Raw genomic sequence first — 55,715 nt, forward strand, 5'->3', positions numbered from 1 at the left:
TCCGGGCAGAGGAAGCGTGAATACCGTGGACGGGCATCAACGACGGGCCTCAGACCGAGGACGCTGTAGAAGCTCCAGCCCAGATCGAGGTCAGGCATCGTAACGGTCACCTGATTCAGGCGCATGATCTATCCTTCTCGGCTGAGTTCTCCCAAAACTGCGCGGCGGTGCCATGGCCGCGACGTCCATAAAAACAAGAACCTGAAACCATCGCCTGAATCAAATTCTAAACGACACGCTTTTTGTGTCCTTGCCACAAAACTCGTGTCAGACTGCGTAAGCTGCGCATCGCCTGCGCGCCGATCGAAAGGCTGACCATGCATAAATTCACCGTTGCCCTCACTCGGGAGATCGAGGCCGATACCGCCGAAGAGGCCGCCCTGCTCCTGTATCAGGAACTTTCAAAAGGACCGCTCCCTGACTGCTACGCCGTCACCGACGAGACGAGCCTGACTATGGAGGTGAAGCTGGATCGAGAAAAGGCGGATGAATTCGCCAGCATCGATCACACCGCCGACCCCGGCAACTGGTAAGGACCCGCCGTTCACGGGGACGGCCGGAGGAGATCCCCACTTTGCGCCGGGAGCGGAAGTGCGGTAGGTGCAAATCCCCTTCTCCGGCGCGAACGCCGGATGACGACAGCCCTCCATCGGAATACCGCAGCAAGGAAAAACTGTGACCTCACCAATTAAAATAGCGGTCGCCGGCGCGAACGGTCGAATGGGTCGCGCCGTCCTGCCGCTGCTGGCGGCCGATCCGGCTTTTGCAGTCATTGGCGGCATCGGTCGCCCCGGCTCGATCGGGGAAGGGCTGATCGACCGTTCGGACGCGATCGCGACCGCCGACGTGATCCTGGATTTTACCACGGGACGTGCCGCTGCCGAACTTGCCGGCTTGTGCGCCTCGGCCGGCGGACCGGCCCTGGTGATCGGGGCGACGGGTTTCGAACCGGACGAACTCGAGCGGATCATGGAGGCCGCCCGGACGATTCCCATTCTGCGCTCCGGCAATTTCTCCATCGGCCTGAACATGCTGCTCGGCCTCGTTGCCCAGGCCGCCCGCGCCCTTCCCGCGCAGGGCTGGGATATCGAAATCCTTGAAGCCCACCATAACAGGAAGATCGACGCGCCGTCCGGCACGGCGCTGATGCTCGGTGAAGCCGCCGCCGAGGGCCGCGGCGTCTCCCTCGCCTCCGTCGAGCGGCGCGGCCGCGACGGCATCACCGGCGAACGGCCGCCCGGCGAAATCGGCTTCGCCGTCCTGCGCGCCGGCGGGCTTGTCGGAGAACACAGCGTTCTGTTTGCCGCCGCCGAGGAAGTCGTGACACTTTCGCATTCGGCGCTCGACCGCGGCATGTTTGCCCGCGGCGCACTTGCCGCCGCCCGCTGGGTCGCGGGACGCGCGCCCGGCGAATACAGCATGCAGGATGTCCTCAATCCGGCCTGAGAAAGGGCGAAGAGACAGGGTTGACCAGAGGCTTGAAGCGCGTCGTTGAATCAAATTCTAAGCGCGTCCCTGGTTGTGCCCGGCCTCCAAGAGAGCCTCATCCTGAAGTGCCCCGTAGGGGCCTCGACGGACAAGGCGGGCGCTCCGGCAGCTGATGGACCTCAACGGAAATATGCATGAAAACAAAGACTTGAAGACATCCCCTGAATCAAACCCTACGCCGATGCCACTAGCCTATCGAGGATTGCCGAAGCGACGACGACTTCAGTTCCCGCAAGGCCGACCGAGCAAAACAGCGTCGTCTCCCCGGACGATCCCCGCCCGGCAGCTGTCCCGGCAATGATGTTGGCAAGGTCGGCCATGCGATCTTCGTTGCCGGAGCCGGCGAGGAAAAAGGGCGAAGCGTAAGCCCGGCTTTGTTCGGGGGAATCCGTCGCGATCACGGCAGCGGCATCCGCGATATCAAGACCGAGTTCGTATCCATGAAGCGTTTTCGGACCGACAGTGTTGACGTGCACGCCGGGCTTCAGATCACGCGCATGGATGACAGGCTTTTGGCTCGTCGTCGCGCAGATGACAATATCGGCGTCCTCAACGGCCTCAGTGACGCTTTCGACAGGCTCCACCTCCAGCCCGAGGGCGTGCTGCATCTCGCTTGCGAAGGCGGTGCGATTTTTCTCGTCGCGGCTATAGACGCGGGCGCGATCCAGTTTTCGAACGGCGGCGGCTGCGGCAAGCTGGGTTCGCGCTTGCGCTCCGCTGCCGATGATCCCGACGATCCTGGCGCCGGGCGCGCTGAGGTGGCGGACGGCGAGACCTCCAATGGCACCGGTCCTGAGGTTGCCGAGGCGCTCACCGAGAACAATGCCCTTGAGCCTGGCATCGTCGGCCGACCATACCGCGACGATCTGCGAATGCTCTGCCCCGTCGAATGTTTCGTACACGCGAAAACCCGCAAGTGGTTTGTCGCCAAGCATGCCGCCGACGGTGAAGACGAGATCGCCTCGATCGGGAAAGGACACATGATGTCGGGGCGGAGAGACCAGCCGATTGTCGGCTCTCGCAAGAAAAGCGGTCTCGAGCGCATCGATGGCAACACGCATCAACGTATTGCCGGCCAGATCCTCGTCTTTCAGAATTTTCGTCACGGCAAACCCCCAGCCTCTGCCGGCATCCTGCGACCCCAACCGTGCTTGAGGTCAATAGATCCGGTAAGGCAAATGCGCTGAAATTTCGCGTGAGGCCTAATCGACCAGACGGCGAGCCATGATGACGTCGTCGATCTCCCTGCCCTCTTCCAGAACCCCGGCAGGGATCCTGCCGACCTCGGAGAAGCCCTGTCGATGATAGAACCGGATCGCCGCCGCGTTCTCGGCGCTGACGAAGAGTTCCAGCTGCCGGATGCCGATTTGGCGCGCATGATCGACAACGACATCGAGAAGCCTCTCGGCAAGACCGGTGCCGCGCAGGCTCCTTCCGATGTAGACCATGATGATCGTCGCACGATGGGCCATCTTGCTCGACCGCTGGCGGATCAGGCCCATTATGCCGACGGGCTCACCATCCTGAAACGCGATGAAGACCGGCTCGCTCAGGCGGTTGCGCCACTCATCGAGGGAAAGAGCCGCCCAGTCTTCATAGCGGCTGGCAAAGGAGGCGGGTTCGGTGCGAAGCGCTTCCAGACGAATGCGTCGGAAGGCCTCCACTTCGCCTGCCTGGATATGCCTGATCGTTACGCCGCTTGCATCCATTCTGAGACCTCCGGAGATATCTCGGCTGTCGTCATGACAGTGTGCTCCAGCCGACGCAAGCGGAGACGATGACTCAAATCCGGCCCCCATTGCACCCGCCTAGCGCCAAAGCCTGGAAAAGCCTCAGCCCGAGAAGGCCCGCAAGGGGCCTCGAAGACAAGGCGGGTGCGCGGGCGGCGGAAGAATGCAGGGGTAAATGCTGGAGCCTGTCCTTCGAGGCTCCGAGGGCGTCGGAAGAACCGCGCCCCAGACAGCCTTATTCTGAGAGGCCTCGAAGGACGAGGCAGGGCTCCGGCTGCAATTACTGCGCCGGGGTTCCCACCCGGCCGCCCTTCCGGACGCCCGACGGATCGCCGTCCGTCGGCTGGTTCGTTGGCCGGAGGTCCCATTGATTGGACGGCCGGATGGCCGGTCGCTCGGTCGCCGGTTCGCGCGTCGACCGCACAACCAGATTATCCGGCTGATCGGTGGACCCCGCCGCCGATCCATCAGCTGACCACTCGGTCCTTTGATCGCTCGGCTTGTCCAGCTTGAAGGGTGCAGTCTGACGGACAATGACGAGAAGAACCATCCCGAACACCATGCAAATCAGCGTATAGAGAACGAAATACTTCAGTGCATATCCCTCGCTGATTGGCAGAGCGACCTTGACAGCGGCGCGAATGATATTTCCGCATCATTGAATGATACTTGAAAAAAGGCAATAGATTTTAGATGAAACCAGTAAAATTCAGAAATGGACCACGCAGAATAAGATAGTTATTGGCGATTCCCAGACAACATCTCCCGCACTGCTCGATTTATCTTGGCCATCCCGGTAAAGGCGAGACGCGCATGTCAACGTCGGCTGCCGCTCAATCCTCCCATCTCGCTTTCGGAATTCGCGGGGTGCAGTTCGTCAAAGATGCGTGTCGGTTGGCATCACAATGCCTCAGCGCGCGCCAAAACACCTGCCTGTTCCAGACTGATACCCTTGGCGAGGGGATCGGCATGGCGGTGCGCCAACCGCCATTCTTCGTCCTCGCGGCGATAAACCAGGGTGACGCGCAACGGCCAGTCCTGCATCGGCAGACCGCCGACCTCCACCCGGCATCGTTCGATAATGGCGAGGACAATCATGTCGGCTGATGCATAGGCCTGCACGACCTCCTGTTCGAAGGTGCCGTTCGCGAAGAAACGGCCGATCGCCTGCCAGCGCTCCTGCGTCAACTCTGCCTCATGCGTCGGCCGCCCGCCGAATGGCGACATCAGCGTGTAATCGGCCGCGTGCGGATTCAAGGCGCGGTATGCATCGATATCGCCGCGCATCAGCGCCGCATTCGCCTCTGCCGTGCGGCAGATGAGCTCCGCACAGGCCCCTTCGGCGATGGAACTCTCGGCCGGCATCGAACTGGATGGGAATGACATGACCTTGCTCCTTCGGCTATGCGGATGCCGTTTGCGCCCGCTACAGTGCAAATCCCACTTCAGCGGCACTGAATCCAATGATATGATTTCAGCGATATGCTGAATCCAGTTGATCTCTCCCGCAGCGATCTCAATCTGCTCGTGCTCTTCGAGGCCGTGCTGGAGGAGCGTCATGTCGGCCGCGCCGCCGAGCGGCTGAACCTAACCTCTTCTGCCGTCAGCCACGGGCTGGGCCGGCTGCGGCGACTGCTGAACGATCCACTGTTCCTGCGAACGCCCAAGGGCGTCGTGCCGACGGCGCGCGCCACGGAACTGGCGGCACCGATCGCCGATGTTCTCGCCCACGTGCGAAAGATGCTTTCAGCCGCCGAACCCTTCGATCCCGCAAACTCCACCCGCCGCTTCACGATCGCCGCACCGGACGGTGTTTCGGCCGTGCTGCTGGCGCCGCTCCTCGACAAGCTTCACCGCACCGCACCCGGCATCGATATCGGCATCCGCCAACTGCTGCCGGCGCCCAACGAAACCTCGCCGGAGCGTGCGTGGCGCGACGCATTCGCCGATCTCGACGACCGGCTGACCGACATCGCGGTCATTCCCACCGAGCACATTCCGCAGCGCTTCCACGTCAGCCGGCTTTATGAAGAGGATTTCGTCGTGGCAATGCGGACCGGCCATACCTTCGCCGGCCAACCGACCCTGGTCAGATACTGCGAGATGCAGCATCTGGTCGTCTCGCTCAGCGGCGATCCCCATGGTTTCGTCGACGAGGCCCTGGCCAAGCACGGCTGCGCGCGGCGCGTCGCGCTGACCGTGCCGAACTTCACATTCGCCCTTGCCATCCTCGCCGAGACCGATTTTCTCTGCGCGTTGCCGAGACGGTTTGCCGCCATGCATGCGGCGCGCTTCGACCTGGAAAGCGTTAACGCGCCGCTGGAACTCACGCGATTTCACATCAATGCCGTTCTCCCCAAGGTCGCCTTGATGGATGCCGGCGTCGCCTGGCTGCTGGGCGTTATCGAGCAAACGCTGCCGGCGGCGCCGTAAGGCTGCAAAATTCCGCGACGCCCAAGATCGATCTTATATTTCGCTGCCAAGACAGCGTCGGCAAGATCGGCTAGACTGCATGCGCCGACAGCTTGCGTCGAGGGCATCCAGGGGACGTCGGCGGCAGGGGGATCTGCATGTCGGCAATTGCATCTCTGTTTCAGGAAGCTGCCCGGCTTGCGGCCGGGTTTCGGCAGGCGATACCCGCCCGCCATATGCCCGCTCATGACTATGCCACCTCGCTTGCCGCCTTCAGTGAGCCGCTGCCGACGGTCGGTTCGCAAATGCTTGATGTCATCACGCAGCTCGCAGATGGCGCCGAACCCGGGCTGCATGCAACCACCGGACCACGCTTCTTCGGCTGGGTCATCGGCGGTTCCCATCCCGTCGGCGTCGCAGCCGATTTCCTCACCAGCGCCTGGGGCCAGAATGCCGGAAACCATACCGCCGCCCCGGCCGCTGCCGCCATCGAGACCGTTGCTGCCAGATGGCTTCTCGATCTTCTGAAGCTGCCGGCTGAAAGCTCGGTCGGTTTCGTTACGGGCGCGACGGTGGCGAACTTCACCTGCCTTGCCGCGGCGCGGGGCGAGGTGCTGCGCCAAGTCGGCTGGGATGGCGATGCCCGCGGCCTGTTCGGCGCGCCCGAAATCACCGTACTGATCGGCGACGACGCTCACACGACGGTGTTCTCTGCGCTGCAATTCCTGGGCCTCGGCCATGATCGCGTGCTGCGCGTGCGCACCGATCCGGTGGGACGGATAGACCCGGCCGCGCTGGCGCGCTCGCTCGAGAGGGTCTCCGGTCCCGTCATCGCCATTCTCCAGGCGGGACAGATCAATACCGGCGCTTTCGACGACTTCGCCGCGATCATCCCGCCGCTGAAAGCGAAAGGCGCCTGGGTGCACATCGACGGCGCCTTCGGCCTCTGGGCGCAAGCGTCGGAGAAGACCAGCCATCTCAGCCGCGGCATCGAATCCGCCGATAGCTGGGCGACCGACGGTCACAAATGGCTGCAGACACCCTATGATTGCGGCTATGCGATCATCCGCAATGAAATTGCTCATCGCCGCGCCATGACGATTGCCGCAAGCTATCTGCCGCTCGCCGGCGAAGGTGAACGCGATCCTTCCCATTACGTGCCCGAGCTATCAAGGAGGGCGCGCGGCTTTGCCACCTGGGCGATGCTGAAACATCTCGGGCGCGACGGTGTGGCCGCCCTCATCGACCAGTGCTGCGCCTCGGCGCGGCTGGCCGCCGAATTGCTTGGGCGCGAGCCCGGCATCGCCATTCTGAACGAGGTCACGCTGAACCAGCTCATCATCCGCTTCGCGGCCGACAGTCCGGACGAAGAAGGTGACACCATGACCCGAAAGACGATCGAAAAGATCCAGGCGGATGGCCTGATCTTTGCCGGCGGCGCCAAATGGCACGGCCGCGACGTGTTGCGCCTCTCCGTCACCAATTTCCAGACGACATCGGATCAGGCGGAACTGGCGGCGGAGAGCATCATTGCCGCGTTCAGGAGCGTCGGTCGGGGGTGATACTTCCGTTGCGGCACATATGCGTTCTACGAGGGCGCGGACGCCCACCCCGCATTCCCTCATTCCTGTGCCCGTTACAGGAATCCAGTGCGCCCAAGTCCTTGGCCGCGAAGACTCTTTTCCGTTGCAGTATCGATTCAATCACGGCGGGGACGCGCCGTGGCTGGAGGCAATATCCGCAACGAGGCCGGCGAGCGGGTCGCGGTAGAGATCGCCGACTATTTCGACGAGAGCGACAGCCGGATCGAGCGCTGGATCTTTTCCTCCATACCCCAAACGGAGCGGGCGATGCTAACGCCCTTTGCCATCCCGCGCTTTTACCGGACGCTGTCGACCTGGGTTTCGATGATCGTCGGCGCGGGACTGACTATAGAGGCCTTCGGCGAGCCGACAGCGTCTCCGGAGCTGGCAAGGGCCGAGCCTGTCGTCGCCGACACCCGCATCGCGCCGATCTTCCTGCATATAAGGGCGCGCAAACTTTAAACGCGCCGCGATCGAAGGAAGGCACTCTCAAGGGATGGCGGCGAAATCAGCTTCGCAGCAGAGGCCAAGCCGGCATCATCGTCGCACCGCCACGACCGAGCTGGCGCGATACCTGGACAATTGCACCCGGTTGGATTGATTGCCGCCGAACAGGTAGACGTACTGCCGGCGCTGGTCGATGTGATCGAAAAGGCTCACATGAAAGCGCCTGCCCGTGCGGATCACGACGACATCCCCTCGCCTGGCGGCGCGGAAGAACACCGGCTTGCCGAACTTCCTCCAGGACACCGCCATATTGGGGTTGGGCGGCGGTTGTCGCGAAGACCGCTTGGCGACAAAGGCCAGGAACGCCCCGCACCACGATACCCTGCGGGGATTGATGCTGAGGAAGGAGATGGAGCGTTCGTGCATGCTCTTGTACTTGACTGCCGTGCCCAGCATGTCCGCCTCACAGGGCACGGCAAGCACCGTGAGGACGATGACGAGAATAACCTTCATAGTTACCCACCATTGTTTGTATAACGCTGAAATTCAGAAATGTGGCGAAGAATAAAACAGGCGCGGCAACGTAGAAGCCAATTATGGCGTGATTTAGAAACAACTAATACTGGCATTTTGGCGGCGGAAATTAACCCGGAGAAAGGCACGAAACCGCTGCAGGCAGGGGCTGACCCCGACCAACAAACTCCGCAAACCGCATGTTTGTCGGGCCGAAAGAGGAGAGTTTCACCATCCGAACCCAGCTCCTTCCGGGTTGGATGAACTTCACGCGCAAGTGATTGAGCAACAAGTTGATTCACCAAAAAGTTGACAGCAGTGAGCGACCGCGGCCATCACCTGTACGAGCTATATTTAAGATAGTCACAGTAATACTTAATTTCGATGGGAAATACATTGCGCCCGCGCCCATTCAGGGGCCAAAGGTGGTCGTGCACCACCCTGTCGGTTGCGGATATAGACGCTGCCGGATAGCGGATGGCCACCGCGGCGAGTCAACCGTGAGGTTGCACCGGTTCAGGCCGGTCGGTGACCGGAGCAGGATCCGCGGCAAGCGCCCTGGTGACCAGAAGTGCCGCGACGAGAACAGGGACGACTGTCCAGTACGAAAAGCGGATGCCGAGCTGTTCGGCAACGAAACCGAGCAGCGGTGGCCCCGCGAAAAACACGAGAAACGTCGTCTGCCCGAGTGCTGCAACGCTGACCAGTGCAGGTCGATCCCTGCGCCGGGCCGCAGCCGAGATGGCAAGCGGATAGACCGATGAGCAGCCGATCCCCGTCAGGCCGAAGCCCGCAAGCGCGACAACAGGATGCGTCGCCGTCGCAACCGTCACAACACCGATGACCGTGATCCCAAGGAGGGTTATGGCGACCGGGCGGGGATTGAAGCGGTCGACGACCGGGTCCATGCCGAGCCGCCCGATGGCGATCAGCAAGGAGAAGATGGTCACGCCGAGCCCGCCGACGAAGGGTTCGACGGCAAACACGTCCCGCATATAGATCGCCGACCAATCGACGCTTGCGCCTTCGGCAAGAAGCGGAGCTGCGCCGACGAGGCAGAGTGGCAGCAGTCCGACGGTGGGAAAGGCGATAAGCGGCGCATGTCCGGGGTGTGCATCGCGCCGCTTGGGCGCATTCTCGATCCCGGAGAAAACGATCGATCCAGCAATCAAGACAATGACGAGGGTGAGGAAGGTATGCAGTTCGATGGACACGGCAGCCTGCCGCATGCCGGCGGCAACAAGGGCGGTGAGGCAGAAGCCGAGGCTCCACATGCCGTGAGCCCGGTTCATGATGCGATACTCAAGCAGCGCCTCATGGCGATCGGTTTCGATATTGGCGTTGATCTCGAATGCTCCGGTGAAAATGCCGGCAATGAAGAATAAAGGCACCGCCGACGGAGCCGAAGGCATCCAGGGGATCAGCGCCAAAAACAGCGACGCGCCGAAGACGGTGACGAAGGCGGTTTTGCGTGCACCGAGCCTCTCGATGAACCTCACCGCGAACGTCAGTCCGCACAGAACCCCTGAGGACAAGACAGCGAGCAAAAGGCCGAGTTCGCCCTCGGCAAGGCCGAACTTGCGCTGAAGGTCGGGCAGCCGCGAAAGAAACGCACCGACGGAAAGGGCCACTGCAAATTGAATGAAGAAAATGCGATGATGCGGCTTCATCTCGGGGACTTGCTCCGATTGGGGCGGGGTTGAAGCCCAAGCATCCGCGATAGCCGGACATTCCGACGAAATGGCGACTGGCCCCAAAATCCGCGGTTTTCGCTTATCTCCCACCGTTGCTGACAGTTCCTGTCAGCATGCTGACGCCCCCGCTCGTTTCAAGAGTGGTTGGCGGCTCGCCGGAAGCAGCCGTCAAGCCACTGCTTGTGACGCCACAAGTGGATGCTGGCCTCCTCAGCCCAGCCTTCTGCCCTCACAAAAAATTCGCATCCGCATCAATTTACTTGCCGTTCTGCAATGCGGCATATGTTTGTGTGCATGGCCAAGTGGCATGAGCGGGGAACCATGACATCAACACGTGCAGACAATACGGGTGAAGGTGCCGGCCATAAGGGCTTTGTCGGATTGGTCGTCGGCGCGATCGGCGTCGTCTATGGCGATATCGGCACCAGCCCGCTCTATGCCCTTCGTGAGGCGCTGAGGCCCTTTGCCGCCGATGGCGTGCATGAGGCCGAGGTCATCGGGCTCATTTCGCTGATGGTCTGGACGCTGACGATCATTGTGACCTTCAAATATGTGCTCTTCCTTCTCAGGGCGGACAATGACGGCGAAGGGGGCACGCTTTCGCTTCTCGCCCTCCTGATGAAGAAGATGGGACGGAACGTCCCCGTGCTCTTTTTCGCCGGCCTGATCGGAGCGGCTCTCTTCATCGGCGATGCAATGATCACGCCAGCTCTGTCGGTCATGTCGGCGCTGGAAGGCCTGAAGCTGGTCACCCCGGCCTTTGCCGACTATGTCCCGCTTGCGTCGGCTGCGATCATGATCGTTCTGTTTGGCGTCCAGTCGAGGGGAACCGCTGCCGTCTCGATGTTTTTCGGGCCGATTACGGTGCTGTGGTTTCTGGCGATGGCGGCGGGCGGTCTGATCCATATCGGTGACGATTGGGCGATTCTGGAGGCGCTCAATCCGGTCAATGCATTCCTGTTCCTTACCCATGCCGGCACTGTCGGCCTCATCGTGCTCGGCGCCGTCTTTCTGACCGTCACCGGCTGCGAAGCGCTCTATGCCGATCTCGGGCATTTCGGACGCCGCCCGATCCAGACGGCATGGTTCGTGCTCGTCTTTCCGGCATTGCTCCTCAACTACCTCGGACAAGGCGCGCTCGTTCTCGCCCGTCCCGAAACGGCTGCCAATCCATTCTTTCTGATGTATCCCGATTGGGCCTTGCTGCCGGTGGTGCTGCTGGCGACGATGGCGACGATCATCGCCAGCCAGGCCGTCATCACCGGTGCGTTTTCGCTGGCCCGTTCGGCGGTTCACCTCGGCTTCCTGCCGCGGCTGCGGATCAAGTTCACGTCGGAGACCAACACCGGCCAGATCTACGTGCCGAGCGTCAATCTTCTCCTCCTGGTCGGCGTCCTGATGCTGATCTTCTCCTTCGGCGACTCCGAGTCGCTGGCGACGGCCTACGGCATCTCGGTGACCGGAACCATGGTCATTTCGACCATGCTGGTCTTCCAGTTCCTTCGCGCCGTCTGGGGCTACTCCCTCGTGCTCGCCGCTGCCCTGCTGCTGCCGCTCTTTATCATCGAAGTCCTGTTCCTAGCGGCCAACCTCCTGAAGATCTACGATGGCGGCTGGGTTCCGGTCGCCCTTGCGCTGGCGATCATGATCCTGATGTGGACATGGACCCGCGGGCAGGCCTATCTGAAGAGACTGCGCGCCAACAATGAAATCCCGCTCGACTCCTTCATCAGGTCGATCGAGCGAAAGTCGGACCATTCGCCGGTCACCGTTCCGGGAACGGCAGTCTTCCTGACCAGCGTCCCGGACCGGACGCCGAACGTTCTGCTCCACAATCTCAAGCACAACCACGTGCTCCATCAGCAGAACGTCATCCTGACCGTCTGGACCGAAGACGAACCTTATGTCCCCGACAACAGGCGCATCAAGATCAGCCAACTCTCGCCGCGCTTCGTGCGCCTTGACCTCACCTTCGGCTTCATGGACGATCCTGATGTCACCAGGGCGCTGGCGCTCTGCCGGGAGGGAGGTTTCAAGTTCGAGATCATGAAGACCTCTTTCTATCTCGGTCGCCGGAACCTTGTGAGGACGCCGAACACCGGCCTGCCCGGCTGGCAGGAGCGCATATTCATGGCATTGGAAGGTTTGGCGATCGATCCCTCCGATTACTTCAACCTGCCGTCAAACCGCGTCGTCGAGCTCGGCGAACAGATTGCGATTTAGAGCACGGCAGCGAAGAGAGTTGGGAGAGTTGTCCCGCATCGCGAACTCCGCGGCTTAGGACATTGAACGTCAGGCCTTGGCCGAGATCGCGCTCAGTTCCTCGAGATCGAGATCGCGTTCCAGCTCGTCCAACGTCTCGTCATCGATGTCGCCGGCGCGGTGGAGACGAATGAGTTCCCGGCGCCCGGTCGCGACCGCTTCGAGAACGACGTCGAAGTGAGCGTGCAGCAACGGCACGTAGTGCTCGGTTCTCTCGGCATAGTCGACGATCGCCGTTGCCCTGCGCTGGTAGCGTTCCAGCAATTGTGGGTGGATGAGCTTTCCCTCTGCGTCATAGGCCAGGTTTTGCACGATCCCGAACTGCACCTGTGCCATGGCGGCCTCAGCCTGGCTCATGGTGAGACGCGCTCTTTCCGTCTCCGGCGGTAGCCGCGCCCAGGCAATCACCCGCCCCAATGTCGTGCCCTGCACGAGCACGGTTCCGAGAATGACGGCAAAGGACGTGGCGAGGATGAAGTCGCGGCCCGGGAACCCCTCTGGCAGGCTAAGCGCCAGGGCGAGCGTGACCACGCCGCGCACGCCTGCCCAGCTCAGGACGGTCGCACCGCCGGCTCCGAGCGGCCGGGCGCGTGTGAACCCCAGAGCCGCGCAGACGCGGATGACGAGATCGGAGGCGAAGACCCAGGCAAAACGCGCGACCACGAGCGTCACGAGGATTGCCAGCATCGGCAGCCCCATGGTCGCGATTACGGTAGTCAAACCGCCGCCGCGTTCGACGACATCCCGCAGCGACAGTCCGATCAATGTGAAGACCGCCGCTTCCATCAGGAAGATCATCACCGTCCAGAACGACGTGCCGCGCATGCGCGTCGCCGCTGAAAAGACCGTGTGCTGATGCCAGGAAGCGATCAGGCCCGTGCTGACGGTGGCGATGACGCCGGAGACATGCAGCAGTTCGCCCAACAGATAGGAAATCCAGCCGAGCAGCACGGTGGCCGCGATGATGAGATAATCATCGCCGAGATGGCGGATGAGTTTGACCCAGGCCAATCCGACCGCGATGCCGACGACGGCGCCGCCCAGCGCCAGCACGAAGAAACTGCCGGCGGCCTCCCCCGCGCTGAAAGCGCCTGTTGCGGCGGCGGCAACGGCAAAACGGAAGAGCACCAGGCCGCTCGCATCGTTGAGCAGGCTCTCGCCTTCCAGCAGAATCTGAAGCCGCCGTGGCAGTCGTACGCGCTCCAGCACGGCGCGCGCCGAAACCGCATCCGGCGGCGCAACGATAGCACCCAGTGCCGCGCAGGCGCCCCAGGGAAGTGACGGAAAGATAAGGTGGGCGACAACGGCCACGACGACGCAGGTGAAGAATACCGCGCCGACGGCAAGCGAAGCGATGCCGATCATATGCCGCCGCAGCCGCGACAGCGCGATCGACCAGGCGCCGTCCATCAACAGCGGCGGCAGGAAGATGACCAGCACCAACTCGGGATCGACCGAAATCGCCGGCAGTCCCGGCACAAATGCCAGCAAGGCGCCACCGGTCAGCAGCGCGACGGACGGAGGCAGTCCGAGCCTGTGGGCGGCATAATGCAGCGCGATAATCGCGAGAAACATCGCGATAACAAGCTCGAATAAGTGGGTTGGTTCCATGCGCCCTGCCCCGGCTCGGAAACGAATGTCGAATGCCTGCTGCATAATTGAAACCAAAATCGATTCAAGAAATTTTGCAGCAATTCAACCTGCTTGGTAGCGCATTATCGTGACAAGATTTCACCTGCGATCAACGAGATGCGCACGCGAGGGTGCAGGTTCAAACCGATCGGCGAAATATTGCGTTTCGTTGGCCACCAGGCCTTCGCGGAATTCCATGATGCTCACCGCGTAAGATGGCACGTCGTCGTAGGTCAATATGAAGTCAGTGACCCAGAGGTCACCGCCGCCGATCATTCGCCGCACCGTAAAACGCTTCCTGTTCGGCTGGACGAACCGGCTCTCCTGGATATTCTGCCGGCCGCGGATCCGCTCGCCCGATTGCGGGTAGTAAAGCACGGCGTCCTCGGCGTAGATTTCATGTTCGACGTCGAAATCGCGGGCGTCCGAAGCCTCCCAATGACGCTCCAGCGCCGTCCGCACTGTTCGATCATCCATCACAGTCTCCCATCTTCGCTTTAACGATCGGGATTTCGACGGCGATTATGCCTCAATGACCCGGCCGGCGCATGTAATGATGCTGATATTGGACCGCCGCGCCTTTAGGTTACGCCGTCTAATTTCATCGCGGGAAGTTGCGCCCAGTATGGCCATGGCGACGATACATGACGCGACTTCGACTTGTCTCAGCCTCAAACCTGTTTGCGGGTTGCACGAACGAGACCTGAGAGACCTGGCCCGGGAGGGCGTCCGCAGGGATAGAGTTGGTGAGCGCATCTCTGTCCCTTACAGGGGCGAGAGCTGAGCCGCCATATGTCACCGTCGAGCCCGGCGCTCCCTGGATGCCGAAGATTTCGCTGCCGTCGATCATTGCCAAGATTTAATTGGAGTTTCCGGCCCGCTCCCTTACATGCGTCTTGAGGCAGAGGAAGACAGATGAAGAGGCGGACCCTGGTGGTTGGAGGTGCGACTACTGTCGCTTCGACCGTGGCCGCGGCGGCGATCTGGCCACGGCGGCATATCACTGTTGCCGCCAGGGCATTCGACTGGAAGGGAACAGACTTCCTGAGCGGCGGCACAAAATCGGTCGCACTGGAAAAGCTGCCTGCGCCGCTCTTCCGCAGCCGTCCGAATTGCATCGTGACATCAGCCCAGACCCTTGGCCCCTGCCATGTCAACAATATTCCGGCCCGTCAGGACGTCTCGGAAGGAAAGGCAGGACTGCCGTTGCGGCTGGCCCTTCGCATCGTCCATGCAGCCGATTGCCGGCCGATCGAAAATGCCGATATCGAAATCTGGCATACCGATCGTCGTGGCATCTATTCCGGCCGCGAGGCCGCCGACATGTGTACGCTCGGCGACGCCGAGGCAATCAGCGGCCTCGCTTTTCGCGGACGCCAGCTGACGGATGCAGAGGGGCAGGCAAGCTTCCTGACGGCCTATCCAGGATGGTACAAGGGCCGCACGCCGCATGTTCACTGCCGCATCCTCGTCGAGGGCAAGGAGCTTCTCGTCAGCCAGATCTATTTCGACGATACGCTGAGCGACATCATCTATGGCGAGCATCCGGACTATCTCGGACGCCCTGCCCGCGATACCCGCAATGAAGCTGACGGCATCATCCCGGAAGACGCCGCCGATCACATGTTCGACCTCGAGAAGCTCGACGGCGGCGTGCTTTCCGCCACCATCGCGATCGGCCTCTCTTCGTAAGCGGATAGCAGAGAAAGCCGCCGATCGCCAACGGCTGGCCTTGCCGGACTTCCTCCACCATCGGGGTTTTAAAGGACGATCTTGCATCCGGCATGAAACCAGATGCTGCATTCCCGCGTACTAACTCTCGACAGCGGAATACAGGCAGCGAGGGTTGACGGCATGGTCAGGAAAGAAGGCGTAGCGCACATCCCCCGGCAAATTGCCGAACAGGGACTGGCCAGGCTGATGATGAGGCTGCCCGCGACGCGGGCAACAATCAGGGCCGCCGCGGCGAGCCAACCGCATCTTTACGAACTCTGCGGAGCCTATGGCGAGGCCTGCGCCGTTCTTGATCGCATGCGCAAGGATATGTCGGCCGACCCGGCGATCGTCACCGAATACGAGATCATCTGCGCGGAAATCGAAATCGACGTCACCAGGATCCTGCTCGGCGGCCGATGAGTTTGCCGGCATCCCTTGTCAGGTCAGCACGCCGTCCACATCGATGGAGATGCTCAGCGTATCCGTATCGTAATGATGCGCTGCCCCATCCGAAATCTTATAATAGAACGTCTCGCTCACATCTCCGGTAAGCCCGGCAAGCTTCGCCGCGTCGAGGGTGTAGCTGTAGTCGCCATGATCGTCGACATGGATGCTGCCGTATTGGCCGGTCAGCGTCAGACCGTTCTTGCCGACGACTTCGCCGTCGAAGCGGCGAAGCAGCAGGATCCCATTGGCCGAACTGTCGTTTTCGAGGAGATTCCCATGATGGGCAACATCCGTGTCGGCCGAGATCTTCAAACTGTCATGGGCTGCGACGATTATCGGAACCGTGTCCGCATGCGCTGTATCGCCGGCAGCGTGGCTATCAAGGCTCACAAACAGGGCGTCGGCCTCGTCGAGCGTCGTGTTGTTGCTGACGGGAAAGGTGTTCGCGGCGATGATGGCCGGCGATATGCTGTAGGGCGTGACATCGCTGGCGATGACATTGTCGTGGAAGGCTCCGGATGCAGGCCTGTCGACCTTCAGCGCCGCCTGCGACAGGTCGTCGAAAATGTTGCTGTGGACATCGATATCTTCGCGAACGTAACTGGTGGTGCCGGCGGAACTGACCACCACGCCCCATACGCCGTCATGGATGTAATTGCCTGAGATATCATAGTCTCTGGTGTCGCCCTGGTCGCCGAGGCCGACGGCGTAGGACCAGCTGTAGCCGCCATACCCCGATATGTCGTTGTCGTGGATGGCGATATTCGTGCCCGCCTGAGCGGCCACCCCGAAGCCGCCGCCAACCAGCGTGTTGTCCTCGATCACGGCATTGACAGGCCGGACGAGCGCCAGCACGCCCTTCGGGCTAATGGCGCCCGTCTGGTCGAGATAGTTGCCGCTGATCAGGATGTTGCTGCTGTCGTTCATCTGCACGGCATCTGCCGTGGTGCCGTGGGCATTGGTAACGGTGTTGTTGAGAAGATTGACGCCATTGATCTTCTCGATCCACACGCCGTCGCCGTTCACGTCGTTGATCGTGCTGTTTTCGATGGTGATATTCGAGCCTGTTCGGAAGGTGACGGAACCGGACTTGCCCGCCAAGCCGGTGTGATCGACCTCGACATTGCGCACGGTCCAGTTCGAGACATAGCCGCCATAAATAGCTGCACCGCCGGTATCCGAGATCTTGATGTTCTCGATGACGATGTTCGACGCATAAAGGCTGTGAATGCCGTCGCCGGGACTATGGATGACCGGCGCATCGCCGATCCCGTAGCTGCTGATGGTGATCGGGGCGCTGGCGGTGCCGGAATATTTCAGGTCGAGTTGGTCGTTGTAGACGCTTCCCGCGGCGAGCAGCACGCTATCGCCGGGCTGCAGCTTCAAATTTTCCACCGCCCAGAAGGATGCAAAAGGCGCATCCTCGCTCGTGCCGCTGTTGTTGTTGGCGCCTGTCGCCGAGTTCACATAATAGACTGTCATATCGCCATATGCTCGCATTGTCGCGCAGCTGTGTGGGGATCAGCTGCGATGAGTGGATCGGATGCGGTCGGGGCGAAAGGCCATAGGACAATCTTCGATTGTCACGACGGCGGTAGACAGGCTGTGGCCTGCAATGCTCCCGAGAAGCCTGGCGGTGGCTGCATCCTCGACAATACAACTTAAGAGAAAATAATCTATAAAATAACGACCGAAAGGTGAATGAAATGGTAACGGACCGTTTGCAATTACCGTAAGGGAATAGCCGCCCTCGCCCTTCAATGCCCCTTACGGGACGCTTCAGGACGAGGGCGGAGAGAGGCCGTCCCCTATCTTAGCTTAGCAAGCCATCCATATGGATGAAGACGGTCAGCGTATCCGCGTCGCTGTGATGGGAGGTTCCATCGTCGATGCCGTACTTGAAAGACTCGCTCACATGTCCACTATGGTCGTCGGGCAGCTTCGTTTCATCGAGCGTGTAGGCATAGTTGCCTTCCCGGTCCACGTGGATGGAGCCGTAGTCTCCAGTCAGTGTCAGGCCGTGCTTGCCGACGGCTTCGTCGCCGAAGCGGCGAAGCACCAGCGTATCGTTGTCGGAGCTGTCGTTCTCCAGAAGATTGCCGCGATGGGCTTCGCCCGTATCGGTGAAGATCTTCAGATTGTCGTGAACGGCGACAACTGCCGGGTCGGAGACCGCCTCCGTCGTTGCGGCAACCTTGGCCTCGGTGCTTGCAAGCGCCGTCTCGACACTTGCGACCGTGTGGTTGTTACTGACGGAAAAGGTATGCGCGTCGACGATGGCGGGGGATATGCTGGTGGCCTTGACGCCTGTCTCGATGGTGTTGTTGTAGAAGGAGCCGGATGCCGGCCTGTCGACCTTCAGCGCCGCCTGTGTGAGGTCGTCGAAGACGTTGTCGTGGACCTTGATATTCGTCAGGCTATAGCTGGTGCCGGTAGCGCCGCTGACGGCCACGCCCCAGGCGCCATCGTGAATGTGGTTGTCAGAAATGTCGTAATCCCGTGCGCTGCCCTGATCGCCGAGGCCGACGGCGAAGGACCAGCTGTAACCGTGATATCCCGATATGTCGTTACCGTGGATGGCGACATTCTTGCCCGCAGGCGCGCTGATACCGAAGCCGCCGCCGGTCAGGACATTGTCCGCGACCACGGCATCGGAGGCCCGCACCAGCGCGATTCCCCCCTTCGGACTGACGGCATGGGTCTGGTCGAGATGATTGCCCTTGATCAGAATATTGCTGCTGTCGTTGACCTGCATCGCATCGGCCGTAGAGCCGCTGGCACTGGTGACGGAATTGTTAAGAAGTTTGACGCCACTGACCTTTTCGATCCAGAAACCGTCGCCTTTGACATCAGATATCTTGCTGTCTTCGACCGTGACGTTCTTGCTGTTCCTGAAGGTGACGGCGCCTGCGTTTTCCGACATCCCGCTCTTGGCGATCTCGACATTGCGGACCGTCCAGTTGGTGACATCGCCGCCATAGATGGCCGCACCGCCGGTGTTCGATATTTTGAGGTTTTCGATGACGATGTTCGAGGCATAAAGACTGTGAATGCCATCGCCGCCGCTGTGGATGACGGGTGCGGTCCCCGTCCCGTAACTGCCGAACTTGATCGGCGCACTCTCGGTGCCGGAATATTTGATATCGAACTGCTCGTTGAAGACACTGCCCTTGGCAAGAAGCACGCTGTCGCCCGGTTTCAAAGTCAAGGATTCCAGTTTGGACAAAGTCGCAAAAGCCGAGTTCTGGCCCGTTCCGCCGTTGCGGTCGGAGCCAGTCGCTGAGTTCACATAGTAGATTGTCATATCGCCAATGTTGCCCTGTTCGTCGGATCGCTACATCGCCACTCGAATCGACCGGAACCGGCCGTCCGAACGCGGCGGGAGCAACCCGCCACGGCAAAAGGGCGAGAAGATGTTGTCAATGCGGCAGCGGGCCGGTTTGCGGACCTTACTCCACAGGCAATGGCGCGGATTTGCTAACACACTGGAAAGATGCAACTTATCCGAAAATTATCCGGCGGGGTAATTGCATGAATCGGCGGATGGAGCGATAAAAGATATGCCGTGTAGCCCCCTCATCCGACCCTTCGGGCCACCTTCTCCCCGCTGGGGGAGCAAGCCGAAGGCTTCGTGTCTACACAGGATGCGTTCGAGAAGGGCAAAACGTTCCCACGATTCCGCTTCTCCCCTCGGGGAGAAGATGTCGGCAGGCAGATGAGGGGGCCACACGGCACGCCCTCCCAGGCAGGCTACCCCTCTCCGAGGCGCTACTTTATCCCTTTGCCCGCAACGCCGCCCTCAGCGGCAGCCGCGCCGCCGCCATCGCCGGCAAGGCGCCGCCGATCACCCCGACAGCCACTCCCAGCAGCCCGGCGGTCAAAATCACATCTGATGTCACGACCAACTGGAACGCCATCTTGGTATTGTTTGCGCCCATCGTGCTTGCCTGCCAACCGTCAAAGGCGAGCCGGGAGGTGAGGATGCCGACACCGGCGCCAGCCACCGATAGCAGCACCGCCTCGAACCAGGTGGTGGCGAATGCCGGCAGGCGGGAAAAGCCGAGCAGGCGCAAGGTGGCGATCTCAACGCCGCGGTCCGAGACCGAGCTCATCATCGTGTTCAGCGCGCCCGCCGTCGCGCCGACCGCCATCAGCAGCGCGATCGGCCAGCCGAACAGGCGGATCAGGCTCTCGGTGCGTTCGGCCTGCGCGGCATAAAGATCGGCCTCGGGGATTGATGTGAGTGGCGTGCCCGATATATCGGACAGTCTCTCGCGCAGCACCGCCAGCGCACGCGCGGGATCGCCCCCGCCGGCAAGCCGCACGCGCAGGCTCTGCACCTGTCCCTGCCGGCCGAAGGCCGCTTGCACAGCATCCAGATCCGCCCAGATCTCGGATTCGAAGGCGCTGCCGCCGGAAGTGAAATGACCGGCGACGGTCCAATCGACAGCGCCGAACCGCACTCTCTGGCCGACGGCAAAGCCGGGGAAAGCGTCTGCGATGCGGGCGCCGACGACGATCTCGCGTCCGCCCGGCGCAAACAGCCGCCCCTGCGAAAGCCGGGCGCGGCCGCGCAGATCGAGCCCCGTGCGGTCCATGCCCCGCAGCGACAGCGTCTGCTCGGCGCCGTCGCTCCCGTTCACATCGATCGGCACGATGGTCTCGCGCGACAGCGCCAGCCCGCCGGCCCGGTCGCGCGCGATGCCGGTGTCCCCGCTGATGGCGGTCAGGCTGCGGATCGCATCTGCCGGCACGTCGGAACCGGTTTCCTGGTTGGTGCCGCCGCCGAGGATGACGGCGATGTCTGGCGAGCCGGCACCGGCAAGAGCCGCCTCGAAGCCGCGCGCCATCGCTAGAAACCCTGCCAGCACCGCCACCACGAGAGCGACCGACAGCACCATCGACAGCGAAATCGCGAGCCGACGCGGCAGGCTGCCGAGATTGATTCTCATCATGAGAAAGGTCTGCTTGAGCGCTGATGACATTGGATTATCTCGTTTTGAAAGCGTTGACGATCGGCAGACGCATGGCGTTCACGGCCGGCAGCAGCCCGGTCAGTAGGCCGAGCCCGGCAATGATCGCGATGGATTTCAGCAGTACCTCGCCGCTGAAGACGAGGCCGAATTCCGGCCCGATCGACAGTGTCGCGAGCTTGGCCAGGATGAGCCCGCCGGCCCCGCCGATGGCGAAGATGAACAGCGTCTCGCCGAGAATGAGCGCGACGATGCGACCCCGGGAAAAGCCGAGCACCTTCATCACGCCGATTTCGAAGCGGCGCTCCCTGACGGCAAAGAGCATGGTGTTGACCGATATCATCAGGATCGTCACGAAGGCCGCGCCGACGACGAGGCTGACGATCAGCCCGACATCGGCGAACTGCCGGAGAAATCCTTCGAGGAACTGTTTTTCCGATTGCGTCTGGGTCTGCGCCGCAGAATTGGCAAAGAGCGCGTCGATGCGCGCCGCCAGCACGCCCGAAGCGATACCGTCGCGCGGGCGCACCACGAAGGCGTCGACGGTATCCCTGTCCCGCGCGCGGGCGGCATTGACCATGTCGTAGCGAGCGAGCATGAAATAGGTGTCGCTGCCGGCATCAGCCCCCTCGAAGATGCCTGCGATGGTGAAGCTCCAGTTCCGGCTGCCGTCGGCCTTCATGAGCTGACTGGTGAGGCCGATGCGCTGGCCGACCGACCAGTTCTGCGCCTCAGCCAGCGCTCTGCCGACGAGCACCCGGTCGCCGCCTTCTTCCAGCGCCGAGATCAGCTCGGGCGTCAGCCGGAGTTCGGCACCATTGGCCGCGGCAATCGCCCGCGGATCGACCGCGCTGACGGCGACGACATTCTTCTCGACCTCGACGAAGCCGCGCATCCGCGCCGTATAGGCGACGGCGGCGACATCACCTTCCGCCGCGATCCGGTTGAGATAAGCAATCGGCAGCGGCAGCCCCCGGCCCGATTTATTGAACACGCCGAGCAGATTGTCGCTGGCGCCGGCCGCCCCCTGGCTGCCGCTGACGAAACTCGCCGTCAGTCCGTAGATCAGGAAGGCGATGCCGACCGAAAACATCAGCAGAATGGCGCGCAGCCGCTTACGCCAGGCATTGCGCCGCATGAGCTGGAAAAAGGTCATCGGCCTTCCCCCTCGACGAATTCGCCTTTGTTGAGATGCAGCGTGCGCCTCGCAAAGGCGGCGGCCTCGGGATCGTGCGTGACCATGATGATGGTCTCCTGAAGCTCGCGATTGAGGAAGCCCAGCATCTCCAGGATATCATTGGCCGATTTCCGGTCGAGATCGCCGGTCGGCTCGTCGCAGAGAATGAGATCAGGATCGGCGACGATGGCACGCGCAATGCCGACGCGCTGCTGCTGCCCGCCCGACATGCTCGACGGAAACTGCCGCTGCCGCCCGGCAAGCCCGACCAGATCCATCACCGTATCGACACGCGCCCGACGCTCCTTGCGCGTCAGCGGCTTCAAGAGCAGCGGCAACTCGATATTGTCAGCCGCATTCAGCATCGGCAGCAGATTGTAGAACTGGAAGACGATGCCCATGCTGTGCGCCCGCCAGGCGGCCCTCGCCCCTTCGCCCATCTGCTCGAGATGGCTGCGCCCGATCCGGATCTCGCCGGCGTCAGCGCTGTCGATGCCGCCCAGCATATTCAGCAGCGTCGATTTTCCGGAACCCGACGGCCCCATGACCGCAACGAAATCGCCGCGCGGAATGGAGAGGTCAAGCCCCGAAAAGATCGGTATCGTCTCCGCCCCGATCCGGAACGCCTTCCTGACGCCGGCAAGCGCGATATAGGGGTCTTGAGTGTCGGTCATTGCTCTGCTCCTTGGTGGTTTGTTGATCTGTGGCCGGTAACCGGTGGCCGCCCTGGTTCTTCGAGGCCCCTGCGGGGCACATCAGAATGAGGTCGGAGAGAAGCTGCGATCTCCGGCACAAGAAGCCGAACCGCACGGCACCAATCAGCCCGCCTGCCGCACGGCACCCGATCAGCTTTCCAGCCACACGGCACAGCAACCAGCCCTCATCCTGAGGTGCGCAGGCCGAAGGCCGGAGCCTCGAAGGACGAGGGCGGGTGATGAGCACCAGCGGCCGACGCACCGGAAGCCGCGGCATCCCCCACCACCAGCCGGATACGCGCCGCCATGGCAGGCCGCATGCCCAGCGGCGGCGACGTCAGCGACAGGCGCAGCGTCACCGTCCCCTTTTCCCGCGAAATGACAGGCGCGATCTTCGACACCTCGATCGCAAAGGGCTGGCCGGGAAAGCCGTCGAGAATCGCCTCGCCCGACAGGCCCGGCCGCATCAGCGCGATATTGGCCTCGGCCACATCGGCATCGATGACCAGGCTCGCCGTATCGGTAATAGTGAGCAGGCTTTCATCCTCCCGCACGCTGTCCTCGCGCGACAACACCGTGTCGCCGACATGCGCGTCGAGCCGCGTGACGATGCCGGAGATCGGCGCACGCACCATCAGCGCCTCCACCCGCTCACGCGCCTTGTCGATCTCGAGCTCCGCCTTTTCAGCATCCTGGCGCGCCTGCAGGACGGCATTCTCGGCCTTATCGACAGCCGTTCTCGCCTCCTCCAGCGACTGCGCCGACATGGCGTCGCGCCCGGCGAGCCGTTCGCTGCGCGCAAACGACAATCGCGCCTGTGCAGACTCGATGGTCCTCGCATCAAGCGCCAGCGCCGCCGCCCGTCCCGATATCTCGGCGCCCCGAAGCGAAAAGCCTGCGCCGGCATCGTCAAGCCGCACCAGCACCTGCCCTGCGACGACGCTGTCGCCCGCGTCGACCTCGACCGCGACGATCCGGCCCTCATATTTGGAAAAGACTGTGGCGATATCGGTGGCGACAACATAGCCGGAGCCGGTGATTTCCCGGGTCGACGCAGCTGTGCTCTTCGCTTCATCCTCGGTCGGAGTCCGCATCGCCTCAACAGCGACGCCGTCTCTGACGCGCCTCTCCACCCTATCAGCGGATATCGCAAGATCGCCGCCCGAAAAACCCGCAAGCGCGGTCTCGACACGCTGCAGCGTCTCGGCCCTATAGAAAAGAGCCGCCGCCAGCGGTGCCGCCGCAGCAAGGACAAGCATCGCGCCAGGGATCACGCGCCGCCGGGCACGAGGCTTCGGCGGCGCCATCTTCAAGGTCCCGGGCTCGATCGAAAGCGATCTGAGCTTGGCCGCAAGGTCTCGGTCATGTTCTGATGTCGTGTTCATGCCGGCAAACATCGCCGACCCGACAGAAATCGCGACCTCGAACACGATCCAGGGAGTCCTCGATCGCGATTGTGTACGTGGCAGTGGCCGTCCTTGTCCTTCGAGGATCAGGCCGTCCGTCTCACCCCTTCCTCTGCCGCCACGCAACCGGCGTCATATCCGTCACCCGGCGGAATTCACGGTTGAAGTTGGACTTCGTCTGGAAGCCGACCTCGAACATCACCTCAGTCACTGGTTTCTCGGTGCCGGCAAGCAGCCGGCAGGCCTCGCCGATCCTGTAGTCGTTGACATATTGCGAGACGTTCTTGTCCATCGCCCGGTTGATCGCCGCCGAGATCTGGCGGGCGGGGATGCCGGTCTTGCGGGCCAGCCGGTCGAGATTGAGATTGGTATCGCGATAGAGTTTGCGGGCCTCCATCAGCGCATCGACCGCGGCGATCGTTTCCTTGTCTTCGCTCGTCTCCGGCCGTGGCGCCGTCTCCACCATCTCCGCCGGCGCCCGGCTTCGGCTGGCGGCGGCCGCCGCAATGCCGAGAATGACGAGGACGGCGAGATTTCCGATACTGATCAGCATCAGCGCCCGCGCACTATGGGCCGAGGTGAGGTCGAGGAAGACGAAGGTATCGATCGCAGCCGAGAGACACAGGGCGGCGGCGGTAAAGATGATTGCCCGGTAGGCCGGCACCGCCCCTTCGAAAGGCGCCAGCCGCAGCGCATCGGCGCCCGGGCCCATCAAAAGCAGGATCGCCAGGGCATAACCGACGAAGATCAGCACCAGCGCGATGTCGATCGCCTCCCGCCAAACGGCCATCAGCAGCAGGATAAGGGCGGCGGGCACGGCATGCAGGGCCATCCGCGCCGGCAGCGGCCGCCGGCTCGTTCTCACCAGCCGGGAAACCCCGGCATAGGCAAGCGGCGGCACCATCGCCGCGATCACCGGCGCGACCAACCCAACGGCCTGGACCCCATATCCCCAACGCAGGCCGGAGAGCACGGATTGCAGCGCGGCAAGCAGGATGAGCGCCAGAAACGGCCGGTTCGGCACCGCCTCCTCGTCGCGCCTGAGGACGGCAACGAAGAGGACAAGCAGCAGAAGGGCAACGGCGAAGGGAAGCGGAATAAACAGCATGGCCTGACAGGATCGTGGCGAATAGGCGGCCATCATTGCCGAGATCGTCGCCCGGCGCGACCTCCATCATGTTTTAGGACGCGTTTTAGGTGGGGATTTTGTGGGGTCGGTGGCCGCCGGGATCAGCGGCGATCCAGGAATGCGAGCACCCGGGTAATGAGGAGCGCGGTCGCATCCGCGTCATAGGACGGCAGCGAACTGTCGGCGAAATAGTGCTGATCGCCGGGGTAGAGGAAAAGCTCGGCGTCATCGACCTTCGCCACGATCTCGCGGGCCGCGTCGATATCGCCCTCGCCGACAAAAATCGGATCGTTATCCATGCCGTGGATCTGGACGGCGACGCCCTCCGGCCAAGGCCCGAAGGCCCATCTTCCACTGATCGGCAGGCAGGAGTAGAAAAGCAAGGCCCCGCGGGCGCCACGCCGTGTCTGTGCCAACTTCTGCGCCGGCAGCACGCCGAATGAGAACCCGGCATAGACCAGTTCGCGGGGCAGTTCGTCGGCGACCTGGACGCCGCGCTCCCTGATCGCGTCGAATCCGATCTGGCCGATATAGGCAAGCCCCTCCTCGATGCTGTCGAAGATGCGCCCGTCGAACAGATCAGGCGTATGCACGATGTGGCCGGCTGCCCTGATCTCGTCCGCGAAGGCGCGCACGCCAGGGGTCAGCCCTTGAGCGTGGTGGAACAGCAGAATCTCGGCCATCGTTGCTCCGGTGGAGATAGTTGCACCTGATAACCGATGTCTAAGGCGTGGCACCGAAGAAAGCCAGCCGGGTGAAGATCGTATAGTCCGCTTCCGATACCATCAGTGCCACGAAAACCAGCACCAGCACGGGCGGCAGCAGGATCGCGTAGACCAGCGCCAGCCGTTCCCAGGCCATGTGCATGAAGATGGCGACGATCAGCCCGGCCTTCAGCATCATGAACAGCAGGATCAGCGTCCACCGGAGATAGCCGTGAATCCCGAGATAATCGACCATATAGGAAAAGGCGCTGAGCACGAAGAGCAGGCCCCAGACGAAGAGATAGAGCCGGATCGGATGCTGCTGTCCGTGATCTTGCGCGTGCAGTGCTTGTGTATGCGGGCTTTGCCCGTGCGCCGTTGTCTCGCTCATAACGACCTCACCACAGATAAAAAAACGCGAAGATGAAAACCCATACCAGGTCGACGAAGTGCCAGTAGAGGCCCATGATCTCGACGGCCTCGTAGCGCCCTCTTCGGCTGGTGAAAAAGCCGCGCCGCTCCACGTCGAAATCGCCCCGCCAGACCTTGCGGGCGGTAATCAGCAGGAAGATGACGCCGATCGTCACGTGGGTGCCGTGAAAGCCGGTGATCATGAAGAAGGTCGAGCCGAACTGCGCTGCCCCCCATGGATTCTCCCAGGGGCGCACGCCTTCGGTGATCAGCTTGGTCCATTCGAAGGCCTGCATGCTGACGAAGGTTGCCCCGAGAGCGGCCGTCAGCAGCATCAGTATCGCGGTCACGCGGCGTTCGCGGCGATAGCCGAAATTGACCGCCATCGCCATTGTGCCGCTGCTCGAGATCAGCACGAAGGTCATGATCGCGATCAGGATCAGCGGAACATCCTGCCCGCCGATATGCAGCGCGAAAACCTCGCTCGGATTGGGCCATGGAACCGGCGTCGACATGCGGGCGGTCATATAGGCGATCAGAAAACAGCCGAAGACGAAAGTGTCGCTGAGGAGAAAGATCCACATCATCGCCTTGCCCCAGGAGGCGGTCTTGAAGGCGCGCTGATCCGAGCTGAAATCGGCGGCGACACCGCGAAGGCCGGCCGGCCTGAGGTCTGCCCCGCCGTGTGTCTCGATAGTCTGTGCCATCTGCAAACCCCTTAGTTCAGTAGTGTGCGGCAGAGATCGACGAAGTCGTTCGCCCAGCCGGCAAAAAGCGCGAAAAGCAGCAGCCAGACGGCGAACATGAAATGCGAATAGATCGCGGAAAGATCGACGCTGAGGCGCAGCCTGTCCGGCGCGACCTCCGTTGAAAATGCCCTGACCGTGGTATGCGTGAGCACGGCGAGCCCGCCGAGAATATGCAGGCCATGCAGGCCGGTGAGCATATAGAAAAAGCTGTTGGCGGGATTGTCGGCCAGCACATAGCCGGCCGCCGTCAGCTCCCGCCATGCCTGAATCTGCCCGGCGAGGAAGAAGACGGCTAGCGCAAGTCCCGTCACCAGCGCTGGCCGCAGGCTTTCCATGCGGCCATGCTGCGCTTCTCGTTTTGCCCATTGCAGCGAAGCACTGCTGAGCGCAAGCGCCGCAGTATTCACCCATAGCAGGCGCGGAACCGGCATCCCCCACCAGTCGGCCGACGCAGCACGCATGAAATAGGCGCTGACGGCAAGGCTGAAGAGCGCGCCGACGACGCCGAGAAACACGAAGAGGCCGATTTTCACCGCCGGCACGGGCGGCCGCTCGGTGCCGTGTTGATCCGGCAACTGCACCGAGCCGGTTTCCAGCCAGGGCTTCGAGGTCAGCCGCTGCCCTGAAAGCCACCAGATGATGATGGCGGCGATGGCGGCGAGGAAAAGCAGGATGACGTTCATGCCGGAGCCTCGCGGGTAACGCCATCGCTTGCCGGCACATTTTGCGGAATGAAATCTTCGGCAGCCCCGGGTACGCTGTAGTCATAGGCCCAGCGATAGACGACGGGCAGGTCCCTGCCCCAGTTGCCGTGCGCCGGCGGCGTCTGCGGCGTCTGCCATTCGAGCGTCGTTGCCCGCCAAGGATTGCCGCCGGCCTCCCGGCCGCGGAAAAGGCTCCAGACGAGATTGAACAGGAAGACCATCTGGCCGGCGCCGACGACAAGCGCCATGACGGTGATGAAGATGTTCAGCGTATGGGCCGATGGCGGAACGAAGGCGGTCTCTCCCATCTCGAAGTAACGGCGCGGCACGCCGAGCAGGCCGAGATAATGCATCGGAAAGAAGATCGCATAAGTACCGAGGAAGGTGATCCAGAAGTGGATCTGGCCGAGCGTCTCGTCCAGCATGCGCCCGGTCACCTTCGGATACCAGTGATAGATCGCCCCGAAGATGACGAGGATCGGCGCCACCCCCATGACCATGTGGAAATGCGCGACAACGAACATCGTATCCGACAGCGGCACGTCGACGACGACATTGCCGAGGAAGAGGCCGGTCAGCCCGCCATTGACGAAGGTGACGATGAAGGCGAGCGCAAAGAGCATCGGCAGCGTCAGGTGGATGTCCCCGCGCCAGAGCGTCAACACCCAGTTGTAGACCTTGATCGCCGTCGGAATCGCGATGATCAGCGTCGTCGTGGCAAAGAAGAAGCCGAAGGCCGGGTGCATGCCGCTGACATACATGTGGTGCGCCCAGACGACGAAGCTTAAGCCCCCGATGATGACGATCGCCCAGACCATCATCCGGTAGCCGAAGATGTTCTTGCGCGCATGCGTGCTGATCAGATCCGAGACGATGCCGAAGGCAGGCAGCGCAACGATATAGACTTCGGGATGGCCGAAGAACCAGAACAGGTGCTGGAACAGGATCGGGCTGCCGCCGCCATGCTGCAATTGCGTGCCCATCTCGACGATGGCGGGCATGAAGAAGCTGGTGCCGAGCACGCGGTCGAAGAGCATCATGACGCAGGCGACGAAGAGCGCGGGAAAGGCAAGCAGTGCCATCACGGTGGCGGTGAAGATGCCCCAGACAGTAAGCGGCATCCGCATCAGGGTCATGCCGCGTGCCCGCCCCTGCAGCACCGTCACCACATAGTTCAGCCCGCCCATGGTGAAGCCGATGATGAAGACGATCAGCGAGGTGAGCATCAGTAGGATGCCCCAGTCCTTGCCGCCCGGCGTGCCGGAAAGAACGGATTGCGGAGGATAAAGTGTCCAGCCGGCCCCCGTCGGACCGCCCGGGGCGAAGAAGCCGGCGGCGAGGATCAGCACCGCGAGCAGATAAATCCAGTAGCTCAGCATGTTCGCGTAAGGAAATACCATGTCGCGCGCACCGACCATCAGCGGGATGAGGTAATTGCCGAAGCCGCCGAGGAAAAGTGCCGTCAAGAGATAGATCACCATGATCATGCCATGCATGGTGATGAACTGGTAATAGTGATCGGCATCGATGAAGGCGAAATAGCCTGGAAAGGCGAGTTGAATCCGCATCAGCCAGGAGAGCACCAGCGCCACGAGGCCGATCGAGATCGCCGTGATCGAATATTGCACGGCGATGATCTTGGCATCCTGGCTGAACACATATTTGGTCCACCAGCTGTGCGGATGATAAAGCTCGACATCCTCGACTTCGGCGGAGGGGATGCTGCCGGATGGAATCTCGACCATGATCTCTCTTCCCTTCCCGCCGGTTCCCTGAACCGGCCTGCGACCGCGTCACCGCGTCAGTTTGCCGGCGGCGGCTCTCCCGATGACGCCGTAAGCTGGGTGAATGTCTGTTGCTGCCCGAGCCAGGTCTGGTAGTCCGCGTCGTTATCGACCACGACGGTGCCGCGCATTTGCGGATGGCCGACGCCGCAGAGTTCGGCGCAGAGGATCTCGAAAGTCCCTGTCCGCGTCGGCGTGAGCCAGAAATAGGTGATCATGCCGGGGATCATATCCATCTTGGCGCGGAATTCCGGCACATAGAAATCGTGGAGCACATCGACGGAGCGCAGCAGGATGTGTACCGGCTTGCCGATCGGCAGGTGCAGCTCGCCGCCCTCGATGATGATGTCGTCGAGGCCGCTTGCGTCGTTCTTGTCCAGCCCGAGCGGGTTCTCGGGGCTGACGTCGCGCGTCTCCGCCCGGCCAAGCTTTCCGTCCGCACCCGGCAGGCGGAAACTCCACAGCCACTGCTGGCTGACGACCTCGACCGATGCGGCATCGGCAGGCACCGTGATGAACTGGTTCCACACGATGAGGCCGGGCGCCAGCATCGCCGCGACACCGACCGCCGTTCCCGAGGCGAGCAGCACCTCCAGCCTGCGGTTTTCAGGCTCGTAATGCGCCTGGTTGCCCGGCTTGTGGCGAAAGCGGTAGACGCAATAGGCCATGAACAACACCACCGCCACGAAGACGATACCGGTGATCCAGAAGGTGATGACGAGGGTACTGTCGATATAGGTCCAGTTGGACGCGATCGGCGTCCACCACCATGGGCTCAGCACATGAAACAGCACGGAGCCGACGACAATCAGGACGAGGATCAGCACGACAGCCATTTCCGCTCCTCCTCGAGCAGGTTGACCCGTGAAACCGCATTCCGCAAAAAGTCCGTCTTTATTATCGCACAGATAGAAAATATCGGCAATTGCGGCAATTTAGCCATGCGCCACCCCGGCCGCGGCCCGTCATTTGGGGTATTGCCCGTTACTGCGAATATTGCCCATCACTGCGAATACTGTTTGAGATAGGCGATGAGATCGGTGATCTCCTGGTCGTCCTTCACGCCGACAAAGGCCATCTTCGTGCCCTTCACCTTTGCCTTCGGATTATGGAGATAGTCACGCAGAACCGTCTCGTCCCAGACGAGGCCGCCTTCGCCGGCCGCCTTCATTGCGGCCGAATAGGCGAAATCGGGATGCGTCCCGGCCTTCCTGCCGAACAGCTTGTTCAGCGACGGACCGACCTTGTTGGTATCGGACTCGACGACATGACAGGTCGCGCATTTCTTGAAAACAGTGGCGCCGGCCGTCGCATCACCCTCCTGCGCCCCGGCATGACCGGGGAAAAGGGCAGTGACAGTTGCACCAATCAGCAGAACAACACGGTAATCCATGGCAAACCTCATCCTCCTCAAGGTCGCCGGCCACTCACACCCTCCATTATCTCTCGCGTGTGGGTGGTGGTTGTTATGGCTCGAAGCTTAATCCTTCGCGGATGCAAGTCAATCGCCTCACAGTTGGGTTCACCTGAACGCAGATGAGATCAGGTGAACCCGAGGCGGATAACGGCCACTACACCCCGATCGAAAGCGCCTCCTTCACCGCCAAATCGGCCATGGCAAGTGCTGCCTCGCGAGTCTTGGCGGCGGCGATGAAGCGGCCGTTGTGGCAGAAGCTCGCGCCCTCTATCCCGCAAACCGCCTCCAGCTCTCCATTGGCGAGACCGGCCCAGGCTGCCGGCAGATCCGCCCTGAGTTCGAAGCCCTCCTCGGCGCGGCGGATGCCGGTCACGCACCAATCCTTTTCGCGCGGATGGACGACGAACAGCAGCTGCTCGGCGCCTGCCTTGACGATGGCGGGACGGAACGGCATTCCCCTCGGCAACTCCAGAACTCGGCCCTGCCCCGCAGCCTCGATTGCCCGATGCACCATCGCCTCGGCCCGCAATTTTGCGGCACTCTGGGCGATCCTCGCCTCGACGAAACTGCGGGCAATGGCAAGCGCCGCGTGGAAGGCGCGATCGTCGGCCTCGGGTTCAGCTTCGTCGAAAACCGGTTTCAGCGTCTCCAGCAGCGCAGGCAACGCCAAGCCCGCCAACGGCCCCGAGGGGCTGAGCGCGCCATTGTCGGTCAGATCGATCGGCAGCACGAAGCCCGCATCGAAAGTGCCATGCACCACCTCGACATGGGCTTCGGGAAGGCCGGAGGCTGCGAGATAATCACGGCCGTAATGCTTCCAGATCAAGCCGAACGAGCTGTAGGGCTGGCCATCGTTGCGCATCGGGGCGCCGCGTTGGTGGTGATCGAATATCCCGGCAGCAGGATCATAGGCGCCGCCGACATCGTAGATGATGCGGCCTTCGCCTGGCGTGATCCATTCCGGCGCCCGGCTGCGGACGATACGCGCCTGCGGGAAAAGCCGGGTCAGGATGACGCTCGACAGCAATTCATCGGCATGGAAGCCACCGGAATGGGTGACGAGGAAATCGGGGATCATGGGAGCTTTGCGCCTTGTCGTTCGCGGAGGGTCCGCTTGCGGTCCGGAACCAGATAGCCGTTGCCGGCGACGATCTCAACCCATGCTTGGCGCATTTCACTTCAGCGCCTTGCCGTTCGCCACCCATTCGTGCTCGTTGGGCTTGCGAGCGAGCGCCGCGGAGCCGAGGGCGAGTGAGCATCGATCTTGAAGATCGCCGTTGCAGCCCTTGCAAAACTGCTTATTCTCCCGCGTCGAAATGTTCCTTTGCGAAAGCGAAAGAGGCGGCGCTTGCAGATTCCTCTGCAGTTTCATGTTGCCGAGACCACGGGATGGCTCGTAAACCACCGGATGAACTCCGCCCTTCCCGGCTATCTCATGATCAGTTCCAAGACCGACACGACTGACCTTTCGGATTTATCGGAAAAGGCGTTGGGCGAATTCGGCCCATTGCTTGCAAGAACGCAGAAGGCGCTGAAACAAGACCTGAATGCTCAGCGCGTCTATATCGGCCGATACGGGCACTCGCCCGGTTATCCGATCCATTTTCATGTCATTCCGATATATGACTGGGTGGAGGAGTTGTTCTGGAAGGACGGCCGGTATCGTCTGCTCGAGAACTTTGCAGAAGGACGCGGAGAAACCGCAGCGGACGGCGCGGAACTGACGCTGTTCGTCTGGCGCGAGTTCTGTGAACGCGCAGTGCCGCCACCGGTCAGAGGGCCGTCGGTCTCAGAGGTCATTGCGCTGTTGCGGGAGGTAATGCGGTTTCCGGCACCTTAGGTCTTTGCGCCTAAGGCAACGCCGGTCCCGGCTGGCTTGCAACGAGCGCACGGCCGGCTGCCGCGCCGGCGTGAAGGCAGACCAGGCCGATCGCGGCCAGAGAATTGATCAGCAGGACATTCGCCACCACAGACGCCGAAAACGCTTCCTCGCCTGACGGAAGCACCGCCGTCGCAGCAAAGAGCACGCCTTCATAGGCAACGAAGCCGGCCATGAAGGCGCCGGCCGCGGTGACGGTCAGGCCGGCCGCAAGGTGAAGCACGCCGAGCGCTGCGGCCAGGGATGCAAATGCGGCAAGACCGATCGCCAGACCCCACGCATAGCTGTCCCAAGTCTGGGGATAGCCGAGCACGAGATACCCGACCATCTGGTTGGCGAGCCAGGCCAGCAGGACCGCCGTCAGCGCCATGCGCCGGGGAAGAATGACCGCCGATACCGCCGCCAGGGCCACGAAGGGCGTGACGCAGGCAAAAATCAGGCTGAGAGCGACGCTCGCGCCTGAAATGATGGCGACCCAGGCGACAGCGAAGCCGGGGACGACGGGCCGCAGGGGAAACTGATTTCGTTCGAGCATCTCGAAACTCCGTTCGACCGGGCGCAGGCGCCCTCGGAAATCATACGCCAGTCCAGGAAAAAGGCCATTCCTCAATCCAGGACGTATTGGATGTGGTGCCGCCCATGCACTGCCGACTTCTGGACATGGGCGCGAACGCCGAAAACCCTGCCGATCATATCCTCTGTAAGCACCTCCTCCGGCGCGCCCGCGGCGACGACCTCACCCTTCTGAAGCACCGCCAGGCTGTCGCAGAACATTGCCGCCAGGTTGAGATCGTGCAGAGCGACGATGCAGGTGATGCCGAGCTTCGAGATCAGCCGGAGAATGTCGAGCTGGTGCTGGATATCGAGATGATTGGTCGGCTCGTCGAGCAGCAGCTCGCCCGGCGCCTGCGCCAGCGACCGCGCAATATGGACGCGCTGTCGCTCGCCTCCCGACAGCGTCTGCCAGAGCTGGCCCGCCCTCGCCTGCATGTCGACCCGCAACAGCGCCTCCTCGACCGCGGCATCATCCTCCGCGCCGAAGGGCGCAAGCATCCCGCGATGCGGCGTGCGGCCGAGCCGCACCACGTCGCGCACGGTCAGTTGCGTCTCGGTCGTCGATTGCTGCTCGACGAAGGCGATGCGCCGCGCAAGGGCGGCGCGCGACAGCGAAGCGATATCGTCGTCGCCCAGCCGGATGACGCCGCTGCGGACCTTGCGCAGCCGGCAGATCAGCCTCAGCAGGCTCGATTTGCCGGACCCGTTCGGCCCGAGCAGACCGAGCACCTTGCCCTTTGCCACCGTCAGGCTGACGCCGTTGACGATGACCGTGTCGCCTGCGGCGAAACTCACCGCGTCGATCGTAATGCTCATGCGCTCCTCCGCACGCGATAGAGGATGACGGCAAAGGCCGGCGCGCCGAAGAGCGCCGTAACAACGCCGATCGGCAGGACCTGCTGTGGGATGATGATGCGCGAGACGATATCGGCGCCGACCATGTAGATCGCGCCGCCGAGTGCTGTTGCCGGCAGCAGCCGCCGATGGCCCGGCCCGACGAGGAAGCGGGCGGCATGGGGAATGACCAGGCCGACGAAGCCGATCGAGCCGACCATGCTGACGACGCTTGCCGTCATCGCCGCTGTCAGGCCGAACAGCAGGATCTGGACGCGGCGCACCGCAATGCCGAGCGAGGCCGCCGCATCCGTACCGAAGGCGAAGGCATCGAGCGCCCTGACATGGGCCATGCAGATGACGAAACCTGTGAGCGCGATCGGCACCGAGAGATAGACATCCGGCCAGCGCACGCCGCTGAGCGAACCCAGAAGCCAGAACAGGATGCCCCGCGCCTGCTCGGCATTCGCCGATGTCGTCACGATGTAGGAGGTCAGCGCAGTGAAGAGCTGCGAACCGGCGACGCCGCACAGGATGATGCGTTCGCCGGTTCCTCCCGCACCCGTCGCCAGGAAGCCGACCAGCAGAAAGGCAATGACCGCGCCGATGAAGGCGCCGCTGGAAAGGCCAAGAACACCGTAGCCGAGGCCGAGGATCATCACGCAGACGGCTCCCGTCGAGGCGCCGGCGGAGATGCCGAGCACATAGGGTTCGGCCAGCGGATTGCGCAGCAGCGCCTGCAGCACGGCGCCGCAGAGCGAGAGCGACGCGCCGGCGCTGGCCGCAACCAGCGCCCGGCTCAGACGATAATCCCAGACGATGCCCTGGTGGATGCGGCTGAGTTCGAACTGCGTTCCGAACAGCCGGTTGGAGACGGCCTCCGCCGTTGTCGCCAGCGGGATCGCGATCTCGCCGATCGAAACGGCAAGGCTGATCATCAGTCCGAGAAGGAGAAGGGCTGAAATGGTGAGCGCGGCGAGCGCCCACCATCCTTGTTGCCTGACCGACGCTGCCTTCACTGCGAGAGGCCGAAGGATTTGATGCCGTTCGCCAAGGTCTCGATGCCGTCGATCGTGCGGATCGTTGGGTTCATCGATTGCGCGTCCATCATCACGAAGTGCCTGTTCCTGACGGCATCGAGTTCCTTGGTCACGGGGTCGTTCTCGAGAAAATCGATCTTGACCTTCGGATCGTCGGCGGCGTAGCGGCGCCGGTCCATGGTGGCGAGCACGATGACGGCCGGGTTCGCCTGGGCGATGGTTTCCCAGCCGACCAGCGGCCATTCCTCCTCGGTGGTGACGACATTCCTGGCGCCGATCGCCTTCAGTATATAGGCAGGCGCGCTGTTCTTGCCCGCAATGAAGGCGTCGCCGTTGACTTCCTTGCTGGAGAACCAGAAGACGATGGGCAGGCTCTTGCCCGATGCGGCTGATATCGAGGCGACGGCATCCGCCTCGCGCTTCTTCAGCTCGGAAATCAGCGCATCGCCGCGCTCCTTCACGTCGAAGATCTCTGAGAGTTCGGCGATTTCGCGATAGATCAGCGCCATCGTGAACAGCTCCTTGCGCACACCGTCGCCGCCATCGGTGTTGACCTTGGCGACGCAATCGGCCGGCGAAAGATAGGTATTGATCCCGAGATCCTGAAACTGCTCCCGCTTGCCGACGGAGCCCTGCGCGCCGACATGCCATTCGAACTCGGCCGCCACCAGGTCGGGCTCCTGTCCGACGACGGATTCGAAGCTCGGATCATTGTCGGCGAGACGCTTTATCCTGCTGTTCGCCGCGGCATATTGCGGCAGCACGGGACCGACCCAGACGGCCGTGCCGGCGATCTTGTCGGCAAGGCCGAGCGAGAAAAGAATTTCGGTCATTCCCTGGCCGATCGAAACGATCTTCGACGGCGCCTTCTGGAAAGTCACCTGCTCACCGCAATTGGTGATGGTCAAAGGATATTGGGTGGCAGCAAGGCTCGGTGCCGCAAGGCCGATCAGCCCGAAGGCAAATGTCATGGTGGCGAGAATCTGGCGCATGAAAAACCTCGATTGAAGGAAAAAGCACGGTTATGCCGCACGCGCGGCCGAAGGCACGCTGACGCGCGCGCTAGCCGCAGGAGGCCCAATCGAGACGGATGCATGCCGAAATTCGGCGAAGGTTCAGAAGGTCAATCATGTCTGTTCCTTATCCGGGCATCCCCGCCCGGTTGATTGGATCGTGATTGACGGCAGGTCTCCTGGCTTGCGGATATAAGTCGTTCATCCGCCTTCCCGCGATATATCGCAGTGGCAGGGCCATAAGCCCTTCAGAGATGGCCAGTCGCTGGCCACAGCTGAGATGATCGACAATCCGCTTACAGTTGCGGGGGCAGCCACGGTCTCGGTCCCTACTGGGTCGTCCTCACCGTGTTCCCTATTAATCCCCTTGGAGTCATCTTCAGGGAACCGTCACCGCCAGTTACGTCGCCCGCCCGCACGACGTCAATCATTATTGCGGAAGATTGGGTTTGGTGGGCGAAATATGGAGACGGAACGTCGGAGCGCTGTTGGCCGGTATGATGCCAGCATTCTCATCCCCAGGATGGAGCTCTCTTAAGCATCCTACTATTCCCGCTGTCGTGGGCGCGGCATCCACCAACCTCCCTCATGCTGAGGTGCGCAGCCCGAACGGGCGAAGCCTCGAAGCACGCCGCAACGCTGCTCCCTGCGTTCCTACAACGCATCCAGCGGAATCTTCAGATACCGTCGCCCGTTCGCCTCCGGTTCGGGCAACCGCCCGCCGCGGATGTTGACCTGCAGCGCATGCAGCATCAGCTTCGGTTTCGGCAGCGTGCGGTCGCGCGCCTGGCGCAGCGCCACGAAGCCGGCTTCGTCGATGCCTGATATATGCGGATTGGTGCGCTTCTGGGCGGCTACCGTGCTTTCCCAGCGTGGGTGACGGCCGCCAGGCTGATAGTCGTGGCCGGAAAAGAGCCGGGTCTCCTCGGGCAGCGACAGGATCGCCTGGATCGAGTGCCAGAGAGCGCTGGCGCTGCCGCCGGGAAAATCCGTGCGCGCCGTGCCGGAATCCGGCGTGAACACGGTGTCGTGCACGAAGGCGGCGTCGCCGATCACATAGGTCACCGAGGCAAGAGTATGGCCGGGCGAGAACATCACGCGGGCTCTAAGCCCGCCGATCTCGAAAGTGTCGCCATCAGCAAACAGCCGGTCCCATTGCGAGCCGTCGGTTTCGAGTGCCGGCCAGTTGTAGATTTCCTTCCAGAGCACCTGCACGTCGGTGACATGGGCGCCGATCGCCGTCGGCGCGCCGGTCTTTCCTTTGAGATAGTGCGCGGCGGAGAAATGGTCGGCATGCGGATGCGTGTCGAGGATCCACTCGACCGTCAGCCCTTCGCTGTCGATATGCGCGAGGATGGCATCGGCATTGGCCGTTCCCGTCGCACCCGACATTTCGTCGAAATCGAGCACCGGGTCGATGATGGCGCAGCGTTTCGTTACCGGGTCTGAAACGACATATTGCACACTGCAGGTGCGGGGTTCGAAGAAAGCCTTCACGACAGCCGCCTGCCCTGCCCGCTTTTCCAGCCAGCGGCGCGCGCCGGCAAGATCGAAGCCGAGGTTTTGACCGAAGGCCTCGACGTCCCCGGGCTGCATCCGCCCGTCAAGCACCTCTCCGAGCGCATAGAGCGTCAACGCCCGGGTGCCGCTCTTGCAATGAGCGACGACCGGCCCCTTTGCTTGCATCATCGCCCTCTGGAAGGCGCGGATATCGGCCTCGGTAATCTCGGGCCCTTTCACCGGCACGAAGCTGTAGGCGAGCCCCACGGCAGCGGCAGAAGCCTTTTCCGCCGCATCGCCCGGCTGCCCCGGCTCCTCGCCATCCGGCCGGGCATTGATGACGCCGGCAAAACCGTCCGCCGCAAAAGCAGCAAAACCGGCGGCATCGGGCTGCCCCGCCACCGATATCAGCTCATTGACCCTTACGGATGTCATCGAAGCCCCCGCGCTGCCTGCATCGGCAGTATCGCATGTATATCGGTACAATCTCACAAGTATATTGCCGAGCGCAAGAATAGTCGCTTGGCACTCCGTCGCGCCTGCGCAGGCCGGTGAATGTGGGCGCCAAGACACTCCCGATAGTCGCCCGGCCCGGCGCAGCCAGTCAAAACGACAGCGTTGCCGCGCCCTCTTTGATTTCGGCATGCATGGCGCTGGCGCCGACGATGACGATGCCGTCGAGCATGTCTTCCTGCGTATAACCGCGGGAGGTGACGCAGGGCGGGCAGGCCCAGATCGTGCCGCCGCGCTGCTGGAAATTCTCGATAAGCGTCGACAACGGATCGAGCGGCGGCACATGCGTCATCCGTTGGCCGCCCTTGCGCACAAGGTTCGCAGCCTGCGTCGTCACCCTCACGCCGCCGGCTCGTTGAGCATCGCCTCGATATTGTAACCGTCAGGATCGAGAACGAAGCAGGCATAGTAGTTGTCGGCATATTCCGGCCGCGGGCCGGGCGCACCATTGTCCCTTGCGCCGGCTTCAAGTGCTGCGCGATAAAATGCCTCGACCTCCGCCCTGCTTCGGACCCGGAAGGCAACGTGCAAACGGGTCAGAGGCGGCTTGTCGTCAGTGTGCTGGATTTCGAAGAGGCTGCCACCGACATCGAAAGCCCAGAAAACGCCTTCCTTCCCGAAGGTGCGACGATAGCCCAGAGGGTCGAAAGCGCGTTCATAAAATACCTTGCTCTTTTCAAGGTCACTGACCGCCATGGTGATATGATCGATCATGCCGTGCATCCTATCGTTCAAGCATCCCATGATAGTCGAATCCGCGGCGGAAAACACACAAAACCCACGCGATATCCAGCAATGCCGGCCGCCTCCGTTAGCTCCGACCGGGCGCTCGACATCGGCAACGATATCGGCCTAAAGTCCAGGCGCGATGGACTGGATAACGCTCGCAAATGCCTTACGGGATCAGCCTCAAATGTCTGAACGAGACCGCATCGCCGGTTTTCAAACTCTGGGATGAAGCGGCGGCATTCGAAGAGACGGCTTCGATGCGGACCTTGAATTATCCTCCCCATCTGACCCTCGCAGTTTATCAGGCGTTTGATGCAGATCGATTGGGCGAGGCGCTTGAAAGTGTTTTCCGCGCGCGCTCCACCGTCACCTTAGCCTTTTCGGGCATCGGCTATTTTCAGAACGAGTTCCTCGTTCTCTGGGCGCGCCCGATCCCAGACGACGCTCTTCTCCAACTGCACGCGGCTTTCCATCGAAAGATTGATCCTGCCTTCTGTCATGGGCACTATCGACCCGGCAATTGGGCGCCTCACTGCACCATTGCAGCGAAAGTGCCGGAGGCGAAATCAGCGGCCGCGATCAAATGGGCGAACGAAAACAGCATGCAGTTCTCGGTAAATTTCGATGCCGCCGATTGTGTCCGGTTTCCGCCGGTGGAGATATTGAGCGAGATCAGGTTGGCGCCGCGATGATGCTGCCGGCACAAGGCCACATCGGCGGCGGCCTGATGACTCGACGCCAGTCGCAGAATCCACCGCTGCGACTGACATTTTCAAACCATGCTCCAAAGCCGCTAATGCATGTCGCCAGGAAGTGTGCAGCGGTTCCGGGAGAACGACATCCATTCAACCAAAGAGCTAAAGCGCGTCGCATGAATCAAGTTTGATGCGACGCGCTTTCGACGCGCCCCTCTCCATCAGCTGACGCGGCAAACAGCGCGGCGCCAACCTCGCCGGACAGCAGCATCTCGTTGCGCGCCCGGCCCGGCCCGATCATCGGCAGGCGGTCGGCGAGTTCGGCGACGCGGCAGTCGAACAGAACAGGCATGTTCACCTCGATCATCTCCAGGATCGCATCATCGAGTTCGGCGGGCCTCTCGCAGCGAATGCCGTGTCCGCCATAGGCTTCCGCCAGTTTCACGAAATCCGGATTTCCGTGCTGCCGAACCGTTCCCTGATCGCCGCTGTTGAGAATGAAGATCTTGATCGGCGCGTTGTGCTGCACGGCGGCCGACATTTCCTTCATCGTCATCTGCACGGAGGCGTCACCGGCCATGTCGATGACGAGGCTGCCGGGATTGGCGATCTGCACGCCGAGGGCGGCAGGCAGCCCGTATCCCATCGTCCCCAGGCCGCCTGATGTCATCCAGCGGTTCGGCTGCTCGAAGCCGTAATATTGCGCCGCCCAGATCTGATGCTGGCCGACCTCCGTCGTGATGTAGGTATCCCGATCCTTCGTCAGTTCGTAGAGCCGCTCGATGGCATATTGCGGCATGATGACGTCCTCGCGCACCGCATAGGAAAACGATCGCCGTGCGCGCCAGCCCGCAATCATGCTCCACCAGTCGGCCAATCTCGCCCGGTCCGGCGCCCGCGGCAGCGCTCGCCAGAGACGAAGGAATTCGGCAAGCACGCCGCCCGCATCGCCCTGGATACCGATATCGGCGCGCACGGTCTTGTTGAGCGAGGCAGCATCGATATCGATCTGAATCTTCCGGGAATGCGGTGAAAAACCATCGACGCCGACGGCCAGCCCGCCGTCGAAGCGCGCCCCGATGCACAGCATGAGGTCGCAGTCCTGCATTGCCATGTTGGCCTCATCGGAGCCGTGAAGCCCGGCCATCTTCAGCCAGTTCGGGCCGGAAGCCGGATAGGCGCCGAGCCCCATCAGCGTCGACGTAACGGGAAAGCCGGTGAGATCGACCAGCTCGCGCAGCCGATTTGCCGCTTCGGGGCCGGAATTGACGACGCCGCCGCCCACGCAGATAACCGGCCTGCGTGCCGCTGTCATCAAAGCGATTGCAGCCTCGATCTCCCTGATGCCGCAGCTGTTGTCCGGCTGGTAGCTCGGTCTCGGGGCGACAGCCTCACGCAGTGAATAACTGCCGCTTGCAAACAGCACGTCTTTGGGCATGTCGACCAGAACGGGTCCGGGCCGGCCTGATCCGGCGATGCGAAAGGCCTCGTGGATGACCGCCGCGAGCTCATTGACGTCGTTGACCAGCCGATTGTGTTTCGTGCAGGCTCGGGTCATGCCGACGGTATCGCACTCCTGAAACGCATCGGACCCGATCAGCGTCGTCGGCACCTGACCGGACAGGCAGACGAGCGGCACGGAATCCATCAAGGCGTCCTGAAGGGGCGTGATCGCGTTGGTGACGCCGGGTCCTGAGGTCACCAGCATAACGCCGACCTTGCCCGTTGACCGAGCGTAACCCTCGGCGGCATGGCCGGCTCCCTGTTCATGGCGAACCAGAATGTGTCTGATGTCTTCCTGCTGGAAAAGCTCGTCGTAGATCGGCAGTACGGCAGCGCCGGGATAGCCGAATATATGCTTGACGCCATTGTCTCTCAGCGCCTGGAGAACGATTTCAGCGCCGGTCATCTGCGCGCGCGGGGTGTCGATGGAATGACGGGATCTCATGGTTCCGTTCCTTGATCAGTGTGATGATGTGTGGAAAGTCCGACGAGGCGCCCGCCCCGGATTCAGGGCATAAAAAAAGGCCCCGTCAGGAGCCTGCTTACCGCGCATGGGTGCTTTCGCCGGATGGTTACACCATCCTGCCCATGCGCCCGATCACCAATGCCAGAACCATTGCGATTTTCATCGCGCCACAGCTAAAGCCAAATCGGGCCGCCGTCAATGCTTGCGGAGGAGACGAATGGCGGCTGTCGGCGACGGTGGCCTTCGCAATCTGAAAGCCGCCCGCGAGAGAACGCGGACGGTTGCAATGTCGTGCGGCGTCCCGGCTATCCCAGGATGTTCAAGCCTAGTTCTGGCCCTGCAGGCGATCCATCACCTGGAGCAAGAGGTCGGCACAGGCCTTCATCGGTTCGTCCTCGGCGCATTTCAGATCGATCCTGGTATCGCCATCCTCGATCCGGAAATGTGCGGCCTTGGAGGGCGGCGGCGGTGACGGGCGATGACCACGGAAACCACGGAAGCCTCTGTCGTCACGGAAACCCATATCGTCTCTAGAACGATGCCACCGATCATCGGGCCGATCTCCCGGCCGCGCATCCGGCTCGCCCATCATCCGCTCGTCATCGGCGGAAGCAGACGGGTTCGTTGGCGGCGGTGGCGGTGGCGAGGCCGGGTCGACCGCAGCGGGTGGGGTCGCGGCGGGCGGCGGGGTGGGCGGTTGTTGAGCGAAGGCGGCGCCGGCGAGTGCGGCAAGAGCAAGGCCTGATAGGAGAAATCTTTGCATGGGAATTGTTCCTTTGCCGGAATTGAGAAGCACGTCTGTAAACACCGCAGCGCGGCTATGGTTCATGGCCTGTCAAGGCCTGTGATCGAAATCCTCAAATCGTCTATGCGGCGGACCTTTCGGCGGACGCAGCGCTTCGGTTCGTCCGTCCTGGCGAACGAGGTAGCTCGCACGCACGAAGCCGTCGTCGAAGCGTCCCTGGACGGTGACAGCTTCGTCACGGCTAACGAGAGTGCCGCCCTCACCGGCTCGGCCGGTTTCAATAAGCGCCTTGCCGCTGTCGTCTTGCAGCACGAACTTGTTGCCGTAGATCTCGGCGACCTTGCCTTTGATCGTCACGAGGCTCGATGCGGGCATGGCCGAAATCGCCACCGGCGTCAGCGGCGCCATTTCCGGCGTCGGACGCATCATTTTGACAGCACCGGCGCCCCCGGCAGCCCCAATGACCAGCGCCACGGCGGCGGCGATGATGGGAAGCGCCAGCCGACGCCGGCGCTGTCCTGGCGGGATGGGCATGGCTGCGCCCTCGGTATGCACGTTGTCCTGGTCTTCATTCGGCATATATCTGCTCCTTGCATCAGTCGTTGCCGCACTCTAACCGCCCCGTCCCCTCGCCCGCCTGAACCTCTCCGTTCAGATTGAGTTAAGCTCGGCCCGATAGTTTTGGCCTGTCCCCAGAGATGCCCAGCCTTGAGGAAAGCCCTGCCCCATGCGCGTATTGCTCGTCGAAGATGACGAAGACCTCAGCGGCCGGATCGCCGCCGTGCTGCGATCGGAAAACTTCGTGGTCGATATCGCTCGCAACGGCGAGGACGCTCTTCATGCAGGCCTGACCGAACTCTTCGATGTCGCGATCCTTGACCTCGGCCTGCCGAAGATCGATGGCGTCAGCGTGCTGAAGGAGTGGCGCGATGGCAGCCGCAACCTGCCGGTTCTGGTGCTGACGGCGCGCGACGGCTGGCCGGACAAGGTCGCAAGCTTCAAGGCCGGCGCCGATGATTTTCTCGCCAAGCCCTTCAAGGTGGAAGAGCTGGTGTTGCGCCTGCGCGCCCTGGTGCGCCGGGCAGCCGGCCACGCCGCCGCGCGGCTGACCTGCGGCGCGCTGGTCTTCGATGCCCAGCTCGGCACCTTCGAACTCGACGGCCTGCCGCTGAAGTTGACGGCGCTGGAGTGGCGAGTGCTCTCCTGCCTGATGCTGCGCAAGGAGAAGATCGTCGACCGCCGGGAGCTGACCGAGCGCGTCTATGACGGCGATGCCGAGGTCGACTCCAATTCTATCGAAGTGATCATCGCCCGGCTGCGCAAGAAGCTCGGGGGTGATCGCATCGAGACGGTGCGCGGCCGCGGCTATATGCTGACGTCGGCATCATGAAAGCCCCCGCCCTCAAACCGAGATCGATCGCCGGCCGGCTGCTGATGTTCTCCGGCGTCTTCGTGACGCTGGCGCTCGTTGTGGCCGCGATCGTGCTCTGGCTGGCGCTGAAGACGGTGGTGCGCGAGCAGGTCGATCAGCGTCTCGACACCCAGATCGGCGCCCTTGCCGGCGCCGTGACGCGCGACGCGGCGGGAAGGATTGCTCTCTCCGCGCCGCTCGATGCACCGCCCTTCGATCGCCCCTCCTCCGGCTGGTATTGGCAGATCGATGATGGCGAACAACGCCTGACATCCCGCTCCCTGATGAACGGTACGATCGATGCGCCGCCGCCACGGCAGGATCTGCGCCATATGCTGATGGGCATGCCGACGTCAGGCACGGGCGGCGATCGTGGAAGAGGGCCGCTCTACCTTCGCCAGGCCGTCCACAGCATTGACGGCGTGACGCTGACAATCACCACGACGGCGCCGATGATCGCCCTCGTTGGCCCGGCGCTCCGCGCGCTTTTCTGGCTGGTGCCCTGCATGCTGCTGCTGGGGCTCGTGCTGATGGCGGGCACCCTCTGGCAGATCCGTTTTGGCTTGCAGCCGCTGACATCGATGGCGGCCAATATCGACGCCATCAACCGGGGAGAACGCGCCCGCCTGCCGGAGGAAGCAAGCGCCGAGCTTGCGCCACTGTCGTTGAAAACCAATGCGCTGCTGGCCGCCAGCGAAGAAAGGCTCGCGGCAACACGCATGCAGTTCGCCAATCTCGCCCATGGCCTCAAGACACCGGTGGCGAGCCTACTGCTGGCGCTCGACGAGCAAAACGATCCCAAGGGCGCATTGCGGGGCCTGGCCGCCCGGATCGACAACAGGATCAAGCACCACCTCGCCGCCGCCCGCCGGGTGATGGCCTCGTCGAACAATGTTGCCAGCACCGATCTGGCGGCATCGATCGCCGATCTGCATCGGGCGATCGGTCAGATCTACGCCGAGCGCGGCATCGCCTTCGACACCGATATCGGCGAACGCCTGTGGGTCGCCTGCGACGAAAGCGATGTCGAGGAAATGCTCGGGAACCTGATCGACAACGCCTTCAAATGGGCCACCTCCCACGTCACCCTCCGCGCCCGCCGCGACGGCCCGACCGCCCGTATCACGATCGAAGACGACGGCCCCGGCATCCCCCCTGATCGCCTCGCCGCCGTCGTGCAGCCCGGCGTCCGAGAAGACGAAAACGTCCCCGGCAACGGCTTCGGCCTGAGTATCGTCAACGAGCTTGCCGGGCTCTACGGGGGGTCGCTGGTGCTGGAGGCGAACGATGCAGCGGGATTGCGGTGTGTGTTGTGTCTGCCGGTGACGGTGCCGGCCAGCTCTTTCGCCGGAAAGAGGCCTCTCAACTAAGCCGCTCCTCAAGCACCGCCAACGCCCTTCCCACCAGTTCCAGTTCCCTGATATTGGCCGGGGCCACGCTGTCGCCGGATTGTACACCACCATGCAAAAATCTGGCAGGCCACGTCATCGTGACATATTGAAACGCGTAAGCGTTTCTCCTGCAGACGTGACGCCAAGCTTCTATATCTCAACAGAGTTTGTCTCGAAAGAATACTGTGTATAGCTGCTACTTGGCCTTGAAAAACGGCAAAGACACCACCAGTATATCAGGCATATCCATGGTTGCCATGGCGTCGGACGTGAAGCTGGACCTGTCCATGCGGATCGCGCGCCAAGGGGACCACGCCAAGGTGGCACTTGCTGCCGAGGTGTCTGTCGTCGCGGATCTGCCGTGTGCAGTGGATGGGCTGAACCTGACCGTTGGTCCTGAAGCTGCGAATACGCCGTCTTCGGATGGTCCCCAAGCAGCAGATAGCCAATTTAAGCGGCGGGCGTGGCCGGGGTGGGAAGCGCTTGACATTGCCAAAAACCTGCTAAGGTGGAAGGTGACGAAATGTGTGAACTTGCCTCGAAACCGGCCCGCCTGGGTCTGGTAACCGGCTTGTGCGTCCTCGCATTTGCCGCAGCGTCCATGGTTGCCATGGCGTCGGACGTGAAGCTGGACCTGTCCATGCGGATCGCGCGCCAAGGGGACCACGCCAAGGTGGCACTTGCTGCCTAGGTGTCTGTCGTCGCGGATCTGCCGTGGGCAGTGGATGGGTGCCTGTCAACGGTCGGGATGGTATGTACGGGGACCCGAGCGGAGAATAGATGGCAACACTGATTCAGGATGTCAGGTCAGAGCACAACATCTTTTCGGCATGGCGGCACGTGAAACGGAGTGCACTATCGTCTCAGAACGATGAAATCCGTGGGGCTGCATCAGAGTTCGAGCATGCCCATCAACGACACTTGCGTCGTATCATCACGCAGCTCCGCGAGAACCGCTTTACATTTGATCCAGTCAAAGGAGTTCTGAAGGACGCCCGGAAGCGAATAGCCGCGGGAAAAGACCCGCGTCCTATCGCAATCGCCACCCTCAAGAACCGTGTCGTCCAACGGGCAATTTTGCAGGTTCTACAGCCTCGTGTCGCCTTGGACTTAAAAGAACAAGACACCCGATACGAAATGAAGCGCGACGTGCGGCTCGGAAAGATAAACGACGTGAACCAGTCCCGGTTTGGCGTCGGAGGTCTCATCTATCCCTACGGAGGCGTGTCACCAGCGATTAAGCTCATCCGTGAAGGAATCGATGCGGGCGCGAAGTATTTTTATCAATCTGACATCAAGGCTTTCTTTACGAAAATACCAACCGCGCGAGTTGTGGACTTCGTAAGGGCCGAAACCAGAGATGATGCGTTGGCTGACCTTTTTGAGAAAGGATTGGCCATCCATCTGGCAAACAAGGACGAGCTACAGGGATATGCTGAGCTTTTCCCTCAAGGCGGCATCGGAGTTGCACAGGGATCTTCTCTCTCCGCATTTGCTGGGAATGTCTTTCTGTATGAAATGGACCACAAGTTAAATGATATGGGCGTTACTGCCGTACGCTATATTGACGATATACTTATGGTTGCCAGCGCAGAGACGCTTCTTGATTCAGCGATCAAGCATGCAGAGGCAGCGCTAACGTCTTTTGGCTTCGGCCTCTATAATCCTGTTCAAGGCAGCGACAAGGCAGCTAGAGGCGAGTGCAGCAATGCTATCAATTTTCTTGGTTGCACAATTCAGCCCAAACGTTGTGTGCCCAGCGCTGCATCCATTACGCGCCTTAAAGAAGGTGTTACGAAATCGCTCTCAGATTCCAAATCGGCCATCAAAGAAGCGCTCCGAACCAAGAAGTCGCTCCACCAGAAGCTGTCTCGAACCGGCACGCTGGACTCGATAGGAAAAAAAATCTACGGATGGCAAAAAGCATTTGCCTTCTGCACTGACGACCGGCCTTTCGAACAACTTGACGACTTCGTTGGCAAGCAAATCTCAGATTATGAAGCAATTTTAGGCCGTATGCTTGGCACGGCCGATCAAACCACTCGGATGATGGTGGTTGGTATTCCATCGATGCAAGCGATGTATCTTCTTGAGAGAAAGCGATGGACCGCGGGCAATACTACCCAATAGTGTATCCGATCTTGCGTCCGCTCTTGGCTCAACCGTATGCTTTCTGAGGAAGACGCGCGCCGCCAATTCTCGAAAAGTTCGTCAGTAAAGATTATTGCGCCGGACCCCACCGTTCTTTTCCTGTTGCCGGGCGCCCAGCTCCGCGCGGGTTGCGCAGACCCGCGGCGGCGATGATGGCGAGACATCGCCCCAGTCGGCCTGAAGCCTGGGGAGGAGATTGCGCTTGTCATCGACCAGAGGCGGCGGCGAGATTCCCATGCGCCGCATTGCAGCGAACAAATCGCTAAGTCTGTCGTAGCCGAGATTGGGATTCGCCCACAGCGCGAGCAGGAAAGGTTCGGCAACAGCACGCCCTGATGAGCCAATCCGGCACAGGCCTTCGACGCCTGCTCCATTGACCGAAGGCAGAGATGCGCGCGGATTGGCAAGGTAGGGCAAAGCGCTGGGGCCGAGATCGCCGAGCCGGCGCAAGAGCGGCTCCGCCTCCCAAAGCCAGTGGTCGTTGTCGGCAGCGGCATAAACCGACAGAAGACGGGGGCCGAGTTCCACGAATTTGTGCGGCGGCAGGGCGGCCGCCAGGCGGGCGAGGATACGGCCGCTCGCCCGTGCCGAAGAACGCGATCGCCCTGTCATCGCGGCTGCCCGCTCGATGCCGGTCATGATCGCGTCGGCACGGGAAGTGAGCGCATCGGTGCGATTGACGAGGACATCGACCTGCCATTCGGTGACCTTAGCGGCCGGATCGGCGATCATGGCGTCGACATTGGCAATCTGGCGAGCCAGGGCCGCCTCTTCTGTCGCGGCGATCTTCGCCAGGACGACAGCGCTATCGCTTCCAACCCGATTGTCGACCGCCATGGGCTTGAGGCCGAGAGCCCGGGCGAGCACCGAGGAATCGCCCTTGTATGGGGTGTTGCTCGAGATGATCGGGGTAAATCCGTTTCGCGTGAATTCCGCGCTGCAGTCCCAGCTGGGCGCTCCGGAGTTGAGAAAGCATCCAATGATCGGCATGGGTATCCAGCTGAGTGGTGCAGCCGTACCTCCGAGAAGCTGGAAGCGTCGACCGTCCGGCATGGTGATCGTCGTCGTGATCCGTCTCAGCGGCAGGCTTTTCTCGAAATCCTTCGTCTCCTCCTGACTGACGGTGACGATGGGCAGCTCTGGCTTTTCCGGCATGGATAAATTACAGAAACGACTTTCCGTGCGCCTGTCGTCGAGTGCTTCCCCATCATGGAAATCAAGTGCATGCATGAAGGCCGACTGCAGCGCGCGTGTCCCGCGGACTTCGGCGCAGACCGCGCTGTCGATCATCCGATTGGACAGATATCCCTCTGGAAAGTTTGGACTGACAGAGTAAGTAACCGGCAGCGCGAAATTCTGGGTCAGCCACGCCCCATCCCACGCCCCGCCTTTCGCAAAGACCAGCGCATGGCGAGCGGGATCAAATCCGGTCACGACCTGCGCATTGGCGGAATCCATGCGGCTGGCGAGATCACGCAAGGCGAAATGATCGAGCGCCGCAGCCGTCCAGTATCCTCCGTAAAAGATCAGCGGCAGCAAAAGCCACAGGCGTGACACGCGCCCAACAACCGCCTCGATGGCAACGCCGATCATGCTGGCATTGACGAGCACGATCGACCAGGCCATGGCGAGCACGAACATCAGAAAGATGCCTGTGAACGGTATGGCCTGAAGCACGAAGACGGCCCCCGTCACTATAAGGCCAAGGAGCGAGAGCGGGAAATATCTGCGCATCTGCCCTCCACCCGACTTGATCGGGATATCACCGCTTTCCATAGCCCACCATTTCTGTCGTTGCGATCCGAGCTCAAATAGCGGAGAGAGCCTATCAAAGACTCACGCCTGCACCGTGAACGGCAAGGCTCAAATTTTCGGTATCCCTTGGGCGCGTATTCCATTGACACTGGGGGAACGGTCGACGCGGGAAGTTCGGAGGTAATCATGCAAAGAGGCATCGGGCCGGACTGGGTGGCGAAGCGGACACTCTGCTTACGCTTCAGAAATTCATCGGTCGGCAGTATCGAAGCGCCCGCGTACCGATAGAGAATACGCCGTACGGTCTTGTAGAAATTCGGGACCTGGCCGGCGGAGCCTTCGGGCTTGGCCGTATCGGCGTTGTTCCAGAACAATCTGAGGTCGGCTTTGTCAGCGTCCGCAGTTCAGACGACATATCTGACGTTCGCGTCAGCAAGATGGGCGAACACTTCTATATTTTGAATGAAAGCATCATTGACGCGTTTCCCTAGCGATCTCGTAGGGACGGATGCACGATCCGCCTGTCGCAACGGCGCCGACTGGACAGCCGGCGCGCGGGAAATCGCTGCGATCACCTGTCGTTGATCGTGGGAAGGTGCGTTTCGACCTCTACGCGGCGCCGCTCATCCAGCGGCTCAATGTTCTTCTGCCAGAAAGCCTCGGCCTCCGGCGTGTCATCCTCCCAGTGGCGGATCTTGACGATATTATCATCGATCTTGGCCAGCCGTTTACCGCCCAGTCGCAGATATTCATCCGCCAGTTCTTTCGATCGGGTCGTATGCATGTCGCGCTCCTCCATAGGTGAACTAAAAGACCGATCGTCCTTCCAGTTAAACAGCACGGGTGCGATCCTGGTTCCAATTCATGGGCCGAAACCGGTCCGCGCATCCAGTTCAAGGAGTGGCCGCCACAGCGCCCTACCTCAAAGCAGCACCAAGCCCCGTCCCGATCTTGATCTCTCCCGCTGAGACGTCTTTCGCCTCGCCTCCGCCTTGTTGGGCGGCTATCCTAAGCGCCGATTCGCTATCCGCGACGAGGGCGTGGCGTGAACGAAGCATCAAAGGAGAGCGCGATGACGGACGCCAAGGGCGGCATTTCGGGACTGCGGCCGCACATTACTGTGATCGGCGTCGGCGGTGGTGGTGGCAATGCGATCAACAATATGATCGCGGAAAACCTGGCAGGCGTCGAATTCGTCGCCGCAAACACGGATGCTCAGGTGCTCGCCACCTCCAAGGCGACGCGCCGTATCCAGCTCGGCGCCAATGTGACCGAGGGTCTGGGCGCCGGTTCCCTGCCGGAGGTCGGCCACGCGGCGGCCGAGGAATCGATCGATGAGATCATGGATCACCTGGCCGGCTCGCACATGTGCTTCGTCACCGCCGGCATGGGCGGCGGAACGGGCACGGGCGCAGCACCCGTCATCGCCCGCGCCGCACGTGCGGCCGGCATCCTGACGGTTGGCGTCGTCACCAAGCCCTTTACCTTCGAAGGCAACCGCCGCATGCGGATGGCGGAAATCGGCATCGAGGCGCTTCGCCAGGCGGCCGATACGGTCATCGTTATTCCCAACCAGAACCTCTTCCGCATTGCTGATGCAAAAACCACGTTCGCCGATGCCTTCATGACGGCTGACCGCGTGCTCTATGCCGGCGTCGGCTGCATTACCGACCTGATCGTCAAGGAAGGCCTGATCAACCTCGATTTTGCCGACGTGAAATCGGTCATGCGCGGCATGGGCCGCGCCATGATGGGCACTGGCGAAGCCTCCGGTGAAAGCCGCGCGATGAAGGCGGCGGAAGCGGCCATTGCCAATCCGCTTCTCGACGATATCTCGATGAAGGGCGCCAGGGGCGTGCTGATCTCGATCTCCGGCGGTTCGGATATGACCCTGTTCGAAGTCGACGAAGCCGCAAGCCGCATTCGCGACGAAGTGCAGGACGACGCCGATATCGTCGTCGGCGCGATCTTCGACCGCAGCCTTGACGGCAGGTTCCGCGTCTCGGTCGTGGCGACCGGCCTGGAAGGCGGCGCCGTGCCCGCCTCCGCTTCTCAGCCAGCCGTAGAGCAGATCCAGACGCGCACGCTGCAGTAGGGCCGCCGCTGTTGACTAGACGTCGCCCGGTGCAAGAACGGACGGGGCGACGTCGCCGCTTGGCCAGCTGAAACCCGGTCAGCGAAGAGCATGTCCAAGATATCCAGACACGGAGATTTCGACGGTCTTCGACTTTGGGATGTAGAGAGTATCCGCTGCGGAAAATCATAGACGACGGTGGAGATGAATCGTCTCCGCTAAGGATAGCGTCATTCTGAGACGCAGAAGCCGAACGCTGGCGCCTCGAAGGACGAGGCGGGTGCGCCTCGCATAAGTCCCGCACTGAGAACCCGACTAATACCTCACCCCACCAGCCCTCTGATTTTCTCCGCATCCTCCGCCGTGGCAGGATTATACACCACCATGCTGAGATCCGGGCGGCCATCCACCTGAAATGCTGAGTATTCGAAGGCGAGCAACCCCAGCACCGGGTGCTTGATGTGTTTGGCGCCCTCGCCGTGGGTGCGGACATCGTTGTCACGCCACATTGCCAGGAATTCCGGGCTCTTGCGGCAGAGTTCGTCGACCAAGGGCTCGACCTCGGCCGCAGCACCCGCGCGGGCCGCGTCCACACGGAAGGCTGCAACGACGAAGCGGGCGACGCTTTCCCAGTCGTGCTGGGCTGCGCGCACGCGCGGCTCGAGGAAGATGAAGCGCAGCACGTTGCGTTCTTCCGGCGGCAGTGCGCCGTAGTCGGTCAGCAGCATGGTTGCCGCCCGGTTCCAGGCAATCACGTCCCAGATGGCGTTGCGGATCAGCGCCGGGCTCGGGTCCAGTGCATCGAGCACGCCCTGCAGCCTGGGCGTCACCCCGTCTTGCCTGCAATAGCGCACCTCGGGCGGGCGGCCGAGGCCGATAAGGAAAAGATGCTCGCGCTCGATATCGGTGAGCATCAGCGCCCGCGAAATCCGGTCGAGCACGTCGGCCGACGGCGCGCCGCCGCGCCCCTGCTCCAGCCAGGTGTACCAGGTGGGGCTGATATTGGCGCGGCCTGCTACCTCCTCGCGGCGTAGCCCCGGCGTGCGGCGACGCTCGCCGGCAAAGCCGAGCGCGGCCGGATCGAGCTTGGCGCGGCGGTCCTTCAGATAGGCGCCCAGCCGGTTTTCGGAGGTGACGAATTCGCTCATCCTGTTATGCATTATACCATGATAATATCACTACTTTACCATGATAGCAGCGTGGTCGATATCTGTCTCCAGCAAAACAGGAGACGCTGACATGCGCGTATTCGTAACCGGAGCCACCGGCTGGGTTGGCTCGGCCGTCGTTAGTGAATTGATCGCCGGCGGACACCAGGTGCTTGGCCTCACCCGCTCGGAAAAAGGAGCTGAGGAATTGGCGGCCGCCGGCGCTGCGGTCCATCGCGGCACGCTCGAGGATGTAGAGAGCCTGAAGCGCGGCGCCGCCGAGGCCGATGGCGTCATCCATACGGGCTTCAACCATGATTTCTCGAAATTCGCCGAAAACTGCGCCCTCGACCGGCGCGCCATCGAGGCGCTCGGCGAAGCTCTCCAAGGCTCCAGCCGTCTCCTGCTGGTCACCGCAGGCCTCGGCCATGCGCCCGGCCGCGTCGGCACCGAAAAAGATCCGCCCATGCCCACCACAGAGACCTATCCCCGCGCCTCGGAAATCACCGCGGTATCACTTGCGGCACGCGGCGTGCGCGCCTCGACTGTCCGGCTTCCGCCTTCGGTGCATGGCCACGGCGATCACGGTTTCGTGCCGATCCTGATCGATTTCGCCCGGCGGACGGGCGTTTCGGCCTATATCGGCGAAGGCCAGAACCGATGGCCGGCGGTGCACAGGCTCGACGCCGCCCGCCTCTATCGGCTGGCGCTGGAGCGCGGCGCCGTGGGCGGCCCCTTCCTCGCGGTCGCCGAGGAGGGCGTGCCGTTCCGGAAGATCGCCGAGGTGATCGGGCGGCGGCTCAATGTTCCGGTGGTCTCGAAGTCGCGCGAGGAAGCGGCTGCGCATTTCGGCTGGTTCGCGATGTTCGCGGGCTTCGACGTGCCAACGTCGAGCGAGCACACCCGCGCGCTCCTCAACTGGCAGCCCACCCAGCCGGACCTGCTCGCCGATATTGACCACGCGGCTTATTTTTAAGAGCTCATCCTCACGCCCACCCGCAGGAGCATCGCCGCCCCCAACAAGCCGAAAGCCGGGGTCGGCTTGCCTGCAGACTTAAAGGGGAATTCTTCGCCTACCGCATCCGCCCCTCATTCATATCGGAGGGATCGTAGTTGATGTCCCAATCCTTCTGCGGCTTCTTCTTGCCGGGCGGGTTCTTGTGCACTGTTGCATCTTCGGAGCCGGTGATGACGGTCGGCTTGGCGCTGGCAACGCCGGTGCTCTTCCTGTCGGCGCGGGATTTGGCGAACTGGCCGGCCGCGTCTTTCTCGGGGTTGGCCATCTCATTCGCCCTTCTGCTTCAGCGCATCGCCGAGATCCTTGGTCTCGGGATCGCGGTTGTTTTCGCCCTTCGCGTCGCGATCGCGGTCCGGATCGTCTTTGGCTTTGAGATAGCCGCGCGGGGTGTTTCCCTTCGGGCCTTCCCATCGGGGAGACTGATCTGTGGTGCCGGGAGCACCATCTTTGGGGGTCGTCATGCCCATCGTCGTTTCTCCTTGGTTGAGGAGGAAAAACCGGGAAAGGCGCCAAGTGTTCCCGCAGAAAATATGGAACAGTGTCGTTCCCCAACGGTTGTCCCGAGGTCGCAACCTCGAACAGGGAGCCGAAGATGAGCAAGACCAACGTCCGTGAACTACAGAAACGCGCCGAACAGCAGGTCAAAAACACCAGCGCCGGCGGCCACCTCGGCGGCACATATTTCGGTCAGCAGCCCGACGGCAAAACTGCCTCGGACAGCAGCAACGACAGCGCCAAGGCGCGGCCGAACGACGGGAGCAATTGAGCGGCGCGTGCCGCCAGCTTACCTGGTGGCGATATCACCGCCAACAGTTGTGTGGAAGCCCATCTTTCCCTCATTTCTGTTCTCGGCCTTTGACCCAAGGACAGAGATGAGGAACCCGGTGAGCGCTTCCTGTCAAATGTTGTACAGGCATGCACACGCCGCAACCCCCGCCTGTCATTGACCGACAACGCCTCTGCCCTACCTTCTACTCGCGGCCGGCCGAGGGGATAGGAGCCGGGGCGAAAGCGGAGGGGCGACGTGGCATCCTATTCTATCGACGATGCCGGGAGCTTGCTCCCGTTTCGTAATGCAGTCCCGGTAGCCCCGGCGCAATCGCGCTATTCCTGGATATCGGGCTCGATCACCCTGGCGAGGTTTTTCAGCGACTCCTGCCAGCCGAGATAACAAGCCTCCGGCGGGATGAGGTCGGGCACGCCTGCCTGGGTGATATCAACCTCGGTACCGACCGAGACCTTTTTCAGCGTCACGGTAACTTCCATTTCGCCCGGCAGGTTCGGATCGTCGAACTTGTCGGTGTAGCGGACGCGTTCGCCCGGGACGAGTTCGCGGAATTCGCCGCCGAAGGCATGGCTGTTGCCGGTGGTGAAGTTGCGGAACGACATTCTGAACGTGCCGCCGACGACCGGCTCCATATGATGAACGGTGCACAGAAAGCCATTCGGCGGCAGCCACTTGGCAAGCGCGTCCGCCTCGATAAAGGCGCGATAGACCTTTTCCGGGCTGGTCGCGAAAACGCGGTGCAGGCGTATGGTGTTCGGCATGGTGGTGATCCTTGTAGTGGACAGAATGAACGCGCTAAGGACGGACAAGCCTTCGCCGATCCGACACGGGATCGATCTTTTCTTCAAGAAAAATCGCGTAAGGCTGCGCAGCCGTCAGCTCGGCATGCCTTCGAACTGCGGAAGGTGAAGGGGCGTTGCCCAAGCCAGCCGCCGTTTGGTGAACATCTCGACCCCCGGCTATATCAGCTCAGCGCATGCAGCAGCAGGCGTGCGGCCTGCTTCGACGAGGCCGGATTCTGCCCGGTAATCAGTTGATCGTCCTGGACGACATGCACCGCCCAGTCTGCCGTCGTCGAAAACTTCGCCCCCTGCTCTTTCAGCACGTCCTCGAGCAGGTAGGGCACGACCTCGACGAGCTGCACTGCGGCCTCCTCGGAATTGGTAAATCCGGTCACCGTCCGACCCTTTGCGATCGGCCCGCCGTCCGGAGCCTTGACCTTGGTCAGTATCCCCGGCGCGTGACAGACGAGCGCCAGCGGTTTTCCCGCAGCAAGCGTCTCCTCTATCAACGTGTGGGCGTTGCGGTCGTTCGTCAGATCCCAGAGCGGGCCATGGCCGCCGGGAAAGAACACGCTGTCGTAATCGGCCTGGTCGATGTCAGACAGTTTTAGCGTGTTGGCGAGCGCGGTCGTTGCCGCCGGGTCGCGTTCGAA

The 55,715-nt window shown here is 62.0% G+C and carries 55 protein-coding genes, 3 pseudogenes and 1 riboswitch (2 of these 59 cut by a window edge); of the genes and pseudogenes, 17 read left to right on the forward strand and 41 right to left on the reverse strand.

What is annotated here, in order from left to right; genetic code table 11:
* A protein-coding gene (locus FHX03_RS20550; RefSeq protein ID WP_097625944.1) for a VOC family protein crosses the window boundary here: on the reverse strand, positions 1-125 show its beginning. Its footprint begins 325 nt before the window's first position; 125 of the gene's 450 nt are visible here — the first part of the coding sequence; its start codon is at positions 123-125; its stop codon lies off the left edge, out of view.
* 192 nt (positions 126-317) lie between these two features.
* On the opposite strand from FHX03_RS20550, the gene FHX03_RS20555 reads away from it, so the two are divergent.
* Together FHX03_RS20555 and dapB are read left to right on the forward strand one after the other, a co-directional pair.
* On the forward strand, positions 318-533 hold the full coding sequence (locus FHX03_RS20555) for a hypothetical protein (RefSeq protein ID WP_097625945.1): 216 nt from the start codon (positions 318-320) through the stop codon (positions 531-533).
* 142 nt (positions 534-675) lie between these two features.
* Complete coding sequence (dapB, locus tag FHX03_RS20560; protein WP_183855187.1) at positions 676-1,446, forward strand: 4-hydroxy-tetrahydrodipicolinate reductase; 771 nt, start codon at positions 676-678, stop codon at positions 1,444-1,446.
* A gap of 215 nt (positions 1,447-1,661) precedes the next feature.
* Here the strand turns inward: dapB and FHX03_RS20565 are convergent, their stop codons facing one another.
* The 3 genes from FHX03_RS20565 to FHX03_RS20575 all read right to left on the reverse strand — a co-directional run bounded on the left by FHX03_RS20565 (position 1,662) and on the right by FHX03_RS20575 (position 4,604).
* Complete coding sequence (locus FHX03_RS20565; protein ID WP_183779484.1) at positions 1,662-2,594, reverse strand: ornithine cyclodeaminase family protein; 933 nt, start codon at positions 2,592-2,594, stop codon at positions 1,662-1,664.
* Between the two features lie 96 nt (positions 2,595-2,690).
* Positions 2,691-3,197 carry a GNAT family N-acetyltransferase gene (locus FHX03_RS20570; RefSeq protein ID WP_097625947.1) on the reverse strand — a complete coding sequence of 169 codons (507 nt, stop codon included), beginning with the start codon at positions 3,195-3,197 and terminating at the stop codon, positions 2,691-2,693.
* Between the two features lie 921 nt (positions 3,198-4,118).
* Positions 4,119-4,604 carry a YybH family protein gene (locus FHX03_RS20575; protein ID WP_097625949.1) on the reverse strand — a complete coding sequence of 162 codons (486 nt, stop codon included), beginning with the start codon at positions 4,602-4,604 and terminating at the stop codon, positions 4,119-4,121.
* A 96-nt stretch (positions 4,605-4,700) separates the two neighbouring features.
* Between FHX03_RS20575 and FHX03_RS20580 the strand changes: the two genes are divergently transcribed.
* From FHX03_RS20580 to FHX03_RS20590, 3 genes and pseudogenes are all read left to right on the forward strand, one after another.
* A complete protein-coding gene (locus FHX03_RS20580) occupies positions 4,701-5,651 on the forward strand; it encodes a LysR family transcriptional regulator (RefSeq protein ID WP_183855189.1) in 951 nt (316 codons plus the stop codon).
* A 137-nt stretch (positions 5,652-5,788) separates the two neighbouring features.
* Positions 5,789-7,192: a pyridoxal phosphate-dependent decarboxylase family protein gene (locus FHX03_RS20585; protein ID WP_183779488.1), complete on the forward strand. Its 1,404-nt coding sequence runs from the start codon at positions 5,789-5,791 to the stop codon at positions 7,190-7,192.
* A gap of 171 nt (positions 7,193-7,363) precedes the next feature.
* A pseudogene (locus FHX03_RS20590) lies at positions 7,364-7,675 on the forward strand (SAM-dependent methyltransferase); the annotation flags it as partial.
* A gap of 75 nt (positions 7,676-7,750) precedes the next feature.
* Here the strand turns inward: FHX03_RS20590 and FHX03_RS20595 are convergent.
* Together FHX03_RS20595 and FHX03_RS20600 are read right to left on the reverse strand one after the other, a co-directional pair.
* Positions 7,751-8,173 (reverse strand): TIGR02594 family protein, encoded by a 423-nt coding sequence (locus tag FHX03_RS20595; RefSeq protein ID WP_097625952.1) that lies wholly within the window; start codon positions 8,171-8,173, stop codon positions 7,751-7,753.
* Positions 8,174-8,667: 494 nt separating this feature from the next.
* The gene (locus tag FHX03_RS20600; RefSeq protein WP_183855191.1) at positions 8,668-9,843 is read right to left on the reverse strand and encodes an MFS transporter; all 1,176 of its coding nucleotides are present in this window, start codon (positions 9,841-9,843) and stop codon (positions 8,668-8,670) included.
* 345 nt (positions 9,844-10,188) lie between these two features.
* Here FHX03_RS20600 and FHX03_RS20605 point away from each other — a divergent pair, with 345 nt between their 5' ends.
* Positions 10,189-12,090, forward strand: a complete 1,902-nt coding sequence (locus FHX03_RS20605; protein WP_183779490.1) for a potassium transporter Kup — start codon at positions 10,189-10,191, stop codon at positions 12,088-12,090.
* 69 nt (positions 12,091-12,159) lie between these two features.
* Here FHX03_RS20605 and FHX03_RS20610 read toward each other — a convergent pair whose 3' ends face one another.
* Complete coding sequence (locus tag FHX03_RS20610; protein ID WP_183855193.1) at positions 12,160-13,740, reverse strand: Na+/H+ antiporter; 1,581 nt, start codon at positions 13,738-13,740, stop codon at positions 12,160-12,162.
* Between the two features lie 120 nt (positions 13,741-13,860).
* Positions 13,861-14,238: a nuclear transport factor 2 family protein gene (locus FHX03_RS20615; protein WP_183855195.1), complete on the reverse strand. Its 378-nt coding sequence runs from the start codon at positions 14,236-14,238 to the stop codon at positions 13,861-13,863.
* 438 nt (positions 14,239-14,676) lie between these two features.
* On the opposite strand from FHX03_RS20615, the gene FHX03_RS20620 reads away from it, so the two are divergent.
* The gene (locus FHX03_RS20620; RefSeq protein ID WP_183855197.1) at positions 14,677-15,453 is read left to right on the forward strand and encodes a protocatechuate 3,4-dioxygenase; all 777 of its coding nucleotides are present in this window, start codon (positions 14,677-14,679) and stop codon (positions 15,451-15,453) included.
* 162 nt (positions 15,454-15,615) lie between these two features.
* Positions 15,616-15,897 carry a nodulation protein gene (locus FHX03_RS20625; RefSeq protein ID WP_097625958.1) on the forward strand — a complete coding sequence of 94 codons (282 nt, stop codon included), beginning with the start codon at positions 15,616-15,618 and terminating at the stop codon, positions 15,895-15,897.
* Between the two features lie 18 nt (positions 15,898-15,915).
* Here the strand turns inward: FHX03_RS20625 and FHX03_RS20630 are convergent, their stop codons facing one another.
* The 15 genes from FHX03_RS20630 to FHX03_RS20700 all read right to left on the reverse strand — a co-directional run bounded on the left by FHX03_RS20630 (position 15,916) and on the right by FHX03_RS20700 (position 32,151).
* The gene (locus FHX03_RS20630) at positions 15,916-17,406 is read right to left on the reverse strand and encodes a right-handed parallel beta-helix repeat-containing protein (RefSeq protein ID WP_183855199.1); all 1,491 of its coding nucleotides are present in this window, start codon (positions 17,404-17,406) and stop codon (positions 15,916-15,918) included.
* Positions 17,407-17,737: 331 nt separating this feature from the next.
* Positions 17,738-19,228 carry a right-handed parallel beta-helix repeat-containing protein gene (locus tag FHX03_RS20635; RefSeq protein WP_183855201.1) on the reverse strand — a complete coding sequence of 497 codons (1,491 nt, stop codon included), beginning with the start codon at positions 19,226-19,228 and terminating at the stop codon, positions 17,738-17,740.
* 469 nt (positions 19,229-19,697) lie between these two features.
* A complete protein-coding gene (locus FHX03_RS20640) occupies positions 19,698-20,909 on the reverse strand; it encodes an ABC transporter permease (protein ID WP_183855203.1) in 1,212 nt (403 codons plus the stop codon).
* Between the two features lie 4 nt (positions 20,910-20,913).
* On the reverse strand, positions 20,914-22,053 hold the full coding sequence (locus FHX03_RS20645; protein ID WP_183855205.1) for an ABC transporter permease: 1,140 nt from the start codon (positions 22,051-22,053) through the stop codon (positions 20,914-20,916).
* Complete coding sequence (locus FHX03_RS20650; RefSeq protein WP_183855207.1) at positions 22,050-22,748, reverse strand: ABC transporter ATP-binding protein; 699 nt, start codon at positions 22,746-22,748, stop codon at positions 22,050-22,052. Before FHX03_RS20650 ends, FHX03_RS20645 begins: the two co-directional genes overlap by 4 nt.
* 206 nt (positions 22,749-22,954) lie before the next feature.
* Positions 22,955-24,199, reverse strand: a complete 1,245-nt coding sequence (locus tag FHX03_RS20655) for an efflux RND transporter periplasmic adaptor subunit (RefSeq protein WP_183855209.1) — start codon at positions 24,197-24,199, stop codon at positions 22,955-22,957.
* A 76-nt stretch (positions 24,200-24,275) separates the two neighbouring features.
* Positions 24,276-25,319 carry a helix-turn-helix domain-containing protein gene (locus tag FHX03_RS20660; protein WP_179867123.1) on the reverse strand — a complete coding sequence of 348 codons (1,044 nt, stop codon included), beginning with the start codon at positions 25,317-25,319 and terminating at the stop codon, positions 24,276-24,278.
* 86 nt (positions 25,320-25,405) lie between these two features.
* Positions 25,406-25,987 carry a dienelactone hydrolase family protein gene (locus FHX03_RS20665; protein ID WP_183855211.1) on the reverse strand — a complete coding sequence of 194 codons (582 nt, stop codon included), beginning with the start codon at positions 25,985-25,987 and terminating at the stop codon, positions 25,406-25,408.
* Between the two features lie 40 nt (positions 25,988-26,027).
* Complete coding sequence (locus FHX03_RS20670) at positions 26,028-26,399, reverse strand: cytochrome C oxidase subunit IV family protein (RefSeq protein WP_097625966.1); 372 nt, start codon at positions 26,397-26,399, stop codon at positions 26,028-26,030.
* Positions 26,400-26,406: 7 nt separating this feature from the next.
* Positions 26,407-27,126: a heme-copper oxidase subunit III family protein gene (locus FHX03_RS20675; protein ID WP_131711778.1), complete on the reverse strand. Its 720-nt coding sequence runs from the start codon at positions 27,124-27,126 to the stop codon at positions 26,407-26,409.
* An 11-nt stretch (positions 27,127-27,137) separates the two neighbouring features.
* On the reverse strand, positions 27,138-27,851 hold the full coding sequence (locus tag FHX03_RS20680; RefSeq protein WP_183779514.1) for a cytochrome c oxidase subunit 3: 714 nt from the start codon (positions 27,849-27,851) through the stop codon (positions 27,138-27,140).
* Entirely contained in the window at positions 27,848-29,617 is a 1,770-nt protein-coding gene (gene ctaD / locus FHX03_RS20685) for a cytochrome c oxidase subunit I (RefSeq protein ID WP_097625969.1), read from the reverse strand. The genes FHX03_RS20680 and ctaD overlap by 4 nt, the downstream gene beginning before the upstream one ends.
* A gap of 56 nt (positions 29,618-29,673) precedes the next feature.
* Positions 29,674-30,492, reverse strand: a complete 819-nt coding sequence (locus tag FHX03_RS20690; RefSeq protein ID WP_097625970.1) for a cytochrome c oxidase subunit II — start codon at positions 30,490-30,492, stop codon at positions 29,674-29,676.
* A 167-nt stretch (positions 30,493-30,659) separates the two neighbouring features.
* Positions 30,660-31,049 (reverse strand): cytochrome c family protein, encoded by a 390-nt coding sequence (locus tag FHX03_RS20695; protein ID WP_179613570.1) that lies wholly within the window; start codon positions 31,047-31,049, stop codon positions 30,660-30,662.
* Positions 31,050-31,227: 178 nt separating this feature from the next.
* Positions 31,228-32,151: an MYG1 family protein gene (locus FHX03_RS20700; protein WP_183779515.1), complete on the reverse strand. Its 924-nt coding sequence runs from the start codon at positions 32,149-32,151 to the stop codon at positions 31,228-31,230.
* A gap of 270 nt (positions 32,152-32,421) precedes the next feature.
* Between FHX03_RS20700 and FHX03_RS20705 the strand changes: the two genes are divergently transcribed.
* A complete protein-coding gene (locus FHX03_RS20705; protein WP_183779517.1) occupies positions 32,422-32,913 on the forward strand; it encodes an HIT family protein in 492 nt (163 codons plus the stop codon).
* Between the two features lie 10 nt (positions 32,914-32,923).
* Here the strand turns inward: FHX03_RS20705 and FHX03_RS20710 are convergent, their stop codons facing one another.
* The 7 genes and pseudogenes from FHX03_RS20710 to FHX03_RS20740 form a co-directional block, all read right to left on the reverse strand.
* Entirely contained in the window at positions 32,924-33,487 is a 564-nt protein-coding gene (locus FHX03_RS20710; RefSeq protein ID WP_183779519.1) for a hypothetical protein, read from the reverse strand.
* A 71-nt stretch (positions 33,488-33,558) separates the two neighbouring features.
* The gene (locus tag FHX03_RS20715) at positions 33,559-34,323 is read right to left on the reverse strand and encodes an ABC transporter ATP-binding protein (protein ID WP_097625975.1); all 765 of its coding nucleotides are present in this window, start codon (positions 34,321-34,323) and stop codon (positions 33,559-33,561) included.
* Positions 34,320-35,360 (reverse strand): FecCD family ABC transporter permease, encoded by a 1,041-nt coding sequence (locus tag FHX03_RS20720; RefSeq protein WP_183779521.1) that lies wholly within the window; start codon positions 35,358-35,360, stop codon positions 34,320-34,322. The genes FHX03_RS20715 and FHX03_RS20720 overlap by 4 nt, the downstream gene beginning before the upstream one ends.
* Positions 35,357-36,373: an ABC transporter substrate-binding protein gene (locus tag FHX03_RS20725; protein ID WP_097625977.1), complete on the reverse strand. Its 1,017-nt coding sequence runs from the start codon at positions 36,371-36,373 to the stop codon at positions 35,357-35,359. The genes FHX03_RS20720 and FHX03_RS20725 overlap by 4 nt, the downstream gene beginning before the upstream one ends.
* A 172-nt stretch (positions 36,374-36,545) precedes the next feature.
* A riboswitch (cobalamin riboswitch) is annotated at positions 36,546-36,801 on the reverse strand.
* Between the two features lie 247 nt (positions 36,802-37,048).
* Positions 37,049-38,329: a bifunctional sulfur transferase/dioxygenase Blh gene (gene blh, locus FHX03_RS20730; RefSeq protein WP_183855213.1), complete on the reverse strand. Its 1,281-nt coding sequence runs from the start codon at positions 38,327-38,329 to the stop codon at positions 37,049-37,051.
* 169 nt (positions 38,330-38,498) lie between these two features.
* Positions 38,499-38,726 (reverse strand): annotated as a pseudogene (locus tag FHX03_RS20735) (DsrE family protein); the annotation flags it as partial.
* Positions 38,727-38,746: 20 nt separating this feature from the next.
* On the reverse strand, positions 38,747-39,121 hold the full coding sequence (locus FHX03_RS20740) for a VOC family protein (protein WP_183779525.1): 375 nt from the start codon (positions 39,119-39,121) through the stop codon (positions 38,747-38,749).
* 176 nt (positions 39,122-39,297) lie between these two features.
* Between FHX03_RS20740 and FHX03_RS20745 the strand changes: the two genes are divergently transcribed.
* On the forward strand, positions 39,298-39,828 hold the full coding sequence (locus FHX03_RS20745) for a 2'-5' RNA ligase family protein (RefSeq protein WP_183855228.1): 531 nt from the start codon (positions 39,298-39,300) through the stop codon (positions 39,826-39,828).
* A 184-nt stretch (positions 39,829-40,012) separates the two neighbouring features.
* On the opposite strand, the gene ilvB is transcribed toward FHX03_RS20745, so the two are convergent.
* On the reverse strand, positions 40,013-41,740 hold the full coding sequence (gene ilvB / locus FHX03_RS20750; RefSeq protein ID WP_183855383.1) for a biosynthetic-type acetolactate synthase large subunit: 1,728 nt from the start codon (positions 41,738-41,740) through the stop codon (positions 40,013-40,015).
* A 50-nt stretch (positions 41,741-41,790) separates the two neighbouring features.
* Between ilvB and FHX03_RS20755 the strand changes: the two genes are divergently transcribed.
* Positions 41,791-42,054: a hypothetical protein gene (locus FHX03_RS20755; RefSeq protein WP_183855230.1), complete on the forward strand. Its 264-nt coding sequence runs from the start codon at positions 41,791-41,793 to the stop codon at positions 42,052-42,054.
* 71 nt (positions 42,055-42,125) lie between these two features.
* On the opposite strand, the gene FHX03_RS20760 is transcribed toward FHX03_RS20755, so the two are convergent.
* Both FHX03_RS20760 and FHX03_RS20765 read right to left on the reverse strand, forming a co-directional pair.
* Positions 42,126-42,563, reverse strand: a complete 438-nt coding sequence (locus tag FHX03_RS20760; RefSeq protein WP_183855231.1) for a hypothetical protein — start codon at positions 42,561-42,563, stop codon at positions 42,126-42,128.
* A gap of 72 nt (positions 42,564-42,635) precedes the next feature.
* On the reverse strand, positions 42,636-43,124 hold the full coding sequence (locus FHX03_RS20765) for a hypothetical protein (RefSeq protein WP_183855233.1): 489 nt from the start codon (positions 43,122-43,124) through the stop codon (positions 42,636-42,638).
* 148 nt (positions 43,125-43,272) lie between these two features.
* Between FHX03_RS20765 and FHX03_RS20770 the strand changes: the two genes are divergently transcribed.
* The 3 genes from FHX03_RS20770 (at position 43,273) to FHX03_RS20780 (ending at position 47,477) form a co-directional block, all read left to right on the forward strand.
* Positions 43,273-43,935 (forward strand): response regulator transcription factor, encoded by a 663-nt coding sequence (locus FHX03_RS20770; protein WP_183855234.1) that lies wholly within the window; start codon positions 43,273-43,275, stop codon positions 43,933-43,935.
* Positions 43,932-45,326: a sensor histidine kinase gene (locus tag FHX03_RS20775; protein ID WP_183855236.1), complete on the forward strand. Its 1,395-nt coding sequence runs from the start codon at positions 43,932-43,934 to the stop codon at positions 45,324-45,326. The genes FHX03_RS20770 and FHX03_RS20775 overlap by 4 nt, the downstream gene beginning before the upstream one ends.
* An 801-nt stretch (positions 45,327-46,127) precedes the next feature.
* On the forward strand, positions 46,128-47,477 hold the full coding sequence (locus FHX03_RS20780) for a reverse transcriptase domain-containing protein (RefSeq protein WP_183855238.1): 1,350 nt from the start codon (positions 46,128-46,130) through the stop codon (positions 47,475-47,477).
* Positions 47,478-47,558: 81 nt separating this feature from the next.
* Here FHX03_RS20780 and FHX03_RS20785 read toward each other — a convergent pair whose 3' ends face one another.
* Positions 47,559-49,232, reverse strand: a complete 1,674-nt coding sequence (locus tag FHX03_RS20785) for a hypothetical protein (RefSeq protein WP_183855240.1) — start codon at positions 49,230-49,232, stop codon at positions 47,559-47,561.
* Positions 49,233-49,824: 592 nt separating this feature from the next.
* Entirely contained in the window at positions 49,825-50,037 is a 213-nt protein-coding gene (locus FHX03_RS20790) for a hypothetical protein (protein WP_245426816.1), read from the reverse strand.
* Positions 50,038-50,325: 288 nt separating this feature from the next.
* Between FHX03_RS20790 and ftsZ the strand changes: the two genes are divergently transcribed.
* Complete coding sequence (gene ftsZ, locus FHX03_RS20795; protein WP_183855242.1) at positions 50,326-51,348, forward strand: cell division protein FtsZ; 1,023 nt, start codon at positions 50,326-50,328, stop codon at positions 51,346-51,348.
* Between the two features lie 302 nt (positions 51,349-51,650).
* Here the strand turns inward: ftsZ and FHX03_RS20800 are convergent, their stop codons facing one another.
* Positions 51,651-52,475: a helix-turn-helix transcriptional regulator gene (locus FHX03_RS20800; protein ID WP_183855385.1), complete on the reverse strand. Its 825-nt coding sequence runs from the start codon at positions 52,473-52,475 to the stop codon at positions 51,651-51,653.
* Between the two features lie 91 nt (positions 52,476-52,566).
* On the opposite strand from FHX03_RS20800, the gene FHX03_RS20805 reads away from it, so the two are divergent.
* Positions 52,567-53,451: an SDR family oxidoreductase gene (locus tag FHX03_RS20805; RefSeq protein WP_183855244.1), complete on the forward strand. Its 885-nt coding sequence runs from the start codon at positions 52,567-52,569 to the stop codon at positions 53,449-53,451.
* Between the two features lie 97 nt (positions 53,452-53,548).
* On the opposite strand, the gene FHX03_RS20810 is transcribed toward FHX03_RS20805, so the two are convergent.
* Both FHX03_RS20810 and FHX03_RS20815 read right to left on the reverse strand, forming a co-directional pair.
* Entirely contained in the window at positions 53,549-53,758 is a 210-nt protein-coding gene (locus tag FHX03_RS20810) for a hypothetical protein (protein WP_183855246.1), read from the reverse strand.
* 1 nt (position 53,759) lies between these two features.
* Entirely contained in the window at positions 53,760-53,960 is a 201-nt protein-coding gene (locus FHX03_RS20815) for a hypothetical protein (RefSeq protein ID WP_012558107.1), read from the reverse strand.
* 125 nt (positions 53,961-54,085) lie between these two features.
* On the opposite strand from FHX03_RS20815, the gene FHX03_RS20820 reads away from it, so the two are divergent.
* Complete coding sequence (locus tag FHX03_RS20820; protein WP_003593709.1) at positions 54,086-54,259, forward strand: hypothetical protein; 174 nt, start codon at positions 54,086-54,088, stop codon at positions 54,257-54,259.
* A 338-nt stretch (positions 54,260-54,597) separates the two neighbouring features.
* On the opposite strand, the gene FHX03_RS20825 is transcribed toward FHX03_RS20820, so the two are convergent.
* The 3 genes and pseudogenes from FHX03_RS20825 to FHX03_RS20830 all read right to left on the reverse strand — a co-directional run.
* Complete coding sequence (locus FHX03_RS20825) at positions 54,598-55,041, reverse strand: SRPBCC family protein (RefSeq protein WP_183855247.1); 444 nt, start codon at positions 55,039-55,041, stop codon at positions 54,598-54,600.
* A 114-nt stretch (positions 55,042-55,155) separates the two neighbouring features.
* Positions 55,156-55,239: pseudogene (locus tag FHX03_RS34555) on the reverse strand (aldehyde-activating protein); the annotation flags it as partial.
* A 5-nt stretch (positions 55,240-55,244) separates the two neighbouring features.
* Positions 55,245-55,715: the 3' portion of a type 1 glutamine amidotransferase domain-containing protein gene (locus tag FHX03_RS20830; protein ID WP_183855249.1), read on the reverse strand. Its footprint extends 207 nt past the window's final position; only the last 471 of its 678 coding nucleotides appear in the window; its start codon lies off the right edge, out of view; the stop codon is at positions 55,245-55,247.

This window comes from Rhizobium sp. BK456 (assembly GCF_014194045.1).
In the GTDB taxonomy this organism is placed as follows: Bacteria; Pseudomonadota; Alphaproteobacteria; order Rhizobiales; family Rhizobiaceae; genus Rhizobium; species Rhizobium redzepovicii.

Coding starts and splice junctions, on each gene's coding strand:
- FHX03_RS20555 (WP_097625945.1), top strand. CDS start 318: ATGCATAAATTCACCGTTGCCCTCACTCGGGAGATCGAGGCCGATACC.
- FHX03_RS20570 (WP_097625947.1), bottom strand. CDS start 3,197: ATGGATGCAAGCGGCGTAACGATCAGGCATATCCAGGCAGGCGAAGTG.
- FHX03_RS20575 (WP_097625949.1), bottom strand. CDS start 4,604: ATGTCATTCCCATCCAGTTCGATGCCGGCCGAGAGTTCCATCGCCGAA.
- FHX03_RS20580 (WP_183855189.1), top strand. CDS start 4,701: ATGCTGAATCCAGTTGATCTCTCCCGCAGCGATCTCAATCTGCTCGTG.
- FHX03_RS20585 (WP_183779488.1), top strand. CDS start 5,789: ATGTCGGCAATTGCATCTCTGTTTCAGGAAGCTGCCCGGCTTGCGGCC.
- FHX03_RS20595 (WP_097625952.1), bottom strand. CDS start 8,173: ATGAAGGTTATTCTCGTCATCGTCCTCACGGTGCTTGCCGTGCCCTGT.
- FHX03_RS20600 (WP_183855191.1), bottom strand. CDS start 9,843: ATGAAGCCGCATCATCGCATTTTCTTCATTCAATTTGCAGTGGCCCTT.
- FHX03_RS20605 (WP_183779490.1), top strand. CDS start 10,189: ATGACATCAACACGTGCAGACAATACGGGTGAAGGTGCCGGCCATAAG.
- FHX03_RS20610 (WP_183855193.1), bottom strand. CDS start 13,740: ATGGAACCAACCCACTTATTCGAGCTTGTTATCGCGATGTTTCTCGCG.
- FHX03_RS20615 (WP_183855195.1), bottom strand. CDS start 14,238: ATGGATGATCGAACAGTGCGGACGGCGCTGGAGCGTCATTGGGAGGCT.
- FHX03_RS20620 (WP_183855197.1), top strand. CDS start 14,677: ATGAAGAGGCGGACCCTGGTGGTTGGAGGTGCGACTACTGTCGCTTCG.
- FHX03_RS20625 (WP_097625958.1), top strand. CDS start 15,616: ATGGTCAGGAAAGAAGGCGTAGCGCACATCCCCCGGCAAATTGCCGAA.
- FHX03_RS20630 (WP_183855199.1), bottom strand. CDS start 17,406: ATGACAGTCTATTATGTGAACTCGGCGACAGGCGCCAACAACAACAGC.
- FHX03_RS20635 (WP_183855201.1), bottom strand. CDS start 19,228: ATGACAATCTACTATGTGAACTCAGCGACTGGCTCCGACCGCAACGGC.
- FHX03_RS20640 (WP_183855203.1), bottom strand. CDS start 20,909: ATGTCATCAGCGCTCAAGCAGACCTTTCTCATGATGAGAATCAATCTC.
- FHX03_RS20645 (WP_183855205.1), bottom strand. CDS start 22,053: ATGACCTTTTTCCAGCTCATGCGGCGCAATGCCTGGCGTAAGCGGCTG.
- FHX03_RS20650 (WP_183855207.1), bottom strand. CDS start 22,748: ATGACCGACACTCAAGACCCCTATATCGCGCTTGCCGGCGTCAGGAAG.
- FHX03_RS20660 (WP_179867123.1), bottom strand. CDS start 25,319: ATGATGGCCGCCTATTCGCCACGATCCTGTCAGGCCATGCTGTTTATT.
- FHX03_RS20665 (WP_183855211.1), bottom strand. CDS start 25,987: ATGGCCGAGATTCTGCTGTTCCACCACGCTCAAGGGCTGACCCCTGGC.
- FHX03_RS20670 (WP_097625966.1), bottom strand. CDS start 26,399: ATGAGCGAGACAACGGCGCACGGGCAAAGCCCGCATACACAAGCACTG.
- FHX03_RS20675 (WP_131711778.1), bottom strand. CDS start 27,126: ATGGCACAGACTATCGAGACACACGGCGGGGCAGACCTCAGGCCGGCC.
- FHX03_RS20680 (WP_183779514.1), bottom strand. CDS start 27,851: ATGAACGTCATCCTGCTTTTCCTCGCCGCCATCGCCGCCATCATCATC.
- ctaD (WP_097625969.1), bottom strand. CDS start 29,617: ATGGTCGAGATTCCATCCGGCAGCATCCCCTCCGCCGAAGTCGAGGAT.
- FHX03_RS20690 (WP_097625970.1), bottom strand. CDS start 30,492: ATGGCTGTCGTGCTGATCCTCGTCCTGATTGTCGTCGGCTCCGTGCTG.
- FHX03_RS20695 (WP_179613570.1), bottom strand. CDS start 31,049: ATGGATTACCGTGTTGTTCTGCTGATTGGTGCAACTGTCACTGCCCTT.
- FHX03_RS20700 (WP_183779515.1), bottom strand. CDS start 32,151: ATGATCCCCGATTTCCTCGTCACCCATTCCGGTGGCTTCCATGCCGAT.
- FHX03_RS20710 (WP_183779519.1), bottom strand. CDS start 33,487: ATGCTCGAACGAAATCAGTTTCCCCTGCGGCCCGTCGTCCCCGGCTTC.
- FHX03_RS20715 (WP_097625975.1), bottom strand. CDS start 34,323: ATGAGCATTACGATCGACGCGGTGAGTTTCGCCGCAGGCGACACGGTC.
- FHX03_RS20725 (WP_097625977.1), bottom strand. CDS start 36,373: ATGCGCCAGATTCTCGCCACCATGACATTTGCCTTCGGGCTGATCGGC.
- blh (WP_183855213.1), bottom strand. CDS start 38,329: ATGACATCCGTAAGGGTCAATGAGCTGATATCGGTGGCGGGGCAGCCC.
- FHX03_RS20740 (WP_183779525.1), bottom strand. CDS start 39,121: ATGATCGATCATATCACCATGGCGGTCAGTGACCTTGAAAAGAGCAAG.
- FHX03_RS20745 (WP_183855228.1), top strand. CDS start 39,298: ATGCCTTACGGGATCAGCCTCAAATGTCTGAACGAGACCGCATCGCCG.
- ilvB (WP_183855383.1), bottom strand. CDS start 41,740: ATGACCGGCGCTGAAATCGTTCTCCAGGCGCTGAGAGACAATGGCGTC.
- FHX03_RS20760 (WP_183855231.1), bottom strand. CDS start 42,563: ATGCAAAGATTTCTCCTATCAGGCCTTGCTCTTGCCGCACTCGCCGGC.
- FHX03_RS20765 (WP_183855233.1), bottom strand. CDS start 43,124: ATGCCGAATGAAGACCAGGACAACGTGCATACCGAGGGCGCAGCCATG.
- FHX03_RS20770 (WP_183855234.1), top strand. CDS start 43,273: ATGCGCGTATTGCTCGTCGAAGATGACGAAGACCTCAGCGGCCGGATC.
- FHX03_RS20775 (WP_183855236.1), top strand. CDS start 43,932: ATGAAAGCCCCCGCCCTCAAACCGAGATCGATCGCCGGCCGGCTGCTG.
- FHX03_RS20780 (WP_183855238.1), top strand. CDS start 46,128: ATGGCAACACTGATTCAGGATGTCAGGTCAGAGCACAACATCTTTTCG.
- FHX03_RS20785 (WP_183855240.1), bottom strand. CDS start 49,232: ATGCGCAGATATTTCCCGCTCTCGCTCCTTGGCCTTATAGTGACGGGG.
- FHX03_RS20790 (WP_245426816.1), bottom strand. CDS start 50,037: ATGCATACGACCCGATCGAAAGAACTGGCGGATGAATATCTGCGACTG.
- ftsZ (WP_183855242.1), top strand. CDS start 50,326: ATGACGGACGCCAAGGGCGGCATTTCGGGACTGCGGCCGCACATTACT.
- FHX03_RS20800 (WP_183855385.1), bottom strand. CDS start 52,475: ATGAGCGAATTCGTCACCTCCGAAAACCGGCTGGGCGCCTATCTGAAG.
- FHX03_RS20805 (WP_183855244.1), top strand. CDS start 52,567: ATGCGCGTATTCGTAACCGGAGCCACCGGCTGGGTTGGCTCGGCCGTC.
- FHX03_RS20810 (WP_183855246.1), bottom strand. CDS start 53,758: ATGGCCAACCCCGAGAAAGACGCGGCCGGCCAGTTCGCCAAATCCCGC.
- FHX03_RS20815 (WP_012558107.1), bottom strand. CDS start 53,960: ATGGGCATGACGACCCCCAAAGATGGTGCTCCCGGCACCACAGATCAG.
- FHX03_RS20820 (WP_003593709.1), top strand. CDS start 54,086: ATGAGCAAGACCAACGTCCGTGAACTACAGAAACGCGCCGAACAGCAG.
- FHX03_RS20825 (WP_183855247.1), bottom strand. CDS start 55,041: ATGCCGAACACCATACGCCTGCACCGCGTTTTCGCGACCAGCCCGGAA.